Raw genomic sequence first — 57,671 nt, forward strand, 5'->3', positions numbered from 1 at the left:
CTGAAATCATAGCGGACGGTCCCAAGGCGCAGGCAGAGCTTGCGGCAAAGACCGGACGGACAGTATCCAAAGAAGAAGCAAAGAAACAGACCATTGCGTACGGAATTTTAGAGAATCACAATACTTCCGGCAACATGGAAAAGCTGAAAATTAAATTTGATAAGCTGACAAGCCATGATATTACCTTTGTCGGAATTATTCAGACCGCGCGCGCATCGGGGTTGACGAAGTTCCCGATTCCTTATGTTCTGACCAACTGCCACAACTCCCTGTGTGCGGTCGGCGGAACGATCAATGAGGACGATCATTTATTCGGACTGACTTGTGCAAAGAAATACGGCGGCGTTTATGTACCTCCTCATCAGGCGGTTATCCACCAGTTTGCAAGAGAAATGCTCGCAGGCGGCGGCAAGATGATCCTCGGCTCTGATTCCCACACCCGCTATGGTGCGCTGGGAACGATGGCGATGGGCGAGGGCGGTCCGGAGCTGGTAAAGCAGCTGTTGAACCAGACCTATGATATCCGCATGCCGGAGGTTGTCGGCGTTTATCTGACCGGCAAGCCGGAAAAAGGCGTTGGTCCGCAGGACGTTGCTCTGGCGATTATCGGCGCTGTTTTTGCAAACGGTTATGTAAAAAATAAAGTGATGGAGTTCGTTGGCCCCGGCGTTGCAAATTTAAGTGCGGATTTCAGAATCGGCATCGACGTTATGACGACAGAGACAACATGTCTTTCTTCCATCTGGCAGACAGATGACCAGATCCGCGAATTTTATGAGATTCACGGAAGAGAGGCAGAATATAAAGAGCTGGCACCCGGACAGACGGTATACTATGACGGTCTGATTGAGGTTGATTTATCAAAGGTAAAGCCGATGATCGCAATGCCGTTCCATCCGAGCAATACCTATACGATTGAAGAGCTGAATGCGAACCTGACGGATATCCTTGCAGATGTAGAGAAAAAGGCTGCAGTCAGTCTGGATAATGCGGTACCCTACAGCTTGAAGGATAAAGTGCGTGACGGCAGATTTTATGTGGATCAGGGAATCATTGCAGGCTGCGCAGGCGGCGGCTTTGAAAATATCTGTGCGGCCGCGGACATTTTAAAGGGCAGCTATATCGGAAATCAGGAGTTTACATTGAGTGTGTATCCGGCTTCCATGCCGATTTATATGGAACTGATTAAAAATGGCTGTGCGGCGACGATTCTGGAAACAGGAGCTGTTATGAAGACTGCGTTCTGCGGTCCTTGCTTCGGTGCTGGCGATACGCCTGCAAACAATGCGTTCTCGATCCGTCATTCTACAAGAAACTTCCCGAACCGTGAAGGCTCCAAGCTGCAGAACGGCCAGATCGCTTCGGTAGCTCTGATGGATGCCCGTTCAATTGCGGCGACTGCGGCAAATCAGGGACGCCTGACAGCGGCGACTGAATTCGACGGACCCATCGGCAAATATCAGTATCATTTTGATTCGAAGATTTATCAGAATCGCGTATTTGATTCCCATGGTGTGGCAGATCCCTCTGTGGAAATCCATTTCGGTCCTAATATCAAGGACTGGCCGACGATGTGCGCGCTTCCGGAAAATCTGGTGCTGCAGGTCGTTTCCGAGATTCACGATCCGGTTACGACGACAGATGAGCTGATTCCGTCCGGAGAGACAAGCTCTTACCGCTCCAATCCTCTTGGACTGGCAGAGTTTACCCTGTCCCGCAAGGATCCTGCCTATGTCGGACTGGCAAAGGAAATCCACAAGGCGCAGGAAGCTTTGATGGATGGCAAGGATCCAGTGACTGTAAAACCGGAGCTGGCAGAAATTATGGATGAAATCCATGTGCAGTTCCCGCAGGCTGCAAACGACAACATCGGGTTCGGTTCCACGATTTTCGCAGTAAAGCCCGGAGACGGTTCTGCGAGAGAGCAGGCTGCAAGCTGCCAGAAGGTGCTGGGCGGTTGGGCAAATATTGCAAACGAATATGCGACCAAACGTTATCGTTCCAATCTGATCAACTGGGGCATGCTTCCGTTCGTCATTCCGGACGGAGATCTTCCGTTTACCAACCATGATTACCTCTTCTTCCCCGGCATCCGCAAGGCGGTAGAGGAAAAGGCTGCAGAAATTACAGGATATGTGGTAAATGCAAACGGCTTGAAGCCGTTTACCGTAACCCTCGGTGAGCTGACCGATGAAGAGCGCCAGATCATCCTGAAAGGATGTCTGATTAACTATAACCGCGTGGAAAAATAATACGCGGGAAGCTTTCTGCATAGAAGCGTGCGTCTCTGCATAGACTGCCGTATAGGAAAATACCGGCAGCAGCGGAGGGTTCATGATGCAGGAAACAATGGAAAAAAGAGTAAACAGAACCGTAGGAAAGAGCCGTCAAAAGGACTTTTTTGCGGTTCTTCTTTTTTTCTTTCTGCTGCCGTATACCTGCAGCAGTGTAGTGCGGGCAGGGCAGGAAAAAACGGTGGAAACCATTGTGCCCGTATCCGGCAGGACAGTCCGGATGCAAAGTGGAAGCGACGTCCGAACGATGACGGAGGAAGCGTTTCTGATCGGCGCGCTGGCGGCGGTGATTCCTGCAGAATATGAACCGGAAGCGCTCAAAGCCCAGGCGGTGATTCTGCGCAGCAGCTGTGTCGCGGGAGGGCATCTGGAGGAGACCGTGTTGGAGAATGGCACGACCGGAGCAGCGCAGGAGAGCATCTCTCAAAGTAGTGTGAGCGCCGTTGAGCCGCGGATTATCGACAGTAATAGCGGTTTTTCGTACCTGGACAAGGCGCAGCGCAAGCGTCTGTGGGGCGAGCAGGCAGACGTGTTGGAGGAGCGCTGCAGGGAGGCGGTGCGCGCTTCTTCGGGCTATGTTCTCGAATGGCAGGGAGCAGCTGTCAGCGCGCCTTTTTTTCGCCTGAGCGCAGGGCGGACAAGGAGCGGGACAGAGCTTTTCGGACAGGAGTCGGACTGGTGCAAAAGCATCGCCTGTCCGGTAGATGAGGCTGCAGAAGATTTTTTGCAGGAAAAGAGCATGAAAACAGAGCGGTTTTTCGGGATGCTGGAGGCAGAAGGCGTATCAGTGGAAAAGGATGCCCCAAAGCTTGTACTGACGCGGGACAGCGCCGGATACGTATTAAATGTCCGCGCGGGACGGTCATCCATAGAGGGAGAACGGTTTCGGCAGCTGTTTGAGCTTCCGTCGTCGTGTTTTTTCCTGGAAGAGCAGGGCGGGAAAATGGTGATTACGACAAAGGGAATCGGGCACGGGATCGGATTTGATCAATATTATGCCAATGAGCTTGCGAAGCAGGGAGCTTCTGCGGAAGAAATTTTAGAGCTGTTTTTCCCGGGACTTTTGAAAAAATCGGAATAAAACGGTTGAATTGCGCTCAAACTAAGCCTGAACACAGGAAACAGGAAAGGATGAGCGTGATGAGAAGAAAAAGAACAGGCGGAAAAAGCAGCGCATACCGCAGAGAAAAAGCGATCATGACAGCTTCGGTCGTTCTGGTGCTGGCGGCGATGACAGTGACGGGCATTTCTGTGTACCGCAATCATCAGAAAAGCCAGGAAGAAGAACAGCATATTGTAGATTTCTCCAAATTGGAGAAGGAGACGCAAAGTCCGGTGTCACAGGCACAGAATCCGTCTGCGCAGAATGTGACCGGCAGCGATAAAGACAGTGGGGAGCTGGATTATGACCCCTATTATGCGCAGAAGGATAAAGATCTGAGTGCGCCTGCAAAAACAGGCGGGGAATCGGACGCAGGAGCAGCCGGAGAACAGGAAACGGGAAGTCAGCCGACGGAGGAGCCTAAAGATCGCAACATTGGCTATACAGAGTACCGAAACGAAGCAAGTAATAACGACGTAGGTTGGAGCGAACCGGCATCCGACGGCGATCAGGCGAATGGGACAGACGCTGACGGAAAAGAGAACGGAATAACAGCGAGCCAGGATGCAGCCGGTAATCAGGACGAGGCGCTTGCAGCGTCTGCGAATATCGCAGTGCAGGAGAGCCAGCTGTCCTTTGGCGAAACCAGTAAGCTGGCATGGCCGATTGCAGGCAACGTTCTGTTAAATTACAGCATGGACAAGACGATTTATTTTCCGACATTGCAGCAGTACAAATATAATCCGTCGATTGTAATCGGCGCAGCAGAAGGAACAGGCGTGGCATGCGCAGCAGATGGGATTGTGGAATCTGTGTATGAGGATGCGCAGACCGGACAGACTGTTGTGATGCGTCTTGGAGGTGGATACGAGCTGACCTATGGACAGCTGCAGGAAGTGACTGTGGAAGAGGGAGACTATGTGGAAACCGGCGCGGTGATCGGACATGTGGCGGAGCCGACAAAATATTACTCGGTAGAGGGCTCCAATGTTTATTTTAAACTGACAAAGGACGGGGAAGCGGTCAATCCGCTGGATTATCTGGGATAAAAATTCCCGGTAGCCCGGTTCCAAAAAGGAGCCTGACTGCCGGGAATTGTATTACATAGTTTTGTCGAACTTTTTACGTACTTCAATATAGGAAAGTATCGCCTCTACTGTGCCATCAAAGCCGAGACGGGAGCTGTCCAGAGACAGGTCGTAATTCTGGGCGTTTTTCCATTCCTGGCCGGTGTAATACTTGTAGTAGTGGGCACGGTATTCGTCGGTCTGAGCGATGAGCTTCTGAACCTCAGAAACAGAAAGACTGTTGACCTTCATTGCTTCCTGCAGACAAAAATCTTCGGGTGCGTGGACAAAGACACGGACAACACCGGGAACATCTGCAAGGATATGGTCGGCGCAGCGTCCGATGATAACGCAGGAGCTTTCTTCTGCGAGCTGGCGGATGATTTTTGCCTGATAGCGAAAAAGGTTGTCATCCTTTGTAAAACCTGCGCTTTCCGGGGAAAGCGGGGAGGCATTTTTGAAGCCGCCGGTAAGGAAAGCACGTAGAGAGCCGTGTCTTTTTTTCTCATCCTGAAACAGAGTGGGATGAATGCCGCTTTCTTCGGAAGCGAGCGAAATAATCTCCCTGTCGTAGCAGGGAATATCCAGACGCTTTGCCAGCATTTTGCCGACGGTACGTCCGCCGCTGCCGTACTGACGGGCGATGGTAATTACTGTGTTTGACATAATTGTTTCCCCCTTATTCGCCGAGATAAGCTTTCTTGATCGCTTCATCATGTAAAAGAGCCTGTGCATCATCTTCCTTTACGATGCGTCCTGTTTCGAGGACATAGGCGCGGTTTGCGATGGAAAGCGCTTTTTTTGCGTTCTGTTCTACCAAAAGGATGGTAACGCCCTGTTTGTTGATCTCCTGAATGATATCAAAAATTTCAGAAACCAGAAGCGGGGACAGACCCATGGAGGGCTCGTCCAACAGCAGGATGCGGGGATTTGCCATCAGCGCGCGTCCCATTGCAAGCATCTGTTGTTCACCGCCGGAAAGAGTTCCTGCCAGCTGGCGGGTACGTTCCTTTAAGCGGGGAAACCGCTCATAAACCATTTCCAGGGAATTATTGATTTCCTGCTTGTCTTTTCTGGTGTAAGCGCCCATTTTCAGGTTTTCCAAAACCGTCAGATTGGAGAACATCCGGCGTCCTTCGGGGACGTGGGAAATTCCCTGCTTCACGATTTTGTGCTCCGGCATTCTGGAAATCTCCTGATCCTGAAATCGGATCGAACCGGACTTTGCGCTCAGCATGCCGCTGACAGTCTGCAGGGTGGTGGTTTTGCCGGCACCGTTTGCGCCGATCAGTGCGACGATCTCGCCTTCGTTTACCTGAAAGGAGATGTCTTTAAGGGCGTGGATCACGCCGTAATATACATTGATATTTTCTACAGTGAGCATTGCCATAAAAGAAGCCTCCTTTAATCGCCCAGATATGCCTTGACAACGGCAGGATCGTTTAAAACCTTATCAGGAGTGCCTTCTGCCAGCAGACGACCGAAATTCAGGACATAGAGGTATTCACAGATACCCTGTACCAGCTTCATGTCATGCTCGATCAAAAGGATGGTGACCTGATACTCCTTGCGCACCAGACGGATCGTATCCATCAGCTCTCCGGTTTCGTTGGGGTTCATGCCGGCGGCAGGCTCATCCAGAAGCAGAAGCTCCGGTTTGGTTGCAAGCGCACGGGCAATTTCCAGTTTACGCTGTTTGCCATAGGGCAGGTTGGATGCCAGCGTCTGGGCAGAACCTTCCAGCCCGAAGACTCGCAGGATCTCCATGGAACGCTCGGTCATTTCTTTTTCCTTTTTGTGGTAGCTTCCCACATGCAAAAGACTTTCTGCAAGGGAATACTGCACCTGATTGTTTAAGCCGGTCATAACATTGTCCAGAACACTCTGCTGCGGGAACAGTCGGATGTTCTGGAAGGTGCGGGCAACGCCCATACGGTTGATCTCGTAAGGCTTTTTGCCGATCAGATTCTCACCGTTTAAGCGAATGCCGCCGTCTGTGGGGCGGTAAACGCCGGTCAGCATGTTGAATACGGTGGTTTTGCCGGCACCGTTGGGTCCGATCAGGCCCACCAGGCCGCCTTTTTCGATGGACATGGTAAGATCATCAACGGCCCGCAGACCGCCGAAGGAAATACCGAGTCCGGTTACTTCGAGAGTTGCCATATCAGTTTACCCCCTTTCCGGCTGCCTTTTTCGCAGTCCGTTTTTCCTTCTGTGCGCTGAAATATTCTGTCAGACGCTTCTTTGCACCGGAATTGTTGAAGATCATCATAACGATCAGCAGGATCGCATAGATGAGCATCCGGTAGTCGTTCATGGAACGTAGAAGTTCCGGAAGCACGGTTAAAAGTGTAGCGGCGATGATGGAGCCCCAGATATTTCCAAGACCGCCCAGAACGACGAATACCAGAACAAGGATCGAGGTATTAAAGTCGAATTTGGATGCGGTGACGGTGGAAAAATTCATGGCGTAAAGGGTGCCTGCCATACCTGCAAAAACGGCGGAGATCACAAATGCCAGCAACTTATAGCGGGTTACGGAAAGTCCGATGCTCTCTGCGGCGATCTTATTGTCGCGGACAGCCATGATGGCACGGCCGGTGCGGCTGTGAATCAGGTTCAGGACTAAAAACAGCGTGATCAGGATCAGGACAACGCCGGAAGAAAAGGTGGAAAGCTTCTGGACACCTCCGACACCCATGGGGCCGTTGATGATCATGGAACCGCCCTCTGCAAGGGTAAAATGCTGTTCCAGAAGGCTGAAGTGCAGTCCTTTTTCATCCAGACCGATATAGAGCACGTTGATAATATTCTTGATAATTTCACCGAATGCAAGGGTAACGATGGCAAGATAGTCACCCTTTAAACGAAGTACGGGGATGCCGACGATGAGTCCTGCAATTCCGGCAAAAAGGCCGCCGACGATCATGGAAATGGCAAGGCGCAGAGGGCCGTTCGGAATCGCAGCGGCAAGGGAGGTGGAAACCACGATGCCGGTAAAAGCGCCGACCGACATAAAGCCGGCATGCCCTAAAGAAAGCTCGCCTAAAATGCCGACGGTAAGATTTAAGGAGATCGCCATGACGATGTAGGCACAGATCGGAACCAGCTGTCCCTTTAAGGAAGAGGTGATGTTTCCGGTTGCGATCATGGTCTGGATCAGGATAAAGGCGAGAATGACGATCGTATAGGAAATTGTGCAGTCTTTTCTGGCTGACAGAATAGGTTTGAGTTTGTTCATGCTGCTACCTCATACTTTCTCGCTGACGTGTTTGCCCAGCAGACCATCCGGCTTTACGATCAGGACCACGATCAGAACCGCAAATACGATCGCATCGGACAGCTGTGTGGAAATGTACGCTTTGGAAAAGATCTCGATAATGCCGAGCAGGATACCGCCGATCATTGCGCCTGGAATGGAGCCGATGCCGCCAAATACAGCTGCAGTAAATGCCTTGATGCCGGGCATGGAGCCTGTGGTGGGCATCAGGGTCGGATAGGCGGAGCAGAGCAATACACCTGCGATGGCCGCCAGACCGGAGCCGATGGCAAAGGTCAGGGAAATGGTTGTATTGACATTGATACCCATCAGACCTGCAGCGGCCTTATCTTCAGAAACTGCCCGCATCGCCGTTCCCGTTTTTGTCTTGTTGGTGAAAAGAGTCAGACAGATCATGATCAGGATGCAGGCAAGGATCGTAACGATCGTGACGCCGGAAACGATCAGCTGTCCGTCAAAAAGCTTTAAGGTCCAGCTTCCGGTTACGGAAGAAAAGGTTTTCGGGCTGGAGCTCCAGATCAGCAGGGCGGCATTCTGCAGAAAATAGGAAACGCCGATGGCAGTGATCAAAACTGCGAGGGAAGGAGCCTGACGCAGGGGCTTGTATGCCAGACGTTCTACAACGATGCCGAGAACCGTGCAGACGATGATGGAAAAAAGGACAGATACCAGCGGAGAAAGTCCGAGATAACTGGTGGTACAGAAGGAAATATATGCGCCCACCATGATGACGTCGCCGTGGGCAAAGTTCAGCATCTTGGCGATACCGTATACCATTGTGTATCCCAGTGCGATGATCGCGTATACGCTTCCAAGACTGATGCCGTTGATCAGGTGTGATAAAAAGGTCATAAGCTACCTCATTTCTCTGTATGACGCAAAGGAGCGCCGTATCAAAAACGATAACGGTGCTCCCTGCGCATTGATAAAATCAAAATTAAAGGGTAAGTATTACTCCATGCCGACGTAAGCGCCGTTTTTGATCACCATACCCTTAGGAGTCTTGGATACGGCACCGGTGGAATCCCAGGTGATGCCTGTACCGGTCAGACCGTCATAGGTCAGAGTCGGGAAGGCTTCGATCATCTTGTCGCAAAGCTCCTCTGCAGACATATCTGCGGTAGCGCCGGATGCCTCCAGAGCTGCTTTATAAGCATAGACACAGTCATAAGCATCTGCTGCGAACTGGTTCGGAACATCGCCGTAGAGTTCTTTGTATTTGGTTACAAAGCTCTGGGTCTTTTCGTCTGTCGCATCAGCGTTGAAGGGAGTCAGCAGCATAACGCCTTCTGCCAGAGAGGTGTCAAAACCTTCCAGGGTCAGGATACCATCCATACCGTCTACGCCAAAGAAGGTGGGTTCATAGCCCATATCCTTTGCCTGCTTTAAGATCAGGGAAGCGGGCTGATAATAGATAGGAAGGAAGAGCAGGTCAGCACCTGCGTTCTTTGCTTCGGTCAGCTGTACGGAGAAGTCATTGGAGCTTGCATCGGTAAAGGTGGTTGCGGAAACGATTTCCAGACCCTTTACATCTGCTTCTGTTTTGAATTTCTCGTAGACGCCGCTGGAGTATACATCGTCATTTCTGTAGATGACAGCGACTTTTGTGCCGAGCTTCTGATCTGCAATATAATCAGCGGATGCAAGACCCTGGTTGGGGTCAGCAAAACACATCTGGAATACATTGTCTTTGCCCTCTGTGATGGCGGTAGAGGAAGCGGAAGGAGTCAGACCAAAGATACGGTCAGCAAAGTGCTCTGTACTGGTTGCTTCACAGGGCTTTGTGGTAACGGAAGCCAGGGAAATCTGCATGCCCCAGTCCTTTAATGCGTTGTAAGCGGAAACTGCTTTTTCCGGGTCGTTCTCGTCGTCCTCATATTTGAGTTCGAATTGTACGGAACCGCCTGCTTCGTTGATCTCGTCAACGGCGATCTGTGCGCCGTTCTTTACAGCGTTGCCGTAGATTGCTGCCGCGCCGGTCAGGGGAGCGGTACCGCCGATTTTAAATACATTTACGCCTTCTGCAGAAGCAGAAGAATCTGCTGCTTCGGTAGCAGCGGCAGCAGTGGTTTCAGCGGAAGCGTCTGCTGCAGTGTCAGCTGCTGTAGAGCCACAGCCTGCAAGCATAGCGCTGCACATGGCGGCTGCCAGTAAAACACTCATGGATCTTTTCATAATAGTTCCTCCTTTTCAAAAGAAAAATGCCCTTCCTGGAAAAAATGTCTTTTGTGGAAAGACATCTGTCTTTGTAACGTGCTTGTATTATACACCTATTTGCAGGAAGGTGTGTAAAAATTTTACAAAAAATTAATATTTCAGCGCTTTAACTGGATAACACGGTAAATTGTATCGGTATTTTAGGCAAACTGACTGCGGATTTTCCTTTACGGGGCAGTGGATTGAGCGTATACTATGGCATGAAGTAATTTTGGAAAACAGTAGAAGAGGAGAAAGACATGAAGGTTGTAGTATTAGCAGGCGGAATCAGCACGGAACGTGACGTATCCCTGATTTCCGGCAAGATGATTTATCAGGCGATGAAGAGACTGGGACATCAGGCTGTCCTGCTGGACGTTTTTCTTGGAATGGAACGGGACGACATTGATCATATTTTTGAAAGTGATGAGGATTTTTCTGCAGGAATCGAAGCGATTCATGAGATCAATCCCGATATCAGTGCGGTAAAGGCACTGCGCAAGGACGGCGGCAAATGTTACTTTGGCCCCAACGTGATCAAGATCTGTCAGATGGCGGACGTTGTCTTTTTAGGACTGCACGGTGCAGACGGAGAAGGGGGCAAGGTGCAGGCGGCATTTGATCTGCTGGGAATCCGCTACACCGGCACAGACTTTGTCAGCGGCGCGCTGGCGATGGATAAGTGCCTTGCAAAAGAACTGTTTATGCAAAACGGGATTCCGACCCCAGCAGGCTTCCGCCTGAAAAAAGGTCAGGAGCCGGGAGAAGGCCGGCAGCCGAAGTTCCCCTGCGTGGTAAAGGTAAGCTCCGGTGGTTCGAGCATCGGCGTTTCCATCGTGCAGAAAGAAGAGGACTATCAGGCAGCACTCGATGATGCATTTTTATATGGAGACGAGGTCGTTGTAGAAGAATATATCAAGGGCAGGGAGTTAACCTGCTGCGTGCTGGACGGCAAAGCACTTCCGATCGTGGAAATCGCGCCGAAGGAAGGCTTTTACGATTACAAAAACAAATATCAGGCGGGCAGCACCATTGAGATTTGCCCTGCGCCGATCGGCGAAGAGAGCACCAGAAAGATCCAGAAGATTTCAGAGCGTGTATTCGATGCCCTGCGCCTGCATAAATATGCCCGGATGGATTTTATGATGGATGAGGCCGGAAACGCCTACTGTCTGGAAGCGAATACGCTCCCCGGCATGACGCCTACCTCCCTGATTCCTCAGGAAGCAGCAGCGGTCGGCATCAGCTATGACGAGCTTTGTCAGAAGATTCTGGATATGGCGTTTGAGGATTGAAAAGGATGCAGCTTTTCAACTGCAAAATGGAGACCAAAAGTGATATGAAAAACATGACGATATGGAATATTGCAAGAGCCTGTAAGGGGCATCTGGCTGTGCCGGCGGGAAAGCATACCGGAACCTGTCCGGCGGCGGGAATGGCTGTAATCCGCGGCTATTCCGGCAAAGAAGCGGCAGGAATTGTAATCGATTCCCGCAAAGTGGAACCGGGCGATATTTTTGTGGCAATCCGCGGAGAACGGGTGGATGGGCATCAGTTTATCCGGGAAGTTTTTGACAAGGGCGCGATTGCGGTTGTGTGTGAAGAAGAACCGGAAGAACTGCCGGGTCCCTGCATTCGTGTGGAGGACAGTCTGGCTGCGCTTCGGCAGATCGCTGCGTTTTACAGAGAGCAGATGCCAATTCCGATCGTTGGGATCACCGGAAGCGTCGGCAAGACCAGTACGAAAGAATTTGTTGCGTCAGTGCTTGCACAGAAATACAAGACACACAAGACGCAGGGCAATTTCAACAACGAAATCGGCGTGCCGTTGACGCTGCTTGCCATGCCGGAGGATGCAGAGGCTGCCGTTGTGGAGATGGGTATCAATCATTTCGGAGAGATGCACCGCTTAAGCGAGATGGTAAAGCCGGATATCTGCGTGATGACCAATATCGGTCAGTGCCATCTGGAATTTCTCGGAAGCCGGGACGGTATTTTGAAGGCAAAATCCGAGATCTTTGACTTTATGAATCCGGAAGGAACGGTCTGTGTCAACGGAGACGATGACAAGCTCGTGACGATTGAGGAAGTACACGGCAAAAGGCCGGTTCACTTTGGACTTTCTCCCGAAAACGATATTTACGCAGACACCATCGTAAGCCGTGGACTGCTGGGCAGTACAGCGACAATCCACACGCCGGATGCTGCGTTTGATGTACAGATTCCGCTGCCGGGCGCGCATATGGTGTTAAATGCGCTGGCGGCGACTGCAGTTGGTTTACAGCTCGGACTGACGACAGAGCAGATCGCAGCCGGAATCGCTGCTGTGCAGGCAGTAAGCGGCAGAAGCCGTGTTGTGCAGGCGGGGGATCTGGTGCTGATCGACGACTGCTACAATGCAAACCCGGTTTCGACCAAGGCTGCGCTGGATCTGTTAAGTCTGGCAGACGGACGCAAAGTTGCGGTGCTCGGTGATATGTTTGAGCTTGGAGAGAAGGAAAGGGAGATGCACGGGCAGGTTGGCGCATATGCCGCAGAACAAGGCATAGACTGTCTGTATTGTGCAGGAAGCCTTTCGGAAGAGATGTACCGGGCGGCAAAGGAAGCAGGAATTTCCTGCGCAGAGCATTTTTCGGATACCGACGCGCTTCTTGCAGCACTGCCCGGACTTCTGCAGCCGGGGGATTCCGTGCTGATCAAGGCTTCCCACGGCATGGGGTATACAAAGATCGTAGAAGCATTAGAAAAATAGGAGGTCAGATATGGGGTGTACAACAATACTGGTCGGGAAAAAAGCGACCTATGACGGTTCAACGATGATCGCGAGAAACGATGATTCCGGCGCCGGACATTTTACAGCGAAGAAGTTTACTGTGGTTTCTCCAAAGCAGCAGCCGAAAACCTATCATTCCGTACTCTCTCATGTGACCATCGAACTGCCGGAGAATCCGATGCGCTATACAGCGATGCCGAATGCGGTGGAAGGAAAAGGTATCTGGGCTGCCAGCGGCGTCAATGAGGCACATGTTGCGATGACTGCTACTGAGACGATCACCTCGAATCCGCGCGTGCTGGGAGCGGATCCGTTGGTCGTTTATCAGCCTGCAGCGGATGGAAAGGAAGAGATTGCCGGAGGAATCGGGGAAGAGGATCTGGTTTGTCTGGTGCTTCCTTATATCAGAAGCGCCAGAGAGGGCGTTTTACGTCTTGGCAGCCTGTTGGAGCAATACGGGACATATGAGATGAACGGAATTGCTTTTCAGGATAAAGACGAGATCTGGTGGCTGGAAACCATCGGAGGACATCACTGGATGGCAAGAAGAGTGCCGGATGAGGTTTATGTCGTGATGCCAAACCAGCTCGGAATCGACAGCTTTGATCTGGAAGATGCTTACGGAGAACAGAAAAATTTCCTCTGCTCCGCAGATTTGAAAGAATTTATCGAAACCTACCATCTGAACCTTTCTATGGACGGTTCGCTGAATCCGCGGGATGTCTTCGGCAGTCATGACGATGCAGATCATGTATACAACACACCCCGGGCATGGTTTATGGAGCGGTATCTGAATCCGAACACCTATCGCTGGGACGGTGCGCTTGCTGATTTTACACCGGTTTCCGATGATCTGCCGTGGTGCATGGTTCCCGAAAAAAAGATCACAGTCGAGGATGTGAAATATGTCCTGTCCGGTCACTATCAGGGGACGCCGTATGATCCCTATGGATCCTATGGCGATAAATCCATGCGTGGTGCATACCGTTCCATCGGCATCAACCGAAATGATTTCATGGCGTTGATCCAGATCAGACCGGATATGGAAGCGGACTGCAGTCCGGTGGAATGGATTGCCTACGGGTCCAATGCATTTAACGCCCTTGTTCCATTTTATGCAGATGTGGAGGAAACACCGGAGTATTTAAACAACACGACCGGGCGGGTTTCGACAGAGAACTTTTACTGGTCGAGCCGTCTGATCGCAGCGATGGCGGACGCTTCCTATAATAAATCTCTGTTCCATGTGGAGCGTTATCAGGAAAGAGTTGCAGCAAAGGGACACGAGCTGATCAACCGCTATGATGCACGTTTGGCAGCAGAACAGGATCCGGCGGTAAGAAAAGCGCTGCGGCAGCAGGCAAATGCGGAGATTGCTGCGATGCTGCAGAAGGAAACAGACGATACGCTTGATAAGGTGTTGTTTGAGCTGAGCAGCCAGATGAAAAACGCATATTCCAGATCGGATGCATAAAAAAACGCGCCGTCAGGCGCGTTTTTCTTTCTTGTTCAGGTAGAGATAAAATCCAACGTTCAACAGGATGCCGACAGTTGTGGAAACCGGTGCGGCAAGTCCGATCCTTGTCAGGCTGGCGTTTGGCTGGATACTCATGAAGTAAGCGAAGGGGAGACGGACGCAGAGGGTCTGGATCAGACCCTGGAGCATAACCCAGAGCGTTTTGTTGTTACCGTTGAAGTAGCCGATCATGCTGAACAAAACAGCGGTGACGATGGTTTCAGGCGCAAAGCCCTTTAAGTACGCAAAGCCGTTTTGGATAACGGCAGCGTCTGTGGAAAAGAAAGCTGCGAGCAGGTCACCCTGGAACCAGATGAGAGTAAAAACGAGGCAGCCAAAGACCAGACCAATGCCGATTCCGGTGAACATGGACTTTTTTGCCCGTTTCAGATTGCCTGCACCGACATTCTGGGAAACGAAGGACGCCATGGATTGCATCAGGGAGCTGGGAATCAGCATTGCAAAGTTGACGATTTTGCAGGCGACACCATAGCCGGAGGAGGCTTCCAGGCCGAGGCGGTTGACAAAGGCGCAGAGGGCGAGGAACGAAACCTGGGTCAGAAATTCCTGCAGGGCGAGAGGAAGACCGATGCTTAAAAATTTGCTGCACTGGGAATTGAAGCCAAGATCGCTTTTGCCAATGTGGAAGGGCAGCTGCTTTTTGAAAAGAATAACCACCGCAAAGACAACGCTGACCGCCTGTGCAAATACGGTTGCAAATGCTGCGCCCGCTGCGTCCATGTGCAGACCGGCAACCAAAACGAGGTCGCCGACGATGTTGACGATACATGCGACGAGGACGAACAGGAGCGGAGATTTGCTGTCGCCAAGTCCGCGGAAAATCGCCGACAGCAGGTTGTAGGCGACGATGAAGAAAATACCGCTGCCGCAGATACGAACATAACTTGCCGTCAGAGTGACTGCTTCAGCAGGAGCCTGCATGAGTACAGAGATGGGGCGGGCAAAGAAAACCATCGCTGCGAACAGGCAGACAGAAAGCAGTGTGAATACAACCGCCGCGCCGCCGATGACGGAGCTGATCTGTTCCGGGTTCTTTTCCCCGAGATAACGGGCGATCAGGACGGTGACGCCCATTGCGAGCTGTGTCACAACAAAGGTGACGAGGTTTAACACCTGGCTGCCGGTGGAAACCGCAGACAGTCCGGAGGTGGAGCCGAATCTGCCGACGACGAGCAGATCGACGGCGCCGTAGGCAGCCTGGAGTACCAGCGCGCCCAGAATCGGAATCATAAAAGGTACCAGTTTCTTTAAAATATTTCCCTGTGTAAAATCTGTCTTATCACTTGTCAAGGTCGTTTCTCCTTTCACACATTACTTGATAAAATATTTCAATGGTACGGATGGTACATTCCGCATCTTCGCCGGAGATGGCCTCCAGATCGGGCAGCAGGGCGCTAAAAACCTGTTCGTTGTACTTGGCAGAGAGCTTTTTGCCTTCGTCTGTAATGGAAAGGTACATGATGCGTGCATCCTCTTCGGACGGCTTTTTGGTCAGATAGCCTTTTTGCTCCATCTCCTTTACCGTTCTCGTCACGCCGGGACGCGGAAGGTTCAGCGCATCGCTGATGTCGGATACTTTTACGGAAGTTCCGTTTATTTCCATCTGTTCGATGACATCCAGAAAATGGATATAGGATGGTGTCACGCCGTCCGGCAGCGGCGGGAGCATATCGCGGATGCGCTTTGCCTCATAGCAGGCGTCCAGCAGCCGTTTGATGAGTTCGATTGTCATAAAATCCTCCATTCCGCAGGCGCTTTGCGCCGAAGGAATCGCGAGGCGAACGTCCAGTTCGGCTCTGCGATCATAGCTACTTTGTGACGCTTGCGGCACAAACAATAGAATGCACGCTCTGCGAGCATTCTATTGTCATGAATAGCTGTGTGAAAAATAAGCGATCACGCTTATTTGTCACACTAAATCCCTCCATATGATTATCTTTGATAATTACCATCGATAATAATATAGAGGGATTTGAAATTTGTCAAGAAAAAATTTTGCGAGAAAATCCAGTGCAGTGCGTTAGGAGCGGCGACCGACAGTGGTTTTACGCTGTGTTGCCGTTGTGCTTTCGCATACCATTGGGGCGCACGGACTGCGATTGGTGCATAGCGGATTGTTTTTTTAACGAGGTCTGCTAAGATGAAAAGGTAGCAGCAGAACATCTGTGGGATGGAGGATAAAATGCCGCTTGTTGGATTGTGCGGAGAGCCGAAGGAAGCCCTGGAAAAAATTGAATACATGATGCAGGCGCTTTCCCTGCAGGGGCAGTTTTCGAAAGAAGATCCAGTCCAGGCGGAAAAAAACAGACAGACAGAGTTTGTGCGGATCACGGAAAAATCTGCGGAAGCGTTGGAAGCTCTGGATTGTCTGATCTGGTGGGGCAGCTGTGAAAATGTCCTGTCGGAGGAAGTAGACAGCCTGTTGGAAGAATATCCCCGCCTTGCGGTGATTTTTGTGGCGGACAGCCCGGAAGCGGTGTTTGATGCACTGACAAAGCCTTTTTTTCATGTGGTGCGGGGATATGCGCTGGAACAGGATTTGAAGGCGGCGCTTGCGAAATTGAAAAAACAGAGGCGCACGGGCAGCGGTTACCGGAGCTTTCCGTATCGGGAAAGCCCTTCGTCCGACGGCAGAATCCGGGTGCGGGAAAAGGAAATCCTGTATCTGGAAAGTATGCGGCACGAGATCTGGGTGCACTGCGAAAAGAAGGTGTTCCTGACGTCGGAAACGCTCGGATACTGGGAGGAAAAGCTGCGCGTCAGGTCGTTTTTACGCGTCCACAAAAGTTTTCTGGTCAATCCCGGGCAGATCAGCCGGATTGGAAGGGAAATGATAGAGCTGGAGGATGGCAGCCAGCTTCCGGTTAGCCGCTACCGCTATCCGGAAGTCATGGCGCGCTACGAGGCGTGGATCCGGCATGCGGAATTTCTGGAGTGAGACAGCGAGTGAACCAAAATAGAGAAGAGAGGGAAAACAATGGAAGAGATGATTTCGGTCAATAATCTGCGGAAGGAATTTTCCTATTATAAAAAGGGCGTAGGGCTGCAGGGATCGTTAAATAACCTGTTCCACCGGCAGATGCTGACAAAGGAAGCGGTAAAGGACGTTTCTTTTTCCGTGGAAAAAGGGGAAATGATGGCGCTGCTGGGACCAAACGGCGCAGGAAAGACGACGACATTAAAGCTTCTGTCCGGTATTTTGTATCCGACATCCGGGGAGGTTCTGGTGAATGGCTTTTTGCCCTGGGAACGGAAAAATGAGTTCAAGCGAAGCTTTGCCATCGTCATGGGTCAGAAAAATCAGCTGTGGTGGGATCTGCCTGCCAGCGACAGCCTGTATCTGAATAAATGCATTTACGATGTGGATGACAGGGAATACAAAAAGACCGTGGACGAGCTGTCGGAGCTTCTTGGCGTGCGGGAGCTGATGAATATTCAGGTGCGCAGACTTTCTCTCGGAGAACGGATGAAGATGGAAATCCTGGCGGCGCTGATTCACCGCCCCGGTATTCTGTTTTTAGATGAGCCGACGATCGGTCTGGATATTGTGTCCCAGCAAAAAATCTGTGACTTTTTACACTATTACAACGAACAGACGAGAACAACGATCATTTTAACGAGCCATTATATGCGGGATATCGAAGCACTTTGCAGCCGGGCAGTCATTATTAACAGCGGCACGCTGGTCTACGACGGCGCGCTTTCTGATATCAACCACAGAATGGGGGATAAACGCCTGCTGACCCTTTCTTTTTCCAGCCCGGTAGAAACCGGGAAGCTGTCCATATTCGGGCGGGTGCGGGAAAATAAAGATCTGACGGCAGTTCTGGAAATCCCGAAGGAGCGGATCAAGGAAACGGCGTCGCAGATGCTTTCCCTGTTTCCGGTGGATGATTTTACTGTGACGGAGGTTCCGCTGGAAGAGAGCATTGCCAGAATTTTCACCGGGGAGGTGACAGGATGAAGCTGTATCGATGCGTTTATCAGATGGGAGTGGAAACCGCTCTGGAATACCGGGCAAATATGGTGCTGACATTGTTGAGTACGATTTTTCCAATCATCATTCAGACCTTTTTGTGGAATTATCTGTACGGCAACGGGGATGCGGGAGCGATGACGGGCTATAGCTATACGGAAATTATCGTGTATACGCTGCTTGCCGGGCTGGTGTCGAAGCTGGTTATTACCGGGTTCGAATATCAGATCAACGAGGACATCAAGGACGGCGGGCTGAATAAATATCTGATCCGCCCGGTCAACTACTGCGGCTACCGGTTCTGCAGCTATCTCGGGGAAAAGATGCCGCAGCTGATTTTACTGCTGATCTGTACGTCTGTACTGGTTGCATTTTCAAGCATATTTCTCGGACTGGAGCTGTCTTTGGTTCGAATCGTGCTGTTTTTGGTGGGGCTGGTTCTGGCAGTGATCCTGAATTTCTTTATCTTTTACTGCGTGGCGTTGCTGAGCTTCTGGCTGACGGACGTGCATCTGCTGTTCGGAACGGTCAGCGTGGTGCTGGTGGTTGTCAGCGGCGGCGTGTTCCCCATGGATATTTTCGGAAAAACGGCGGCGCTTCTGATCTCCTTGCTTCCGTTCGGGTATACGACGCAGTTTCCGGTCAACATTATCAATGGAAAGCTTTCGATGGGAGCAATTGGCACCGGAATTCTGTGCCAGCTTGCATGGATCGCATTTTTCTGGGGACTGGGGCAGATGATGTGGAAAAAAGGACTGCAGCGCTTTGCTGCGGTAGGAGGCTGACGGATGGAAAAGAAAACTGGTATTTTGAATACATTTATAAGGTATGGAAAACTGCTGTTCGTATTTCTGAAAATGTCCCTGATGGCGCAGCTGGAATACCGGATCAACTTTGCAGCGGGCGTTTTGGTGGAAACCGGTTGGTTGTTGATCAAGCTTTTGTATGTGGCGGTGGTTTACCGGGCAGGCATCAAAATCGGAGTCCTGACGCCGGATCATATTTTATTGTTCATTGGGGTGTACATTCTGCTGACCGGCGTTTACATGCTATATTACCCGAACTTTACGTCATTGACGACGATGATTCGGGATGGAAAACTCGACATGTATCTGGTAAAACCGGTTGCGGCGCAGTTTCTGGTGACAATGCAGCGACTGGATCTGTCGCTGCTTGTGCCGGATGCGGCTGCGGGAATCGTCATGATCGGGATCGGCTGGCATCGGGCAGGACTTCCCGTGACGGTCGGCTCGATCGCAGGCTTTCTCTTTTTCCTGATCTGCGGCGCGCTCCTGACCTACAGCCTGTTTTTGCTGCCGCATCTTTTGGTGTTCTGGACGACGGCAACGAACGGCATCGCGGATCTGACGGCGGCAGTTTGGGACTTCAACAACATGCCGCAGCTCATTTACGGCAAGTGGATGCAGCGTATCGGAACGTTTCTGTTGCCGGTGTTTGTCATCACGAACTTCCCGGGGCTGTTTTTGATGGGCGAGTTGTCTGCTCCGATGGCAGTCTGGGGCGTCGCTGCACCGATCGTATTCTTTTTGATCGCACGGGCGGTGTGGAATCAGGCAGTGAAGAATTATACGTCGGCGAGCACGTAAGAAGCTTCTAATCCTTCGACTATTCCAGCAGATCTTCCACGCGGCAGCCCAGCGCATTGGCAAGACTGATTACAACATTCACCTGCGCTTTGCTGATATCGTTCTGCCGTTGCTCATAGAGCTGAATCATGCGAAGTGTGACGCCGGATGCGTCGCTTAACTGCTGTTGGGTAAAGCCGCGTGCTTTTCGGATTTCATACAGTCTGGTTTTTCTGCGGGCTTTGTTTCTGGAGAGAATTTCGTTTGCTGTCTCGACGAATTTGTTTTCATCGGCTTCATGGAGGATATACATGGACATTACAGTGGAAAGTGTAAGCCCGTCTTTTACGATATCTTCAAAGCGTCTGCCAGTGTGCCACTGATAGTAGGCAAGAACCATGATAGATTGTGAGCTTATCTGACATGGAAGTACCTCCTTAAAAAAATATCGCCAGAACGATAGTTTTACCACGATATTCATATTATATCGCCAGAACGATAGTTTTGTTGTTTGCCTATATTATATCGTTCCAACGATAGTGTGTCGATGAGGCGTAAAAAAACAGGCGTTGTAATTACGCCTGTTTTTGATACGACATTATTTCTTTTCAAACCCATGAATCCAGTCCGCCTTGCGGTAATAAAGGAAAAACAGAATCGAGCTTAGGGTCCATGTCAGGGGATAAGCCCAGAAGATTGTATTGATGACAGGGAAAATGCGGACAGCGATCGTGATGTAGGTCACACGGATAATGCACCAGCAGCAGAGCATGACGAACATCGGTACAGTTGCCTTGCCTGCGCCTCGCATGATGCCTGCGATGCAGTGGGAAAATGCCAGCAGGAAATAAAACAGTGTAATCGTATGCGCCTGCAGCGTTCCGTAAGCGACGACCTCAGGGTCGCTGTTGAATGCGGCAATCAGGTAGGGGGACAGGAAATAGACACAGATACCGACGATTTCCGCAAGGGTGATGGAGCAGAGGATGCCGAAGCGTGCGCCTCTTTTGGCACGGTCATACTGCTTTGCGCCGAGGTTCTGGCTGATAAAAGTGGTCAGTGCCAGAGAAAAACAGGTGATCGGTAAAAAGCCGAAGCCCTCGACCTTGGAATAGGCACCGCAGCCAGCCACTGCCATTTTTCCAAAGCTGTTGATGTTAGACTGAACAACAACATTTGCCAGGGCGATAATGGAGTTTTGCAGACCTGCGGGCAGACCGTTTGAAATGATTTGCTTTAACATGATCGGGTCGAAGCGGATGCGGGACGGAACCAGACGATATTCCTCCGGACTTCTCAGCAGGCGGAGCAGGCACAGCAGGGCACTGATAAACTGGGAAATGATCGTGGCGAGTGCAGCACTTCCAACGCCGAGCTTGAGTACGCCGACAAACAAAAGATCGAGCACGATATTGACGATAGATGAAAGGATCAGGTAGTTGAGGGGATGTCTGCTGTCCCCGATGGACTGCAGGATACCGACAAAAACGTTATAGAGGACGAACGCCAGCGAGCCCATAAAATAAATCCGGAAATATAACAGGGAATTGGGCAGGACGTCTGCCGGTGTGCCCATCCAGACCAGCATCTGCGGCGCGAGGATCAGACCGATGATCGTCAGCAAAATACCGGCGACAATCCCGAAGGCAACATCCGTATGGATTGCACGCTGCAGACGGTCGATCTGTCGTGCTCCATAATAGCGGGCGACTACAACACCTGCGCCCATTGCGATACCGTTGAAAAATCCGACCATCAAAAAAATCAGACTTCCGGACGAACTGACGGCAGCGAGTGCGTCGCTGCCGAGAAAGTTGCCGACGATCAGGGAGTCGGCGGTATTATAAAGCTGCTGGAACAGATTCCCGAGAAAAAGCGGAAATGCGAAGGTGACGATCTTTTTCCAGATCGATCCTTCTGTCATCAAGGTAGAAGATGCAGTACGGTTCATTTATTTTCTCCAGAAAGTAATTTCATGTTCTTTTCATAGGTTTCAGAAATACGTGCAACAACCTGGGAGGTCAGAGCCTTCTGCTGTGTGCGGTCGAGATTCTTTGTTTCGATGGGTTCTCCATATTCGATGATAACCTTTGTCTTGCGGATGCAGGGAGAATGGGCTTCGAAGATCTGTTCTGCGTTGGCGATCGTCATCGGAACGATCGGGCATTGAGCCTTTTCTGCGATTTTTAAGCTGCCGGCATGGAACTCAAGCAGAGGAGCATCGGTGCGGTTGCGGGTTCCTTCCGGAAAAATGCAGATGGACACGCCGTTTTTTATCTCCTCGATTGCTGCAAGAATCGTCTTCATACCAGCCTTGAGATCGCTGCGGTCAAGGAACAGGCAGTGCAGGTTTTTCATCCAATTGGAAAGCAGAGGAATCTTCAAAAATTCGACCTTGGAAATATAACCGGTGGTGCGGGGCACACGGACATAGGTCATAACGATATCGAAATAGCTGCGGTGATTACCGACATAGAGAACCGGGGTATCCTTCGGAATGCGATCCTCTCCGATGTAGGTGACGGAAACGCCGGACAGGCGCAGCACCATGCGGAACGCCCAGTTGACAATCGCAAGGCTGGAACGATCCTTTAACGGCGGATTGAATTTGCCGATGATCCATTCTGCGATCAGGAGCGGGATGCTGAGGATCAGAAACAGAATGACAAATAACGCGGTAATAATAAAGCGAATCATAAAACTCTCCATTCTGCAGGCGCAGATGCGCCGGCTACCTTCTTTATTTTCAGTATACCTGTGCCGCTGCAAAAAAGCAAGACGCGCGTACAGGTGTTCTGCGAGGGAGCCACAGTTCACCCGCGCCATTCGCAAAACGCATCTTCGATGCTTCCCGCTGCTTCGCAGCTCATTTTTGCTCATGAAATGGCGCTCCCTTCGTGCCTTCCTGGCAGCAGATTTTCCTGCAAGCACGAAATCTGCTGCCAGGAAGGCACGAGTGAACTGTGGCGACATACTCCTGACGTCGTATTCATATATATGAAATAAACAGGATATCGATCGAAAGGACGGTCTTATTATGAAAAAAATAGTTCGGACGCTGTGCCTGATCTGGTGGGGAATATTCGGATGCGCTGGAATACTGCTTTTTACAGGATGCAGCTGGAAACAGGAAAAGCCGGAGAAAATAAACCTCGCATTCACAGTTGTGGACGAGGCGCGGCTGCCGGAGGAGCTGTTAAAGCTTGTGGCGGAAAAGAAAGAAGCATCGTTTAAAATGACGTATGCGGACAGTGGTTATCTGTACCTGTGCGTGGGCTACGGAAAGCAGGACAGCGGCGGCTACAGTATTACAGTGGACGATTTGTATGCAAGCGGAGAGATGATTTATCTGGATACGAGCCTGATCGGTCCGAAGCAGGCAAAGGAGCTGAGCAAAACGCCATCCTATCCATATATTGTAATAAAAACGCCGTTTGAGGACAAAACAGTGGTGTTTGACTGAAGAACATGGTAAAATGCAGAGGATACAACAGACATTTGGCAGCTGTCGGACGCGGCTGCTTTGCAACAGCGGAGGCTGACATGATTTTAGTTCAAAATTGCCGCATGATCGATCCGGCTTCGCAGACGGATAGCTTGCGGGATATCCTGATCGGTGAGGACAGGATTACAAAAATCGCAGAGGCAGGAACGATCGACCCTGCACAGATTACAAAAGAAAAAGAGGACGAGCTTCGCATCCTGAATGCGGATGGCCTGATTGCAGCGCCGGGGCTGGTGGATACCCATGTGCATTTCCGTGATCCGGGTGCAGAATATAAGGAAGATATCCTGACCGGCGCGGTGTCGGCGGCGGCTGGCGGTGTGACGAGCGTTGTGTTGATGGCGAATACGAATCCCCATGTCGATCAGGAGGAAACGCTTTCCTATGTTCTGGAAAAAGGCGCAAAGACCGGCATCCATGTCTATACCTGCGCGAACGTGACGATGAACATGGAGGGGGACGAGCTGACGGATATGGAAACGCTGGCAAAGGCTGGCGCGGTCGGCTTTACGGATGACGGCAAGCCCCTGTTGGATGCCAAAATTGCGAGAAAAGCGATGCAGGAAGCGGCAAGGGTGCACAAACCCATCAGCTTCCATGAGGAAAACCCGGCATATATTCAAAATAATGGGGTCAATGCCGGAAAGGCGAGCGAATATTTCGGCATCGGCGGTTCGGACAGGCAGGCGGAGATCGATATGGTGCGCCGCGATCTGTCGATTGCGCTGGAAACGGGTGCGGAGATCGTGATTCAGCACATCAGCGCGGCGGAGGCGGTCGAACTTGTCCGCCAGGCGAAGAAAAAGAGCACGAAAATCCACGCAGAGGCGACACCCCATCATTTCACGCTGACGGAGGACGCCGTGATGGAACACGGTACGATGGCGAAGATGAACCCGCCGCTTCGCACGGAAGCTGACAGGCAGGCGATTATCCGCGGTTTACAGGACGGAACGATCGACCTGATTGCGACAGACCATGCGCCGCATGCGGATTATGAAAAAGCGAAGCCCCTGACGGAAGCGCCCAGCGGAATCATCGGATTGGAAACGTCCCTGGCGCTCGGCAACGAGGCGCTCGTCGATACAGGGGAACTTACGATGATGCAGCTGCTGACCTGTATGACCATTAACCCCGCAAAGCTTTACCGCCTGGACGCTGGCTATCTGGCAGAGAACGGACCGGCAGATCTGGTTTTGTTCGATCCTGCAAAAGAGTGGGTTCCGGAACGTTTTTATTCGAAATCCCAGAACTCGCCGTTTTTGGGACAGAAGCTCAAAGGAAAAGTGGAATACACGATCTGTAAGGGCAAAGTGATTTTTGAGGCGTAAAAACTGGTTGCGCCGGCACGTAAAAGCACTATGGGCATAAAAGCTGGCAGCTTTTGTGCAGCAAGCGCCCGTAAACCGAGTGAAAATGGAGAAAATTATGGCACAGAAGAAAAAGACAAAGGCAATGGTAGTCAGTCAGGAAAAGCTGGCGGACGGAATTTATGATCTGAGACTGGAAACAGAGCTGGCGCAGGACGCTGCGTGCGGACAGTTCGTAGGCGTTTATCCCAAGGATAAAAGCACGCTCCTGCCCAGACCGATCAGCATCTGCGAAATCGATAAAGAAAAAAATCAGCTTCGTCTGGTTTATCGCGTGGCAGGCAAGGGAACGGCAGAATTTTCGAATCTGAAGACAGGCGACAGTGTGTATCTGCTTGGCGTTTTGGGAAATGGTTTCCCGGTGGACAAGGCAAAGCCGGGCACGAAGGCGATGCTGTTTGGCGGCGGAATCGGCGTTCCTCCGATTTTACAGCTGTCTAAAGAGCTTTCCTGTGAAAAACAGATCGTTGTGGGTTATCGCAACGCACAATGCTTTTTGAAAGAAGATTTTGAACAAAACGGCGCTGTCTATGTGGCAACCGAGGACGGAAGCGTTGGCACAAAGGGAAATGTCATGGATGCGGTAGCTGCAAATGGACTGGAAGCGGATATTATTTATGCCTGCGGACCGATGCCGATGCTGCGCGCGATTCGGCAGTATGCGATCGAACATGATATTCCGGCATATATTTCCCTGGAAGAACGGATGGCATGCGGTGTGGGCGCCTGTCTTGGCTGCGTTTGTAAAACGACCCACAAGGACGCGCATTCCCATGTAAATAACGCGAGAATCTGTACCGACGGACCGGTATTTGAAGCACGGGAGGTGGAAATCTGATGAATACAGCGGTAACAATTGCAGGAGTAACCTTTCAGAACCCGGTCATGACCGGCTCGGGGACCTTTGGCTCCGGAATGGAATACAGTGAATTTGTAGATTTGAACCGTCTGGGTGCGGTGGTGACAAAGGGCGTTGCAAACGTGCCGTGGCCGGGCAACCCGACACCGCGTGTCGCAGAGGTTTACGGAGGCATGTTGAATGCAATCGGTCTGCAGAATCCCGGCATCGACGTGTTTATCGAGCGCGATCTCGCGTTTTTAAAGCAGTTTGATACAAAGGTCATCGTCAATGTCTGCGGCAAATCTGTCGAGGATTATCTGGAAGTCGTAGAGCGCTTGGCGGACACGGACATAGCGATGATGGAAATCAACGTTTCCTGCCCGAATGTCAAGGAAGGAGCCATCGCGTTCGGACAGAAAGCGGATGCATTATTCGACATCACGTCCAGGATTAAAAAGGCTGCAAAGCAGCCCGTTATGATGAAGTTGAGCCCGAACGTAACAGACATCACGGAAATGGCAAAAGCCGCAGAGGCAGGCGGCGCGGACGCGATTTCCCTGATTAACACGCTGACCGGTATGAAAATCGACATCCGGCGCAGAAGCTTTGCCCTTGCCAATAAGACCGGCGGCATGTCCGGCCCTGCAATCAAGCCGGTTGCGGTGCGGATGGTATGGCAGTGTGCAAACGCGGTCAAAATCCCCATTGTCGGCATGGGCGGCATCCTAACCGCAGAGGACGCGATTGAATTTCTGATGGCAGGCGCAACGGCAGTTTCCGTCGGCGCGGCAAACTTTATCAATCCTTATGCGACGGCAGAAATCGCAGACGGAATTGAAGCATTCATGAAAGAGCAGGGCATCGAGGATATCAACGAAATAATCGGCTGCGTGCGGTAAGACAGATTGCGGGAGTGCGAAGCACGGAGCAATCCACGGATATCATTTGAAAAAAGAAATCTCCCTCCCGGGTGCATATCGTCTTTGACGGCAACATACTGTTAGATAGAACAGCATGTTGTCTGGAAAAGGCGAAGGTGCCCGGGAGGTATTTTTATGGAATTTCTCAAAAAAAGCATACATATGGATCAGATCGAATGTGAGGAACAGACGCAGATTACGCTCGAGGACGACGTCAATATCGCGGACGCAAAGCCGGATGTTTATCAGGTTGTGACGCAGCAGGGGCACATCGAGCTGGAAGAGGTGCGCGCCTCGGATGGGCATGTGCATGTAAAGGGCGTGCTGCATTTCAAGGTGCTTTATCTCGCAGATGAGGAAACACACCATCCGGCATGCATGGAGGGGGAGCTTGCGTTTGAGGAACAGATTCTGATGGGCAGCGTGTCGGGGACGGATCAGGTACAGGCGCAGGCGATTTTGGAGGATTTAAGTGTCGGAATGATCAATTCCCGGAAGCTTTCGGTGCAGGCACTTTTGCAGATTCGCCTGTTCACGGAGCGGATGAAGCAGCTGGATGTAGCGGTGGGTCTGGACGGCACAGAGCAGATCGAAGTAAAGAAAAAAGACCTGCAGGCGCTGGATCTGATCGTTGCCCAAAAAGATATCCTGAGGGTAAAAAAAGACCTCCTGTTGCCGGGTGGCATGCCGAACATTTTTGCGCTGCTGTGGAAATCCTGCCAGATTCGGGAAATGGCGTTCCGGGTGCTGGACGGAAAGCTGCAGGCGACAGGCGAGCTTTCGCTGTTTTTCTTTTATGAAGAGGAAAGCGAGACTAAAAAGGCGGTATGGTATGAAACCACTGTGCCGGTGAGCGTTGCCATTGAGTGTCAGGGCGTCCGCGAGGGGATGCTGGAGCAGATCGGCTGCAGCATCGGGCATCTGGAAATTGAAGCGAAGGCGGACGAGGACGGGGAAGAACGCGTGATTTTGCTCGACCTGGTACTGGATCTGGATATTCGGATTTACGAGGAAACGAATCTTTCGATGATTGAGGATCTCTACGGCGTTGCGAAGCAGGCGGACGTCGTGAGAGGAAAAGGGCAGTACCGGAGGCTTCTGGTCAAAAATACCGCAAAAACGAGAGTGAGCGACCAGTTTTCGATTTCGCCGGGCATGCCGCAGATTCAGCAGATCTGCGGAAGCTTTGGAGAAGTGCTCGTGCAGGAGATAAAAAAGCAGTCCGACGGCGTGCTTGTAAAAGGGACGGTAAACGTGCAGATTCTGTATGAGTCTGCGGAGGAAGAGGTCCCGTGCGGCTGTCTAAAGGGCGAGCTTGTGTTTGAAGAGCTTCTGGAAACCGCAGAGCCGGTAAAAAATACATGCAGCTGCAGGATCGAAGCGTCGCTGGAACAGCTTTCCGTGCAGGCGCAAAACGAGCAGGAAGCAGAAGTTCGCGCAGTTGTGTGCGTCAAAGGGCTGATCTGCGCCGACTGCGAGGAAGAAATCGTGACGGATGCCCTGCTGCGTGCTCTCGACCCGGAAAAGCAGGCGAACCAGCCGGGTATCGTAGTGTATCTGGCGGGCGAGGGCGAGACGCTTTGGGATATCTGTAAAAAGTACGACGTCCCGATGGATGGAATGCGCGAAATGAACAATCTGACGCAGGATGAAATCCATCCTGGCGATCAGCTCCTGATTGTGAAGGGATATGCAGTTGACAAAGAGATGCAGATTGTATAAAATTAAATACAATCAGTGTATACAAAATGCAGAGGCAGACGGCTTTTCGGATCGCCTGCCTTTTCAACGGAAATGAGGATTGAATTGAAAATGAATACCTTTCGGATAAAGGCATATGCCAAAATCAATCTCGGGCTGGATGTGCTGCGGCGCAGACCGGACGGATACCATGAAGTCAAGATGATCATGCAGACCGTCGATTTATATGACGATTTGGAATTTACAAAGTTGGCAGAGGATGAGATTCGGATTTTTACCGATAAAGAAGAGCTTCCGGCGGATCAGGGCAATCTGATCTGGCGGGCGGCAGCGCGGATGAAGGAGCTGTATCAGATCTCAGAGGGCGTGAGCGTGAAGCTGACGAAGCGGATTCCGATTGCGGCTGGCATGGCAGGCGGCAGCGCAGATGCAGCGGCGACCATTCATGCGATGGATGCGTTGTTTTGTCTCGGACTTTCCCTGGAAGAAAAACAGAAAATCGGCGTAAAGCTCGGCGCGGATATCCCGTATTGCCTGATGGGCGGCACGGCGCTTTCGGAGGGCATCGGAGAAATCCTGACAAAGCTGCCGGACGTCCCGAAGGCGAAGCTTGTGATCGCAAAGCCCGATCTGGATGTTTCGACGAAATTTGTCTATGAAAATCTGCACGCAGACAGCCTGCAATATCATCCCGACATCGACGGAATGGTTGCGAGCATCGAAAAAGGCGACCTTTGCGGCATCACAGACCGGATGGGAAATGTGCTTGAGACGGTTACCTGCAAGCACTATCCGGTGATCGAGCAGATGAAAGGAATTTTAAAGGAGCACGGTGCGGTCAATGCGCTGATGAGCGGCAGCGGCCCTACCGTATTTGGTATTTTTACAGACGATCAGAACGCAAAAGAGGCGTATGAGGCGATGCAGGAGGCAGGTCTTGCCAGACAGCTGTTCCTGACAGGATTTGCCGACGGCAGAGGGAGAGAAGAATGAAAGAATTTGAAGCAAATAACGAAAATGACTACCTGCCCCTGCGGGACGTGGTGTTCAATACGCTTCGGACGAGTATTCTGACCGGTGAGTTAAAGCCGGGGGAGCGCCTGATGGAAATTCATCTGGCGGATAAGCTCGGAGTGTCCCGGACACCGATCCGCGAGGCGATCCGCAAGCTGGAGCTGGAGGGGCTCGTTACGATGATTCCAAGACGCGGCGCAGAGGTGGCGCAGATCACGGAAAAGAACCTGCGGGACGTTTTGGAGGTGCGCCGGGCGCTGGACGCGCTGGCGGTAGAGCTGGCATGCGAGCGCATCACGGAAGATGAGCTTGCAGAACTGAAAAAAGCGTGCGAGAACTTCGAACTGGAAACAAAGCGCGGCAACGCCAACCAGGTTGCACAGGCGGACGTGGAGCTGCACGATATTATTTTAAAGGCGAGCGGAAACGAGCGGCTGATGCAGATGATCAGCAAGCTTTCTCAGCAGATGTACCGCTACCGCCTGGAATATGTCAAGGACGAGGCAAACTACAAACGCCTGATCGCAGAGCACCGCGTGATCTACGAGGCGATCCGCGACCGCGACAGACAAACTGGAGCAGAGGCGATCAAAAACCATATTGACAATCAGGAAAAGGCTGTGATCCGGATGATTACATCGGCGTCCGGGAAGACAAAACGCTGACCGGATGTATAACCGGCGCGCGGATGGGTATGCTCTTTCGAAACAGAGAAGGGAGAAAGAGTATGCAGAAGAAACCGCGCGCCGGTATTTTATTTTTGACAATTATGATGTTATGGGGGATAATATACCCACAGTATGCACTTACGGAAGAAATGTATGAGACAGTGCAAAGCGCTGACGCGGTGGATGACAGCCACCGAACTGCTGTAGCTGCGGGCGGGAACTGTCTGCGGGATTACCGCCGGATTCTGACTGCGGCGCCTGGGGAGGTGTCGGTGCGCTTTGCAATCGTCGATCAGATAGAAGAGTGGTTTGGAGAAAAAGATGAAAACAGTACAGGATAAAAATCTGCTGGAAATGCCCATCGGCGTATTTGATTCCGGCATGGGCGGTCTGACTGTGATGCGTGAGATCATGCGTCAGATCCCCAATGAAAAGGTGATTTATTTTGGAGATACGGCGAGAGTTCCCTATGGAAGCAAGTCAAAGGAGACAGTGACACGCTTTTCCAGGCAGATTGTCCGTTTTTTGCAAAGCAAACAGGTCAAGGCAATTGTTGTCGCCTGCAATACGGCGAGCGCCTATGCGCTGAATGATCTGGAAAGGGAAATCGATATTCCAATCATCGGCGTGGTAAAGCCGGGCGCAAAGGTTGCAGCGGAGGTGACCCGCAACGGACAGGTCGGCGTCATTGCGACGGAAGGGACCATCAGCAGTAATATTTATACGACTTACATCCGCCAGCTTCGGCCGGAGGTACAGGTAACCGGCAAGGCGTGCCCACTGTTTGTGCCGCTGGTAGAAGAAGGGCTCTGGCAGGATCCGGTGACGGACGAGATTGCAAAACGTTACTTAAGCAGCTTAATCGATACCGGAATCGACACTCTGATTCTTGGCTGCACCCATTATCCGCTGATCCGTTCAACGGTCGCAAAGGTGATGGGCGACCATGTGACACTGGTAAACCCGGCGTATGAGACGGCTCGGGAATTAAAAGAGCTTTTGATGGAAAAAGGGTTATTCAATCCGGTTCCGCCGCAGCTTGGGACAAATAAATACGAGTTTTTTGTCAGCGACGGCGCGGAGAAATTTGTCCATTTTGCCAATTCGATTATCAAATACGGCATTTTGGGCGCGAAAGTAATACAGATAGAGGATTATTGAGCATGACAAAGGATGTAGTGATATCCGTCCGCGGTCTGCAGGTGATGGACAACGAATCTTCAGAGGACATCGAGACGGTACAGCAGGGCGAATATTTTGAACGAAACGGCAGCATTTTTTTATTGTATGACGAATATTATGAGGGCTTTGACGAGCCGGTCAAAAATGTCATGAAAATCAGGGGAAACGAAATGACTCTGACCAAACGCGGCATCATCAACGTCCAGATGAACTTTGAGGCGGGCAAAAAGAACCTGACCCGTTACCAGACGCCCTACGGTGTGATGATGATCGGGCTGGACACCAGCCGCGTCGTCTGTCTGCAGGAAGAAAAAAGCCTTGCGATAGAAATTGATTATACGCTGGAAGCAAACTACCAGTACGTTTCGGATTCTAAAATCCGGATCATGGTACGGGAGAGAAAACAGCAGGCATAAAATGAGCCCCTGCGTCGGTACGCATTCAACAGCGTGCTGTGCAGGGGCTTTTATTCATGACAATAGAATGCTGGCAGAGCGTGCATTCTATTGTTGAAAGAAAACCAATTGACAATCTGAAAAGATGCGCCTACAATATTTGCATATGCAAATATTGTAGGCGCATCTTTTGCACACGCAAAAATTCGTCTGACCACGGAGGAAAGCAATCATGCTGAAGGAACTGTTTTCTTATATGAAGCAATATAAAAAATATGCCTGGATCAGTCTGGTCTGCATTGCGGTGGAATGTATCTTCGAGCTGGTTATTCCGCTGATTATGGCGGACATGGTGGATGTCGGAATCGCAAACGGGGATCAGGATTATATTCTGCATAAGGGACTGGTGATGATAGGCTGTGCAGGGCTGGCACTGGTGCTGGGGATCTGCAGCGCACGGTTCTGCGCACTGTGCGGTCAGGGCTTTGGGGCGAATCTGCGGGAAGCAGAGTACCGCAAGCTGCAGAGCTATTCCTTTTCCAATATCGATCATTTTCAGGTGTCATCGCTGGTAACCCGCCTGACCAGTGATGTGACGGTGATCCAGAATTCGGTTTCAACGGGCATCCGTCCGCTGTGTCGTGCGCCGGTTATGCTGTTTATGGCTACAGGCTCGGCGTTTGTGATCAACGCGCGTCTGGCACTTGTTTTTTTGGTGGCACTGCCGGTGTTAGGATTTTTGCTGTTTGAGATCGTCAGCCACGTCGGACCTTTGTATACAAAGATGCAGACCGGAATTGACAGGGTCAACCGTATTGTGCAGGAAAATCTGACGGCGGTGCGTGTCGTCCGTTCCTATGTCAGAGAGAATTACGAGCAGGCGAAGTTCGATGACGCAAATCTTGCCCTTCGTACAGAATCCGAAAAAGCCTTCGGTTTATCTTCTATGAATATGGCAGCAATGCAGTTTGTCATGTATGGGACGATCCTGGCGATCCTGTGGTTTGGCGGCAGCTCTATCCGTACCGGAACTATGCAGGTTGGTGAGCTGACCGGATTTTTGAGCTATGTGCTGCAGATCCTAAACTCCCTGATGATGCTGTCGAACGTTTTTATGATGCTGACCCGTTCGATGGCGAGCGGAACCCGAATTCTCGAGGTTTTGAACGAAAAGGTGGAGATCACGGAGGAAAAGGCACGTCCGGTTAGCGTGAAAAAGGGCGCGATCCGTTTCGACCATGTATTTTTTCAGTACAGCAAAAACGCGGAGGAATATGTGCTTTCGGACATTTGTCTGAATCTGGAAGCCGGACAGACGATCGGAATTATCGGTCAGACTGGTGCAGCAAAATCGACCCTCGTGCAGCTGATTCCGCGCCTGTACGAGGCGACAAAGGGCTGTGTGTATGTAGACGACGTGCCGGTGCAGGAATATCCGCTGGAGCATCTGCGGGATGCGATCGCCATGGTGCTGCAGAAAAATACGCTGTTTTCCGGGACGGTACGGGATAATCTTCGCTGGGGCAAAGAGGACGCGACGCAGGAGGAAATCGACGAGGCGTGCCGGATCGCCTGTGTGGATGAATTTATCGACCGGCTGGATAACGGCTATGATACAGAGCTTGGACAGGGCGGCGTGAACGTGTCCGGAGGACAGAAGCAGCGGCTCTGCATTGCGCGCGCGATCTTAAAGCAACCGAAGGTACTGATTTTGGACGATTCGACGAGCGCAGTGGACACGGCAACGGAAGCAAAGATCCGGGAAGGTCTAAAAGCAAAGCTCCCGGAGATGACGAAAATTATTATCGCACAAAGAATTTCTTCTGTATGCTGCGCCGATCAGATTGTCATTTTGGACGATGGAAAAATAAACGCGGTCGGTACGCATGAGCAGTTGCTTGCAGAGAACCGGATTTATCAGGAAATTTATCATTCCCAACAGGAAGGAGGTGCTCTGTAATGGCAAAATATGTCGGCTATAAGCGCCCGAAAAATACGAAAAAGGCCATGAAAAATCTGCTGAGATATCTTGGATATCACAAGTGGCTGCTGCTTTTAGTTGCAGTTTTGGTAGCGATCAGCAGTGGGGTGAGCATTGCAGGCACTTATCTTATCCGCCCGGTCATCAATGATTACGCGATCCCGGGGGATATTCCGGGGCTGATCCGGATGATGATTGCGATGGGGATCCTGTATCTGTGCGGTGTGTGCGCGACCTTTGCCTATAACCGGCTGATGGTGCATACATCCCAGCAGGTAGTGACGGAAATCCGGAGAGATCTGTTTGCCCATATTCAGAAGCTGCCGCTGGCCTATTTTGATGCGCACACTCACGGGGAGCTGATGAGCCGTTTTACAAACGATGTCGATACAGTACAGGAAGCATTAAACGGCACGTTTTCCATGCTGATCCAGAGCTTTTTGATATTGACAGGAACCCTCAGCATGCTGTTTGTTTTGAGTGCGCGTCTGACACTGATCGTATTACTGTTTTTAGCAGCGAGCGGATTTTTTATCTGGTACAATGGAAAACGCAGTAAAAAATATTTCAACGCACAGCAGGAGGCACTGGCTGCAGTCAACGGCTTCGTGGAGGAAATGACTGCGGGGCAGAAGGTGGAGAAGGTATTCAATCATGAAAAGCAGGATCTTGAAGAATTTTTAGTGCGAAACGAAAAGCTGCGCAAAGCCTCTACCAACGCCCTGACCTGGTCCGGTATGCTGGTTCCGGTCAATGTCAGCATGTCCTACTTCAACTATGGAGTTTCTGCGGCAGCAGGCGGTATATTTGCACTGACCGGACACATGGATCTTGGAACCCTTGCCTCTTATCTGGTTTATGTGCGTCAGAGCGCGATGCCCTTAAACCAGTTTACGAACCAGTTCAACTTTCTTCTGGCAGCCCTCTCCGGTGCAGAGCGGATTTTTGACCTGATGGAGCAGGAGCCGGAAATCGACGAGGGAACGGTAACCCTTTGCCCGGTTGAGGTCAGGATGGATGGTTCCCTGAAGGAGGCAGAAGGCTATACCGGAAGCTTTGCCTGGAAGGATGCAGACAGCCTGACCTTATTGCAGGGCGATGTGCGTTTCGACCAGGTTGTATTCGGATATACGGAAGAACATAAAATATTAGATGGCATCAGTCTGTTTGCAAAGCCGGGACAGAAGATCGCCTTTGTCGGTTCGACAGGCGCAGGAAAGACAACGATTATTAACCTGATCAACCGATTTTACGAAATCCAGAGCGGGACGATCACCTACGACGGCATCGATATTCGCAGGATCAAAAAGGATGACTTGAGAAAATCGCTGTCGATGGTAATTCAGGATACTCATTTGTTTACCGGAACGATCGCGGAGAATATCCGTTACGGACGGCTCAATGCAACAGAGGACGAGGTCAGGGCGGCTGCGAAAATCGCGAATGCTGACTCCTTTATCCGTCGTCTGCCCAAGGGGTATGACACGATACTGCACAGCGACGGCAGCAATCTATCCCAGGGACAGAGACAGCTGCTTGCGATTGCCCGGGCAGCAATTTCCCGACCGCCGGTGCTGATCCTGGATGAAGCCACCAGCTCCATCGACACGAGAACGGAGCGGCTGATCGAAAAAGGCATGGATCGCCTGATGGAAAACCGTACCGTTTTTGTCATCGCACATCGGCTTTCAACGGTGCGAAACTCAAAGGCAATTCTTGTGCTGGAAAAGGGCACGATCATCGAGCGCGGAGACCATGAGGAGCTGCTGGGGCAAAAGGGCCGCTACTATCAGCTGTATACCGGACAGTTTGAACTGGAGTAATGCTTACGGAGCTGGCTGCGCGTGCTGCAGTTTCTCTGCGCGCACTTGACACAAACTCGACATGCGCAAAAAACGTGCGCAGAAATGAGGGAATATATGGAAAAAGATATCAGACAGAGTCTGCAGGAGCACATTTTCAGACTGGAAAACCGGCGCAGGGAACTGATGCGTCCGGAATATTTACGGCTGGGGCTGACGATCGGGCAGGGACAGCCGCGGATTTTGATGTACCTTTTGACAGAAGACGGCTGCAGTCAGCGGGAAATTGCAGAGAACTGTCACCTTGATGTGACGACGCTCTCGCGCACGCTGGACCGGCTGGCGGAAAAAGGGCTTTTGGAGCGGCGTATCAATCCACAGTCGCGTCGGGAGTGCCAGATCTTTCTGACAGAGGAGGGAAGGGAGACGGCAGCAGAGGTCTGCAGCTGCTTTCGCGAAACGGAAAAAAAGATGTGCAGCGGGCTGACTGAAAAAGAACTGGAAGCGCTGGATGCCGGAATCTGCCGGATGCTGGAAAATTTGACCGAAGCCTGAAGAAAACTGGAATCTTAATAAAAAGTTTATACACATATCCGCCGCCAATGTTTTACAAGGCGGCGGATTTATGATATCCTGAGAGCAGATGCGAATTTAGGGCAATCGGAATGGATTGGAGCAGGATATGAGCGACAAACAGGATTTTTCGGAAATTGGAGACAGAATCAAGGATGCAGTACAGGATGCGGTAAATTCAGGTGACTTCGGACAACTAAACCATGTCATCAATGATTCCGTAAACGGAGCGCTGGATGAGGTGCGCTGGCAGGTCAATCAGGCGCACGAACGGGTTTATAAGCGAACGGACAAAACCGTGGAATACAAATCCGCCAAGCGCAGTATTGCTTCTTCCTACAGCACATCGCAGTCGCCCTACAGACGACAGATGGAGCAGAAGCAGCGTTATACGACGGCAAAGCAGTATCAGCGCCCGGACGGCACGATCGTTTATAAGAACACGATCAACGTGCCGCAGATTTTTGTAAAAAAGGGTAAAGTCAGTGGTGTTTTACTGAGCGTATTTGGAGGGATCGGGCTTGGAACTTTCGGACTGACCGCACTGATCATGGCGATCATTTGGGCAGCAACCTCCAGCGCGTCTCTGGGTGGGATGACCATATTGTTCGGTCTTATGGCAGCAGCCTGCGGAGGTGTATTAAAACGCGGCGGAGGACTCTGCAAACGGCTTGGAAGAGCAGAACGATATCTGAAGCTTGCAGGGGAGGAAATGTATATCCGAATTTCTGAGCTTTCTGAAAAAACCGGATGGACTCCAAAGAAGCTGGGACGGGATATTCGGACGATGATCGAGAGTGGCATGTTCCCGGAAGGACACATGGATGAGAAAAACGATATTTTTGTCATCGATGACGAGACATGGGAGCAGTATCTCGAGGAAAAAGAAGAATATGAACAGCAACTTGCGGAGAAAAAACGCAAAGAGCTGACAGCGGACGTCGGGCAAAGTGCTGGCGGAGCAAACCGTGCAGATGGCAAGGCTGCCGGACAGAACCAGACAGCTGATGGTGTAGCGACGCACAGCGAGGAAGCGCTGACAAAAGAGGCGCAGATCGAAAAAGACGGTCAGGCCTACATGGAGCGGCTTCGGGAGTTAAACATCCAGATCCCGGGAGAGGTGATTTCCAACAAGCTTTACAAGCTGGATTACCTGCTGAAGCGGATTTTTCAGACGCTTCGGGAGCATCCGGAGAAGAGCGACCAGATGCGGCGATTTATGGAGTATTATCTTCCTACGACGGTCAAGCTTGTGGAATCCTATGCAGAATTTGACAGCGCCGGGGTAGAGGGCGAGAACATCCGTACCGCTAAGGAAGAGATCGAAAAGACGATGGATACGATTAACGATGCCTTTGAAAAGCTTTTGGATGATCTGTACCAGGACGCGGCGTTTGAAGCATCGGCAGATGCAAGGGTGCTGAAAACCGTGCTGGCGCAGGACGGGTATATGAAGAGTGATTTTGAAAAACAGGAGGAGTAACCGATGAACGAAGATATGGAGAAGATGCTGCAGGAAGCACCTGCACCGACACTGACGCTGGAGCCTTTTGCAGCGGAAAAGGAAGAACCGGCAGTTGTGGAAAAAGAAGAAGCAGTGCAGCCGGTCGATGAAAAAGAAAAAATAAAGGCGATTTTAACTCCCCAGGAACAGAAGCAGGTTGATGCGTTTGTCAAGCAGATCGACATCACGAATTCCCAAATGGTGCTGCAGTATGGCGCAAGCTCCCAGAAGAAGATCGCAGATTTTTCAGAATCAGCTCTGGGCAACGTCCGGACAAAGGATCTTGGCGAGATCGGCAACGAGCTGACCGCCGTTGTGAACGAATTAAAGAGCATCGAGGACGGTGACGAGGAAAAGGGCTTCCTCGGACTGTTCAAAAAAGGCGGCAATAAGATCGCAAATATGAAAGCAAAATATGCCAAAGCAGAAGTTAATGTGGATAAAATTTGTAAGGTGCTGGAAGGACACCAGATTCAGCTGCTGAAGGATGCGGCAATGCTGGATCAGATGTATCAGCTGAATCTCACCTATTATAAAGAGCTTTCCATGTACATCCTTGCCGGAAAAGAAAAGATCCAGCAGGTAAAGGAGCAGGAGCTTCCGGAGCTGATCAAACGCGCAGAAGAAAGCGGACTGCCGGAGGACACGCAGAAGGCGAAGGATTTGGCAGAGCTGTGCAATCGTTTTGAGAAAAAGATTTACGACCTGGAGCTGACGCGGACGATTTCCATGCAGATGGCGCCCCAGATCAGACTGATCCAGAGCAACGATACTGCAATGTCTGAAAAGATCCAGTCCACGCTGGTCAACACGATTCCGCTCTGGAAGAGCCAGATGGTGCTGGCGATTGGCGTCGAGCACTCCGCGCAGGCAGCCAAGGCACAGCGTGAAGTGACGGATATGACCAATACCCTGCTGAAAAAGAATGCGGAAACCTTAAAGCTTGCAACCGTTGAGACGGCAAAAGAGTCTGAACGCGGTATCGTAGATATTGAAACGTTAAAGCAAACGAACGAAACCCTGATCTCCACGCTGGATGAAGTGCTGCAGATTCAGGAAGATGGCAGAAACAAACGCCGCGAAGCGGAAGCAGAGCTGACACAGATCGAAACAACCATGCGCAACAAACTGATGGAGATGAGCAGAACGAAACAATAGAATGCACGCTCTAGGAGCATTCCATTGTCATGAATAAAATAGAATGCGCGCTCTGTGAGCATTCCATTGCCGAAAATAAAGGAAAGGTCAGGTGGCTGTTTGGGAATCCGAAAAAAACTGAAAGAAAAGCTGAAGGAGGCGCTGCAGGCAGTGCTGCCCATCATCGGGCTGGTGCTGCTGCTATCCTTTACGATTGCGCCGATTTCTCCGAGTATTTTGCTGTGTTTTCTGATCGGGGGGATATTGCTGATCGCCGGAATCGTGTTTTTCACGCTTGGCGCGGAGCTTGCAATGTCCCCGATGGGAGAACGGGTCGGCACGGCGATGACACAGTCCAAAAAGCTGTGGGTCGTTGTGGCGCTGTCTTTTTTGCTGGGCTTTATTATTACAATATCTGAACCGGATCTGCAGGTGCTTGCACAGCAGGTTCCGGCTGTTCCGAATCTGACATTGATTCTCGCAGTTGCCTGCGGAGTCGGTGTGTTTCTTGTGGTGGCGCTTCTCCGTATGCTGTTCAGCATCGCGCTGCCCCCTTTGCTTGTCTGCTTCTATGCGGTGATTTTTATTCTCGCGTTTTTTGTTCCCAAAGAATTTTTGAGCGTAGCGTTCGATTCCGGCGGTGTGACCACGGGACCGATGACGGTGCCGTTTATTATGGCGCTGGGCGTTGGTATTTCTGCAACGCGAAGCGACCGCCATGCAGCGGATGACAGCTTCGGTCTGGTTGCGCTGTGTTCGATCGGTCCGATCCTGGCAGTCATGATGTTGGGGTTGATTTACAATCCGGACAGCGCGGCGTATACGCCTCCTGTAATCCCGGAAATCGCAGATTCAAAGCAGTTGTGGAACCTGTTTGCGGTAGAGCTTCCCACATATATGAAAGAAATCGCACTGTCCCTGCTTCCGATCGTGCTGTTTTTTGCAGTGTTCCAGGCATTGATCCTGAAGCTTTCGGGCAGAAACCTGACGAGAATCCTGATCGGTCTGGTTTATACCTATATCGGTCTGGTGCTGTTTTTGACCGGCGTAAACGTCGGCTTTATGCCGGCGGGCAACTATCTGGGACAGGTGTTGGCGGGGCTTTCCCATCCGTGGGTAATTGTGCCGATTGCGATGGTGATGGGTTACTTCATCGTAAAAGCGGAGCCTGCCGTTTATGTTCTGAACAAACAGGTTGAAGAAATCACGGACGGCGCGATCTCGGCGCGTGCAATGGGTACGGCGCTTTCCGCAGGTGTGGCGATCTCCCTCGGAATTGCGATGATCCGCGTGCTGACCGGCATTTCAATTCTCTGGATTCTAATTCCGGGCTATACGATCGCCCTTGTGATCTCGTTTTTTGTACCGAAAATCTATACGGCGATCGCATTTGACTCCGGCGGTGTTGCTTCCGGACCCATGACGGCGGCATTTCTGTTACCACTGGCGCAGGGGGCGTGCGTGGCGCTCGGCGGTAACATCGTAACGGATGCGTTTGGCGTAGTAGCGATGGTTGCGATGACGCCGCTTATCACGATTCAGGTGATGGGGCTGTATTCCAAACTGGCAGAAAAGAAAAAGACAGCAGCGGTTCCTGCGCCTGCCTATGCCTTCGACCTGCTGGATGACGATGCAATCATCGAACTGTAATGCACGCGGGGAGCGCGTATTACAGCGATGGCAGCACGGAGAGGCAGGAAGGAAGCAGAGGATATAGGAGCGCCGTGTTGCAGAGAATATACGCAGCGCAACGCTGCGGAATGTGAGGATAAATGAGCGAATTATATTTAATGGTTACGATCAGTGACCGGAATTTTCACCGCCGGCTTCTGGCGTTTTATAAAGAATACGGCGTGACTGTGACGATGGTGACGTTGGGAAGGGGAACGGCGACGAGCGAGGTGCTGGATTCCTTCGGTCTGGAAGCGGCGGAAAAAGCAATCCAGTTTGCGTTCGTGACAGGCAGGGAATGGAAGGAAATCCGCAGCGGGCTGGAAAAGCGGCTGAAAATTGATATCCCCGGAACCGGAATCGCCTTTGTGATTCCCGTCAGCAGCATCGGCGGAAAGAAGCAGCTGCAGTTTCTGACGGAAGGGCGTGGATTTGAAAAAGGAGAGGAAAGCACATTGAAGGACACAAAGTATGAACTTCTGGTAGTGGTGGCGAATCAGGGCTACACGGAATATATCATGGAAGCGGCGCGCAGCGCGAACGCGGCGGGCGGAACGGTCATTCATGCAAAGGGAACCGGCATGCAGAAAGCGGAGCAGTTCCTCGGCTTTTCCCTTGCAACCGAAAAAGAGATGATCCTGATTGTCGTCAAGAACTGTGACAAAAATGCAATTATGAAAGCGATCATGGAAAAGGCGGGGCTGGAAAGCAAGGCAAAGTCGATCGTCTTTTCGCTTCCAGTGACGGAAACCGCCGGAATGCGGCTGGTGGAAGACGAATAAAAGAAACTTTAAACCTGCCCTGGATAGTAAGTATGCACAGAAAAATGGTCTGGGTTTTGTATGATATATTTACAAAAGAAAATTGACAAAGCGAAGAAATTACAGTAAAATATCGATTAGTTGTAGGGAAGAATAAGAGAAGGGGGCTCTCTTTCTCTAAGAATGAATTTACAATTTTGAGAAGAGAGTGTTGCAACACGCGATGCCGTTGTGTACAATAGAACGGTGAGCCCATAAGTCAATTCATGACAAGACGATTTACGAAACAACAATGGAGGGAAAGAAATGACGAAGGCACAAATTCTGAAAAAGGAAATTTTAAGTCAGTACAGAAGTGTAAGACAGTTTGCGATGGATATGCAGATTCCTTACAGCACATTGGTAACGGCGCTGGAGAGAGGTATCGATGGCATGGCATATGGTACCGTAATCAAAATGTGCAATAAGCTGAACTTAAATCCAGTGGACTTCAGCTCTTTGGAAAGAGACACCACCATCAGCGAGCAGCTGCTGGAGAACCGTGTCATGCAGGCATATGTAAAGCTGAACCAGGAAGGACGTGACAAGGTCATGGATCTGATGGAAGACTTTGGGCAGATTAAAAAATACAAAGCGAAATAATCGCTGACAAAGCAGGAGACAAAGTATGCACTATGATTATCTGATTGCAGGAGCTGGGCTCTTCGGCGCTGTATTTGCACATGAGATGCACAAACAGGGACGTAAGGTTCTGGTAGTGGAGAAGAGAGATCATATTGCCGGGAATATTTATACGGAAAAGGTTATGGGCATCAACGTACATCGGTATGGTGCCCATATTTTTCATACTTCTGATGAAGAAGTTTGGAATTATGTAAACCAGTATGCCCGGTTCAACCACTATGTCAATTCTCCGGTTGCAGTTTATCGGGATGAACTCTATAACCTTCCTTTTAATATGAACACATTCAGCCGGATGTGGAATATTAAGACGCCGAAAGAGGCGAAGGAAATCATCGCAAAGCAGACCGGAGAGTTTGCCGGGATTACGCCGCAGAACCTGGAAGAGCAGGCGCTGCAGCTTGCGGGACGCGACGTTTATGAAAAGCTCATCAAGGGCTATACGGAGAAGCAGTGGGGACGTGACTGCAAAGACCTTCCGGCGTTTATTATCCGCCGCCTGCCACTTCGGTTTACCTATGATAACAACTATTTTAATGACCGTTTTCAGGGAATCCCTGAGGGTGGTTATACGCAGATTGTTGAGAAACTGTTGGAAGACATTCCGGTTCTGACCGGTGTTTCCCTTCAGGAATACCAGACAGCCAATGCGGCCAGGACTGCAGACGAACAGGACAGCTGGGACAGACTGCTCTATACCGGTATGATCGACGAGTATTATCATTATCGCCTCGGGACGCTCGAATACCGTTCCCTGCGGTTTGAAACCGAAGAGCTTCCGGAAGAGGATAACTATCAGGGCAACGCAGTTGTCAACTACACGGAACGCGAGGTTCCTTACACCCGCATCATCGAGCACAAGCATTTCGAGTTCCAGACCGGAGAAGGAACCGTCATCACGAGAGAGTATCCCGCGACCTGGAGAAAGGGTGACGAACCGTACTATCCGATCAATGATGAGAAAAACGGCGCACTCTATGCACAGTATGCAGAGCTTGCGAAAAAGGAAGCAAATGTCCTGTTCGGCGGACGCCTGGGACAGTATAAATATTATGATATGGATAAAGTTATCCGGAGTGCACTGGACATGGTAAAAGAGGAGCTGGCGCGATAAGTCCTTCCTGTGTTTACCGCGCCATTCGCAAAACGCATCTTCGATGCTTGCCGCGCTGGCTGCGCCATCGCTTCTTTTGCTCATAGAGAGGCGCTTCCTTCGTGTCCTGCGTCAGACGAATTTTCATGCAAGCATGAAATTCGCTTGCAGGCGCGTTCCGGGAGGTTACGAAACAGTTTACCGCGCCATTCGCAAAATCGCATCTTCGATGCTCGCCGCGCTGGCTGCGCCACCGCTTCTTTTGCTCATAGAGAGGCGCTTCCTTCGTGTCCTGCGATGGGTGAATTTTCATGCAAGCATGAAATTCGCTTGCAGGCGCGTTCCGGGAGGTTACGAAACAGTTTACCGCGCCATTCGCAAAACGCATCTTCGATGCTCGCCGCGCTGGCTGCGCCATCGCTTCTTTTGCTCATAGAGAGGCGCTTCCTTCGTGTCCTGCGTCAGACGAATTTTCATGCAAGCATGAAATTCGCCCGTCGCAGGACACGAGTAAACTGTGTAAAAATGTATTGACGAAAGGCCTCAGCTTATGGTATAGTCGAAAGGCAAGATAGATCTGAGGTCTTTTTTTTGTGCGCAAATTTTGAAAGTTTTCAGAAGGCGCGGCAAGAAGGAGTGACCCAGGCAGACGACCTCATACCGCCGTTTGACGGGATTTTGAGGGAGTGCACGAGAGACGCGCAGAGCGACGGACGGATGTAAAAAGTCGCTGACAGAGCGATCTGGCGGAAGTTTTTTACAGCAGGACGTAAGAAGGCGCGCGAAGAATAAGAGCACGCACGGAGGTGGAAAAATGCGTACAAGAATCACACTGGCATGTACAGAATGCAAACAGCGCAACTATAACACAACCAAGGATAAGAAGGCGCATCCTGACAGAATGGAAACCAAGAAATACTGCAGATTCTGCAAGAAGCACACAACGCACAAAGAGACAAAATAATTGCCGTGATGTGTCCTGAGGGACCGCTGTCGGCGGCGCGTTGCTTTTGAAAGGAGTTTGCAGAGTATGTCAAACGAACAAAAAGTGTCCAAGACGCCTAAGGCACCCAAAGTAAAATTCTTTGACGGTGTCAAAGCCGAGTTCAAGAAGATCATCTGGCCGGATAAGGATACCCTGTTAAAACAGTCCGTTGCTGTCGTATTTGTTTCTATTGTTATGGGCATTATTATTTCGCTCATCGATGTAGCAGCGCAGTACGGTGTCAATTTCTTGACAATGTAAGTGAGGAGATTCTTATGGCAGAAGCAAAATGGTATGTAGCTCATACCTATTCCGGATATGAGAACAAGGTCAAAGCTGACCTGGAAAAAACCATCGAGAACCGGCATTTAGAAGATGAGATCCTGGAAGTTCGCGTCCCCATGCAGGAAGTTGTGGAGATGAAAAACGGTGCGAAAAAGACCGTTCAAAAGAAGCTGTTTCCGGGATACGTTCTTGTAAATATGATTATGAATGATGACACATGGTATGTTGTCCGCAACACCAGAGGTGTGACCGGATTCGTTGGACCGGGGAGCAAGCCTGTTCCGCTGTCTGAAGCCGAGATGAAGCCGCTGGGCATCAAATCGGATAATGTCTCCATCGATTTTACAGAAGGAGATACCATCGTAGTCGTTGCCGGCGCATGGAAAGATACTGTCGGCGCTGTTTACAAGATCGACTATAACAAGCAGACCGTAACCATTAACGTAGAACTGTTCGGCAGGGATACCCCTGTAGAGATCAGCTTCTCGGAGGTTCGGAAATTAGATTAAGCGTTTTAGGACGCGGTCACAGAGACGTTCAGTGGAGCGATCCGTTGAGCAGTGGAAGCAGTGTCCTGCCGCTGGAGCAGGAGAAAACGCTGCGCCATACCACAATATATTTAGGAGGTGCCTGACATGGCAAAGAAAGTTACCGGTTACATTAAGTTACAGATCCCTGCTGGCAAGGCAACACCGGCTCCCCCGGTAGGTCCTGCACTGGGTCAGCATGGTGTAAACATTGTAGAGTTTACAAAGCAGTTCAATGCAAGAACAGCTGACAAGGGCGATGTTATCATCCCTGTTGTAATTACCGTTTATGCGGACAGAAGCTTCAGCTTCATTACCAAGACTCCGCCCGCTGCTGTATTGCTGAAGAAGGCATGCAATCTGAAGTCTGCTTCTGCAGTTCCGAACAAGACAAAGGTTGCTACGATTTCCAAGGACAAGGTTCGTGAAATCGCAGAGCTGAAGATGCCTGATCTGAATGCTGCAAGCATCGAATCTGCTATGAGCATGATCGCCGGCACAGCAAGAAGCATGGGTATTGTTGTAGAGGACTGAGTAAATAGAACTGGGAGTAATGCAGAGTAGAAAGCATTACGTTAACAACCAATGGAGGTAATGAACATGAAACATGGAAAGAAATACGGCGAAGCCGCTAAACTGGTGGATCGCGCAACACAGTACGATCCTGCAGAAGCGATTGGCCTTGTAAAGAAAACCGCAACAGCTAAATTCGATGAGACTGTAGAAGTGCATATCAGAACAGGCTGCGACGGCCGTCACGCTGAGCAGCAGATCCGTGGTGCAGTTGTACTGCCCAACGGAACTGGTAAAACCGTTAAGGTTCTGGTATTCGCTAAGGGCGCTAAGCTCGATGAGGCTCAGGCAGCAGGCGCTGACTTTGTTGGCGGCGATGAGCTGATCCCCAAGATCCAGAACGAAGGCTGGCTGGATTTCGATGTTGTAGTTGCAACTCCTGACATGATGGGCGTTGTAGGTCGTCTGGGTAAAGTCCTTGGACCGAAAGGTCTGATGCCTAACCCGAAGGCTGGCACAGTTACCATGGATGTAACCAAAGCGATCAACGATATCAAAGCAGGTAAGATCGAATACAGACTGGACAAGTCCAACATCATCCACGTTCCGGTTGGTAAGGCTTCCTTCTCTGAAGAAGCTCTGGCTGAGAACTACAAAGCGCTGATGGATGCTATCATGAAAGCAAAACCGAGCGCACTGAAGGGTCAGTATTTAAAGAGCATCACCCTGGCTACCACCATGGGCCCTGGCGTGAAGGTTTCTACCGCTAAATACTGCTAATTCAAAGGGAATAAATGTGAGTATTGCGTGTGACGTGAGCTTACGTATAAAAGACAGGTTCTGCAGAGCTTCGGCTCGCAGACCTGTCTTTTTTTACTTTATAGGAAAGACCGCCTACGGCGCTCTCTTGAATTGAAAAAGGCCCGCACGGAGGCGGGCACAACAAGCAGACGATAGATGGCTTAGAAGATATAAAAACCTTCTTCACCAAAACCGTCATCAAGTTCATCATCATTTAAGAAATAGTCCATATCCAGAAGTGCATCCTCGCTCATAATGCGAATGTCCTGGGATGTCATACCTTCCGGCGGATTATCCATGTATTTTTTACGCAGTGCCTCGATATCTGGTTTCATGGTGTTCATCCTCCTTTTAGAGGATTATAACATAAGAATCGAGAAAATCATGCAGAAGAACGCTTTCCACGAGATTTGGACATTACTTTCTCGTACATTTCTTCGAGGGAAACGCGCTGGTGGTTGAAGTATAGTTCTAAGAATTCCATCCTATGCTGGCAGTCAGGGCATACCAAGGGATCATACCCAAAAGAAGACAAAATAGCAGTTCGCCACTGATTAAAGCTGTGGTAGATATGATGTTTGCTTTTGGAAATGGCACGATAGAGTTTGGAATCAATTTCTCGGTGACGTGCATAAATCCCACCATACCGAATCATTTTAAAATGTTTTTCAGGAATGTGGCGAATGAGACGCTGGATGAATTCCATAGCAGGAATCGTTTCTTCTATGTATTGTTCATCCTCATGCCGGTTGTAATGGAAAGTGACCATTTCACCATCGTATTTATCAATTCGGGATGTGGCAATGACAGGGCGACCAAGATAACGCCCAATGTATTTTACAACAATTCTGGGATCGCAGAGGTTGGGTTTGGCATAAACATAAAAACCTTGTTGGTGTTCACGATAACATTTCGCCTTCACTTTTTTGAAAGAAGAACCGATTTTGGATTCCATTTCATTGAGCAGAGCCGTGCGAAAAGCATTGCGTAAAAAAGTGTAATCAAAGTGTTTGACATTACGCCAAACACCATCATCGCTGTAACCACCTTCAGATATGAGGCAGTGGATATGTGGATTCCATTTCAGATCTCTGCCAAAAGTATGTAAAACCATAATAAAACCGGGTGTGAAGTTTTTGGATTTATTCATTTTGTAAAACATACGGGTGATAACGCTGTTTGCAGAGTGAAACAGACAATCGAGTAGAGAACGATCCTTGAGAAAGAATTCACGAAGACTTTTATCGATTGTGAAAACACAATGGCGATGTGTGACATTAACCAGTTTAAAGGACATACTGGTAGTGCGTTCCATGGCATATTTGTTGCCGCAGGTAGGGCAGAAACGGCTATGACAGCGGAAAGGAACAAATTTAAGATTTCCGCAGTGAGGACAGCCGTACATGGCACCACCGAAAGATGGATCACCGCAATGAATCATCTTATCGATATTTTCCATCTCAGTTTTTCTGGGATGAAGAGTATATTCAATTTCTTCATAATAGTCAGTAAAAATCTGTTGTAAAACATTCATAAGACTATTATGCATGAAATAGTAACAAAAAGAAATCCCACCCCTCAAGATTGAGGGGCAGGGGAGTTGAATAGGCGAAGCCTATTTTTTATGAAAGGAGACTCTGTGATATGACAGATCTGGACTGCAAACAGACCGAAAAGCTGATTCCTCAGTTTTTGAAGGACGAACTGGATAACCGCACGGAAAAGAAATTTTTAAATCATGTGGATGGATGCAGTTCCTGCCTTGAGGAGCTGAGCATACAGTTTCTGGTGACAACCGGGATGCAGCGCCTGGAAAACGGCGATACGTTCGATTTAAACAGAGAGCTGCGCATGCGGATTGACACCGAGAAGCGACATCTGCATATCCTGAGTTCCTTACAGCATGGGCTGTATGCGACAGAAGCGATGGCGATTCTGGCGGCGACTATGATTTTGACGATGGTGGTATTATAAATGAGTGAAAAACTGGTTTTAATTGACGGACACAGCATTTTGAACCGCGCCTTCTATGGCGTGCCGGATTTATCCAATTCCGAGGGGCTTCACACGAATGCGATCTATGGCTTTTTAAATATTTTATTCAAGCTTCTGGAGGAAGAAAAGCCGGAATATCTGACGGTCGCGTTCGACGTGAAAGCGCCGACATTCCGGCACGAGATGTACCCGGAATATAAAGGGACGAGAAAGCCGATGCCGCAGGAGCTGCACGAGCAGGTTCCTGTGATGAAGCAGGTGCTGCATGCCATGGGAATCCGGACGATGGAGCAGCCAGGACTGGAAGCGGACGACATTTTGGGGACGCTTGCAAAGCGCGCGGAAAAAGAGGGGATGGATGTATCCCTGGTTTCCGGGGACAGGGATCTTTTACAGATCGCGAGTGACAAAATTAAAATCAGAATTCCGAAGACCAAGGGCGCGCGGACAGAGGTCGAGGATTATTATGCAGCAGACGTCGAAGCAAAGTACGGCGTGACGCCTGCTGGCTTTATCGAATTAAAGGCGCTGATGGGCGATACGGCGGACAATATCCCCGGCGTGCCCAAGGTCGGTGAAAAGACGGCTTCCGAGCTGTTAAAGCAGTTTCAAACGCTGGACAATTTGTATGCGCATGTCGAAGAGGTGACGAAAAAAGCGGTGCGAGAATCGCTGATCGCCAATAAAGATCTGGCATATCTGAGTCTCGATCTTGCGACGATCCGCATCGACAGTCCTGTGGTGCTTGACTGGAATGAAGCGCGGCTGGGAGAGCTGTATACAGAGGATGCGTATCAGCTGTTCCGGAAGTTGGAATTTAAAAATCTGCTTGGACGATTCGAGCAGAAAGAGACGAAGCAGGATAGCTTGACGGCAAAAATTCATGTGACGAGCGATTTGGCAGAGGCACAGGAGATTTTCGAGGCGGTCAAAAAAGCGGGACACTGTGGCTTTGCAGTGTTATCCGATCAGAAAAAGTGCAGAAAAATAGAAGAAACCGAGTTTTGCGGACTGGCGCTGTGCTGGGGCGAAGAAAAGATCGCAGTGCTTCCGGCGGAGGGCTTTTTGACCGCGCAATGGCTTTGCAGTCAGCTTTCCGATCTGTATCTGGCGGGCATAGACCTTTCTACGTTTGAAATCAAAAAAGCGTATCCGGCGCTTTTGTCCAATGGAGAAAAAGACCAGGACAGCTGCGGTACAAAGACGCTGTTCGATGTTTTGATTGCCGCGTATCTGTTAAATCCGCTCAAAAACGATTATGAGCCGGAGGACATTGCAAAGGAGCAGCTCGATCGCATGATCCGCACGAGAAAGCAGCTGTTTGAAAAGCTTTCTTTAAAGGAAGCATATGCGCAGAGACCGGAAGAATTTTATGAATATGCCGGAACACTGGCGTATGTATGCTATGCGGCTGTGCCGGTGCTTTCCCAAAAACTGGAAGAAGCCGGGATGCAGAAGCTGTTTGACGAAATTGAGATGCCGGTATCCCGTGTGCTTTATGAGATGGAAAAAGAGGGCGTGCTGGTACGCAGACAGGAGCTGCAGGCATACGGTGATGCGCTGGTGGACCGGATTAACGAGCTGGAAACAAAAATCCACGAAGCGGCAGGATGTGAATTTAATATCAATTCGCCGAAGCAGCTGGGAGAGATTTTGTTTGAAAAGATGGGCTTAAAGGGCGGAAAGAAAACCAAAACCGGATATTCGACCGCTGCAGACATTTTGGAAAAGCTCGCAGCAGACAATCCGATTGTTGCGGATATCCTGGAATATCGGGGGCTGACGAAATTAAAATCGACCTATGCGGACGGTCTGGCGGATTATATCGAGGAGGACGGCAGAATCCATACGTCCTTCAATCAGACGATCACGGCGACCGGACGGATTTCTTCAACGGAACCGAATCTGCAGAACATTCCGATGCGTACAGAGCTGGGACGGCTGATCCGCAAGGTATTTGTGCCAAAGGACAACTACTTGTTTACGGACGCGGACTATTCCCAGATCGAGCTTCGTGTGCTCGCGCATATTTCCGGGGACGAGCAGCTGATCGAGGCGTACAAAAGTGACGCGGATATCCATCGGATTACGGCATCCAAGGTGTTCCATACGCCGTTTGAGGAAGTCACGGACTTACAGCGGCGCAATGCAAAGGCGGTCAATTTCGGTATCGTTTACGGCATCAGCTCCTTTGGTTTGAGTCAGGATCTGAGCATCACGCGGAAAGAGGCAGCAACCTATATCGAGCAGTATTTTGCAACCTATCCGCAGGTCAAGACATTTCTGGACAAACAGGTGGAGGATGCGAAGCAAAACGGTTATGTGACGACGCTCTACGGGCGCAGACGTCCGATTCCGGAGCTGAAATCCAGCAATTTTATGCAGCGTTCCTTTGGCGAGCGCGTGGCGATGAATTCTCCGATTCAGGGTACGGCGGCAGATATCATGAAGCTTGCGATGATCCATGTCTGGGAAGAGCTGCATCGCAGGAAATTGAATTCCAGGCTCAGTCTGCAGATTCACGACGAGCTGCTGATCGAGACCGATCGTGCGGAAGCTACAGAGGTGGCAGAGCTTTTAAAGGATAAGATGAAGCATGCGGCAGAGCTTTCCGTTTCGCTGGAGGTGGATCTGCATACCGGCGAAAACTGGTATGACGCGAAATAGTAGAATGCACGCTCTGCGAGCATTCTATTGTCATGAATAAAAGGAACGAAATGATGAAAACAATAGGAATTACCGGCGGGGTTGGTGCCGGAAAATCGAAGATTTTAGCATATATTCAGACACACTGCAACTGCCGGATTTTGCTGGCGGATGAAGCAGCGCATAAGGTTCGTGAGCCGGGAAATCCCTGCTACAACGCCCTCGTCCGGCTTCTGGGAACAGACACGTTGGAAGAGGACGGTCAGATCAACCGGCAGAAAATGGCGGCGAAAATTTTTGCAGACCATAAGTTGCTGGAAGCGATCAATGCGGTCATCCATCCGGCGGTTAAAGCCTATATTTTGCAGGAGATCGAAGCCGAACGCGAAGCTGGAAAAATCGACGCCTTTTTTGTGGAAGCGGCGCTCCTGATTGAGGAAGGCTATGGCGAGCTGCTGGATGAGCTATGGTACATTTTTGCACAAAAAGAAGTACGCAGGAAGCGGCTGATACAGGATCGTGGATATTCCGAAGAAAAGGTAGAACAGATTTTTGCGAGTCAGCTTTCGGAAGAAGAATTTCGATGTCACTGTAAAGTGGTGATTGACAATAGTGCCGACCTGGGGGATACTTACAGACAGATAGACGAAAGATTAAAGGAAGCAGGGCTGAGCAGATGAGATTATGCAGTATTGCCAGCGGAAGCAGCGGAAACTGTATTTATGCGGGAACGGATACGACCCATGTGCTGGTGGATGCAGGCATCAGCGGCAAGCGCGTGGAAAACGGCTTGAACGATATTGGTTTGACAGGACGGGATATTGATGCGATTTTGATCACTCATGAACATATTGACCATATCGCCGGACTTGGTGTTTTAAGCAGACGGTATGGAATTCCGATTTATACGACGGAAAAGACTGCGGACGCGATTCAGGAAACGAAGAGTGTGGGAAAGATCCCGGAAGAGCTTTTTCATCCCGTCTGTGCAGAGGAAGCGTTTACAATTAAGGATCTGACGGTAAATCCGATGCGTATTTCTCACGATGCCGCAGATCCGGTGGGCTATCGTTTTTCTTATGGCAGCAGCCATGCTGCTGTGTGTACAGACCTTGGTACTTATAATGACTACACCGTGGAATGCTTAAAGGGGATGGATGTCCTTTTACTGGAGGCAAATCACGATGTAAATATGCTGCAGGTGGGGAGCTATCCCTATTATCTCAAGCAGCGGATACTCGGAAACCGCGGGCATCTTTCGAATGAAAATTCGGGCAGACTGTTAAGCAGGGTGCTGCATGATAACCTGAAAAAAGTGATCCTGGGACATCTGAGTCAGGAAAACAACCTGCCGGAGCTTGCATATGAGACCGTGCGGATGGAAATTGACCTGGCGGATAATCCGTATCATGGGGGTGATTTCCCGATTCAGGTGGCGAAGCGCAATGAGGTTTCGGAGATGATCTGTTTTTAAAAAAATGAGGAACTGTGAGAGGAGAAAGATTGAAAAATAAAATTTTTCAATCGCGGGATTTGTGTCTGCGCGCACTTGACACAAACTTGACATGCGCAAAAAGCGTGCGCGGAAAAGAGGAGAAAAGCATGAAGAAAAGCATTATCACTGTAGTAGGGAAGGACACTGTCGGAATTATTGCAAGAGTATGTGCATATCTGGCAGATAACAACATCAACATTCTGGATATTTCCCAGACAATTGTGCAGGGATATTTTAATATGATGATGATCGTGGATATGAATAATGTATCCAAGGAGTTCGGAACCATTGCGCAGGAGCTGGATGCGCTCGGAGAGAATATTGGCGTTATTATCAAATGCCAGCGGGAAGAAATTTTTGACCAGATGCACAGAATCTGAGACACCAGTTTACTCGTGGCTTCCTGTGAGCTGATTTCATACTTGCATGAAAATCTGCTTGCAGGAAGGTACGAAGGAAGCGCCAATCCATGAGCAAAAGTAGCGGTGGCGTAGCCAGCGCGGAGAGCATCGAAGATGCGAGTTTGCGAATGGCGCGGTAAACGGCTCAATCACGACAAATACATCTGCGAAATGGAGAAAATAGCATGATCAATATCTATGAAGTAACCGAAACCAATAACATGGTGGAGAAAGAAAATCTGGACGTACGCACCATTACGATGGGAATCAGCCTTTTGGACTGCATCGATTCGGATTTAAACGCATGTCTGGATAAAATTTATAAAAAGATTACCGAATCCGCAAAGGATCTGGTAAAGACCGGCGAAGAGATTGCACAGGAATTCGGCGTGCCGATTGTAAACAAGCGTATTTCCGTGACTCCAATTGCGCTGGTCGGCGGTGCCGCATGTAAGACGCCGGAGGATTTTGCAAAGATCGCAGAAGTGATGGATAAAGCTGCCCACGAGGTAGGCGTAAACTTTATCGGCGGTTATTCTGCGTTGGTGAATAAAGGCATGACCCATGCGGATGAGCTTTTAATCCGTTCGATTCCGATGGCACTGTCCAGAACTGAAAATGTCTGCAGCTCTGTCAACGTCGGTTCCACCCGCTGCGGTATCAACATGGATGCTGTCCGACTGCTGGGCGAAATCATCAAAGAGACGGCGGAGTACACAAAGGAGCAGGATTCCTTAGGCTGTGCAAAGCTGGTGGTATTCTGCAATGCGCCGGACGATAACCCGTTCATGGCGGGCGCGTTCCACGGCGTGACAGAGGCTGACCGTATCATCAATGTCGGCGTCAGCGGTCCCGGTGTTGTAAAGACTGCACTGGAATCCGTGCGCGGCGAGAGCTTTGAGGTGCTCTGCGAGACGATCAAAAAGACCGCATTCAAGGTTACGAGAGTCGGTCAGCTGGTGGCAAAAGAGGCTTCGAAGCGGTTAAAGGTTCCCTTCGGTATTGTCGATCTTTCGCTGGCTCCGACGCCTGCAATCGGCGACTCTGTTGCAGATATTTTATGTGAAATCGGTCTGGAGCATGCCGGCGCACCTGGAACGACGGCAGCCCTTGCCCTGTTAAATGATCAGGTGAAAAAAGGCGGCGTTATGGCATCTTCCTATGTTGGCGGCTTGAGCGGGGCATTCATTCCGGTCAGTGAAGACCAGGGTATGATCGATGCGGTGACAGCAGGTGCGCTGACACTGGAAAAGCTCGAGGCGATGACCTGTGTCTGCTCTGTAGGCCTTGACATGATCGCGATTCCCGGAGACACAAAGGCAACTACGATTTCCGGCATCATTGCGGATGAAATGGCGATCGGTATGATCAATAACAAGACAACCGCTGTTCGCCTGATCCCCGTTATCGGTAAGGGTGTTGGCGAAACCGTTGAGTTTGGCGGACTGCTGGGCTATGCGCCGATTATGCCGGTCAACCAGTTCAGCTGTGACGCATTTGTAAACCGCGGCGGACGGATTCCTGCGCCGATCCATAGCTTCAAGAACTAAGCGGTATCGTAGCAGGAGCAGGACGAATTCTGAAAAAATATAAACAATAGAATGCACGCTCTGCGAGCATTCTATTGTCATGAATGAAAAAGACCGTCGGTTTTGCAGAGCCTTGGGAAGGCGCGAACCGACGGTCTTTTGGATTTTTTGGAAAGAATTTTGTTTCACAGTTTTTCGCCTGTGGCAGGGAGGGAAAGCAATAGCTTTATGCAGCGTGCCGCTTTTCCAGTTCGACACAGATGCGGTCGTATTCTGTTTCGTCCAGAATATATTTTTTCTTATAAAGGAAGTAGGACAGAAGCATCATCGCGCAGGGCAGCAGGGACATGCACAGCAAAAGTCCGGTGCTCTGCAGCGAGGTCGTGCTGGAGAGCACGCCGGAAATTAAGTCGAGCTTTTCACTTTCGGTAATCAACCCCTGGGTGCACTGCTGTTCCAGCGAAGAAATCTGGTTGGTATAGCTGGTAACGTCGAACAGCAGATAGGTTGCAGATGTCAGGACAGCGGTCAGTGCGGAGGCAAGCTTTGTGATGAATGGGCGAAGGGAAGCGATGACGGCTTCATCCCTCGTTTCGAATTTGTACTCATTATATTCCACCGTATTGAGGATGGAGATCATCATAATCAGGTAATAGCAATACTGACCGAAATTGGAGAGCATGTAGCCTAACACGAGCAGGGCAAAGCCGAGGGTGCCGGTCTTTGCCAGGAAGCCGGAGATCAGGAGGAACGCGTAGCCGATCACCGCGATGATTGCCATGATGGACATCAGCTGTTTGCGCGGGCATTTGCGGGAAATGGCAGGGTAGAAGACCATCAGAAATGCGGTTGCGGACATGCCGACCATTGTGAACAGGGAATATAGACCGCCTTCATAGCCGAACGTCAGATAAATATAGGTAGATCCCAGTCCGCCGACGATCAGTCCATTACCGATCTGCTGCAGCAAAAAGATGACTGCGATCCAGACTAACTGATCGTTGCGCAGGATAGTCTGGATGATTTCGCGGAAGCGGAAGCGTTCCTGCTTCGCTGCGGGAGGGTCACGGCGTTCGCGTACACCGAAGATTGTGATGCTCAAAAACAGAGGCGCTAAAATCGCAATGATCAGGGCGATGCGTCCATAGGCGGTAAAGGAACTTCCGCCGATGGCATTTTTGCCGGTAGAAAAGACTGGAATCAGGATAGAAGCCAGCGTAGAACCGATTCCTGCAAACAGCGTAGCACGGGAGGTAAACTGATTGCGTGCGTTGGCATCGGAGCCGAGCGCCGGAATCATACCCCAGTAGGAAATATCGTTCATGGTATAGGTGATGCTGAACAAAAAATAAAGGATACCGAACAGGCAGACGAAGCTCCAACCGTGCAGGTCTGTATTGAAAAACAGATAAATGACGACGGAGGTGGATAAAACGCCGATTGTCAGCCAGGGTTTAAATTTGCCGAAACGGGAATGGGTGTGTTCGATGATGCTTCCCATGATCGGGTCGTTTAGTGCGTCAAAAATCCGGGCAGCGACCATAATTGCGGTGATCGCGGTCAGCTGTGCGGCGTTTAACGAGCGGGTAAATAAAACGAAAGTCAGAAGAAAGCTGTTGATCAGGGCGTAGACAGCATCTCTTCCGACCGTCCCGAGGGGGAACAGAAGTAGGTTTCGTTTTTGGTACTTTTGCTGTTCGTTCATGGATTTTTCCTCCGTTTTTTATTCTGTTTTCATTATATTGCGATTTAAAACAGGATGCAACAGAGAAAAATGGCGAATTCCGGAGAGTGGGAAATGAGATTGTCGGAGGATGCGGCAGGGTGGTACAGCGTGCTGTAAAACGCGGGCACTGCAGCGGCAGCGCAGTCTTGTTGTCTGACTACAGCAGAATCAGTTGGCGTGTATACTCGTGAACCGGCAGCTGCCCGGTTTTTGCGCAGCGTGCAGTTTGCGTCAGATGTGCAGCGAGCACATCCTTTTCATAGAGGGCGAGTGCTTCCGGAGAAAGGCTGCGGGCTGCAGCAGCGGGGCGGGAGATGAGCGGAATGTTGCTGTTTTTCTTGAGCACGGACAGCAGGGGAGACGCACTCTTACGAAAACCAAGAATCCGGGCGTAAGGTGTATAGTCGTTATCGCGGGCAGCAAGGAGCATTTCCTGCGAAACAGAGAGCAGAATCCGACACAGACAGCGGCTGATTTTGCTGTAGGTGATTTCGCGGGTCTTGAGTCTTGTGCAGAGATCGTCCCAGTCGGTAAAGGAAAGGCGGTTCGCCTCGAGCTTGTCGGCAAGCTCTTTTCCGACCTCAGCATACGTCCCAAAGGAACCCGGAGCGGCAGTGAGCAGTCGATAGTGCAATGGACTGGATAAGTCATTGGAGAATAAAAACGTGTTCTGCGATAAAACTTCCTCCCAGAGCGGCAGCAGGGGCTGCAGTTCGGGATAGCACTGCAGCTGCGACAAAAGAGCCTGCTTCCCTTGTTTGGCGAGCAGACTGCGCAGCGCGGATGCAGAGGGAAAGTCTGCTGCACCGCCGAGCGGATCGTGATAGCCGCTGCCAACGCGCGAGATCGTGAACGGGCGGATGGAGCTGTTTCGCCGCAGCAGCGCCAAGGTGTATTCCAATCCCAGAAGGTTGTTGGGGGAAGAAAGCAGGGCAACAATCTGTTCTGCTGTGGAATTGTTGTCGGGGCAGGCTGTTGATGGCATATCTTTTGCCATATCGAGGCATAAAAGCAGCGCCTGCTGGCGTGCGGCAGGGAAAGATAGCCCGGATTTTAATGCTTTTTTCAAAGCATTGGAAAAAGCAGCAGATTCGCACTGCAGCAGAGTTGCCGTTTTTTTAAATAAGGAAATGTCGCCGGATTCGCTGCCAAAGCAAAGAACGTCCACGCAGCCGAGCTTGTCCAGCAGGGAAACTGCCCCGGCGGCAAAATCCCCGGCGCTTCCGGTGGCGAAGCAGACGGGCAGCTCAATCACAACGTCTGCTCCGGCAAGCAGCGCCATCCGGGTACGGGTATACTTGTCCAGAAGCGCCGGAGCGCCCCGCTGGACAAAGCTGCCGCTCATGACTGCGATCAGATAGTCCGCGCCGGTTTGCTTCCGCGTCTGTTCCATATGGTAAATATGTCCCGGGTGAAGCGGGTTGTATTCTACGATGATGCCTGTTGTTTTCAAAGTGATAAATACCTCCATGTGCACGGGTTCTTAACGTTCTGAGAACTTTTTTCTTTTTTTACTTCCACAGGTTCAAGTTTATTTTTCTGTTTTTAATATCCGATTTCCGAATTATAGCTGTATCTCTAACTCCAAGCAATCCCATTCTTCGCCTAATACCTGATACTTTTCCATTTCATCTAATGCTACATCCTGAAATCCTGTGGTCTTGTAACAATAATATGCAGGATCATTATTACGGAAAACACCTAATGTAACCTTCTTTGCGCCAAAGATTTCTTTTGCATAGAGTAATCCTAACTGAAGCATTTGTTTTCCATAGCCTTTCCCCCTTTTGTTTGCATCAACGATAACAAAGCCAAATCTTAATTCATCAAATGACGCTGTTGGTCTTCTCATTGTAAAAAATCCAACCACATCGTTATCATCTATCGCTGTAAAAGCCATCAAATCACTTACGGAATGAAATTGCTCAAGCGATAACGGGTATGTTCCCAGTACGCCTGCTGTCCATTTATAAAATGCCTTTTCATCTTTTGCCCAGGAAAGTATTGTTTCAGCATCTTTTATATGATAAGGTCTTAGTCTTAACATCATTTTCCCCTTTCTGCAAAACTGGAAGTTGTCTAATTCTTTTTTAAGGGATTATCTAATACATAATACAAAGAAATATACTCATGTCCATCTCTTGCAATTTGGGTATTT

The 57,671-nt window shown here is 50.4% G+C and carries 58 protein-coding genes (1 of these 58 only partly in view); 40 read left to right on the top strand and 18 right to left on the bottom strand.

The features are described from left to right. Positions 1–5 precede the first annotated feature (5 nt). The 3 genes from OCV62_RS11655 to OCV62_RS11665 all read left to right on the top strand — a co-directional run bounded on the left by OCV62_RS11655 (position 6) and on the right by OCV62_RS11665 (position 4,445). Positions 6–2,252, top strand: coding sequence for a hydratase (locus OCV62_RS11655; protein WP_262586945.1), 2,247 nt, complete (start codon positions 6–8; stop codon positions 2,250–2,252). Positions 2,253–2,334: 82 nt separating this feature from the next. Beyond that, positions 2,335–3,375, top strand: a complete 1,041-nt coding sequence (locus OCV62_RS11660; protein ID WP_262586854.1) for a SpoIID/LytB domain-containing protein — start codon at positions 2,335–2,337, stop codon at positions 3,373–3,375. A gap of 59 nt (positions 3,376–3,434) precedes the next feature. Then, on the top strand, positions 3,435–4,445 hold the full coding sequence (locus OCV62_RS11665) for a M23 family metallopeptidase (RefSeq protein WP_262586856.1): 1,011 nt from the start codon (positions 3,435–3,437) through the stop codon (positions 4,443–4,445). Positions 4,446–4,496: 51 nt separating this feature from the next. On the opposite strand, the gene OCV62_RS11670 is transcribed toward OCV62_RS11665, so the two are convergent. The 6 genes from OCV62_RS11670 to OCV62_RS11695 all read right to left on the bottom strand — a co-directional run bounded on the left by OCV62_RS11670 (position 4,497) and on the right by OCV62_RS11695 (position 9,918). After that, a complete protein-coding gene (locus OCV62_RS11670) occupies positions 4,497–5,129 on the bottom strand; it encodes a cytidylate kinase-like family protein (RefSeq protein WP_117960532.1) in 633 nt (210 codons plus the stop codon). 13 nt (positions 5,130–5,142) lie between these two features. After that, positions 5,143–5,853: an ABC transporter ATP-binding protein gene (locus OCV62_RS11675; RefSeq protein WP_117960530.1), complete on the bottom strand. Its 711-nt coding sequence runs from the start codon at positions 5,851–5,853 to the stop codon at positions 5,143–5,145. 14 nt (positions 5,854–5,867) lie between these two features. After that, a complete protein-coding gene (locus tag OCV62_RS11680) occupies positions 5,868–6,626 on the bottom strand; it encodes an ABC transporter ATP-binding protein (RefSeq protein ID WP_117960528.1) in 759 nt (252 codons plus the stop codon). Between the two features lies 1 nt (position 6,627). After that, positions 6,628–7,704: a branched-chain amino acid ABC transporter permease gene (locus OCV62_RS11685; protein ID WP_262586860.1), complete on the bottom strand. Its 1,077-nt coding sequence runs from the start codon at positions 7,702–7,704 to the stop codon at positions 6,628–6,630. A gap of 9 nt (positions 7,705–7,713) precedes the next feature. Then, complete coding sequence (locus OCV62_RS11690) at positions 7,714–8,595, bottom strand: branched-chain amino acid ABC transporter permease (protein ID WP_262586862.1); 882 nt, start codon at positions 8,593–8,595, stop codon at positions 7,714–7,716. 99 nt (positions 8,596–8,694) lie between these two features. Further along, on the bottom strand, positions 8,695–9,918 hold the full coding sequence (locus OCV62_RS11695) for an ABC transporter substrate-binding protein (RefSeq protein WP_262586864.1): 1,224 nt from the start codon (positions 9,916–9,918) through the stop codon (positions 8,695–8,697). A 281-nt stretch (positions 9,919–10,199) separates the two neighbouring features. On the opposite strand from OCV62_RS11695, the gene OCV62_RS11700 reads away from it, so the two are divergent. The 3 genes from OCV62_RS11700 to OCV62_RS11710 are packed head-to-tail and all read left to right on the top strand — an operon-like array spanning position 10,200 to position 14,186. Next, the gene (locus OCV62_RS11700; RefSeq protein WP_262586867.1) at positions 10,200–11,234 is read left to right on the top strand and encodes a D-alanine--D-alanine ligase family protein; all 1,035 of its coding nucleotides are present in this window, start codon (positions 10,200–10,202) and stop codon (positions 11,232–11,234) included. Positions 11,235–11,260: 26 nt separating this feature from the next. After that, positions 11,261–12,691, top strand: a complete 1,431-nt coding sequence (locus OCV62_RS11705; protein ID WP_262586870.1) for a UDP-N-acetylmuramoyl-tripeptide--D-alanyl-D-alanine ligase — start codon at positions 11,261–11,263, stop codon at positions 12,689–12,691. Positions 12,692–12,701: 10 nt separating this feature from the next. Then, a complete protein-coding gene (locus tag OCV62_RS11710) occupies positions 12,702–14,186 on the top strand; it encodes a C69 family dipeptidase (RefSeq protein WP_262586873.1) in 1,485 nt (494 codons plus the stop codon). A 12-nt stretch (positions 14,187–14,198) separates the two neighbouring features. Here the strand turns inward: OCV62_RS11710 and OCV62_RS11715 are convergent, their stop codons facing one another. Together OCV62_RS11715 and OCV62_RS11720 are read right to left on the bottom strand one after the other, a co-directional pair. Continuing rightward, positions 14,199–15,539 carry an MATE family efflux transporter gene (locus OCV62_RS11715; RefSeq protein ID WP_262586875.1) on the bottom strand — a complete coding sequence of 447 codons (1,341 nt, stop codon included), beginning with the start codon at positions 15,537–15,539 and terminating at the stop codon, positions 14,199–14,201. After that, positions 15,529–15,981: a MarR family winged helix-turn-helix transcriptional regulator gene (locus OCV62_RS11720; protein ID WP_262586947.1), complete on the bottom strand. Its 453-nt coding sequence runs from the start codon at positions 15,979–15,981 to the stop codon at positions 15,529–15,531. The genes OCV62_RS11715 and OCV62_RS11720 overlap by 11 nt, the downstream gene beginning before the upstream one ends. A gap of 438 nt (positions 15,982–16,419) precedes the next feature. Here OCV62_RS11720 and OCV62_RS11725 point away from each other — a divergent pair, with 438 nt between their 5' ends. The 4 genes from OCV62_RS11725 to OCV62_RS11740 are packed head-to-tail and all read left to right on the top strand — an operon-like array spanning position 16,420 to position 19,832. Next, on the top strand, positions 16,420–17,187 hold the full coding sequence (locus OCV62_RS11725) for a LytR/AlgR family response regulator transcription factor (protein WP_262586877.1): 768 nt from the start codon (positions 16,420–16,422) through the stop codon (positions 17,185–17,187). 39 nt (positions 17,188–17,226) lie between these two features. Beyond that, positions 17,227–18,213 (top strand): ABC transporter ATP-binding protein, encoded by a 987-nt coding sequence (locus OCV62_RS11730; protein WP_262586879.1) that lies wholly within the window; start codon positions 17,227–17,229, stop codon positions 18,211–18,213. Beyond that, entirely contained in the window at positions 18,210–19,010 is an 801-nt protein-coding gene (locus tag OCV62_RS11735; RefSeq protein ID WP_262586881.1) for an ABC transporter permease, read from the top strand. The genes OCV62_RS11730 and OCV62_RS11735 overlap by 4 nt, the downstream gene beginning before the upstream one ends. Before the next feature lie 3 nt (positions 19,011–19,013). Beyond that, positions 19,014–19,832 (top strand): ABC transporter permease, encoded by an 819-nt coding sequence (locus OCV62_RS11740; protein WP_262586883.1) that lies wholly within the window; start codon positions 19,014–19,016, stop codon positions 19,830–19,832. Between the two features lie 19 nt (positions 19,833–19,851). On the opposite strand, the gene OCV62_RS11745 is transcribed toward OCV62_RS11740, so the two are convergent. From OCV62_RS11745 to OCV62_RS11755, 3 genes are all read right to left on the bottom strand, one after another. Further along, positions 19,852–20,292 carry a helix-turn-helix domain-containing protein gene (locus OCV62_RS11745; RefSeq protein WP_262586885.1) on the bottom strand — a complete coding sequence of 147 codons (441 nt, stop codon included), beginning with the start codon at positions 20,290–20,292 and terminating at the stop codon, positions 19,852–19,854. A gap of 117 nt (positions 20,293–20,409) precedes the next feature. Beyond that, a complete protein-coding gene (locus OCV62_RS11750) occupies positions 20,410–21,762 on the bottom strand; it encodes an MATE family efflux transporter (RefSeq protein WP_262586886.1) in 1,353 nt (450 codons plus the stop codon). After that, positions 21,759–22,508, bottom strand: coding sequence for a lysophospholipid acyltransferase family protein (locus OCV62_RS11755; RefSeq protein WP_117960556.1), 750 nt, complete (start codon positions 22,506–22,508; stop codon positions 21,759–21,761). The genes OCV62_RS11750 and OCV62_RS11755 overlap by 4 nt, the downstream gene beginning before the upstream one ends. A 340-nt stretch (positions 22,509–22,848) precedes the next feature. Between OCV62_RS11755 and OCV62_RS11760 the strand changes: the two genes are divergently transcribed. The 19 genes from OCV62_RS11760 to glf all read left to right on the top strand — a co-directional run bounded on the left by OCV62_RS11760 (position 22,849) and on the right by glf (position 42,631). Further along, positions 22,849–23,274, top strand: a complete 426-nt coding sequence (locus tag OCV62_RS11760; RefSeq protein WP_262586888.1) for a protease complex subunit PrcB family protein — start codon at positions 22,849–22,851, stop codon at positions 23,272–23,274. Between the two features lie 80 nt (positions 23,275–23,354). Continuing rightward, positions 23,355–24,647: a dihydroorotase gene (locus tag OCV62_RS11765; protein ID WP_262586890.1), complete on the top strand. Its 1,293-nt coding sequence runs from the start codon at positions 23,355–23,357 to the stop codon at positions 24,645–24,647. A 97-nt stretch (positions 24,648–24,744) separates the two neighbouring features. Next, on the top strand, positions 24,745–25,524 hold the full coding sequence (locus OCV62_RS11770; protein ID WP_117960484.1) for a dihydroorotate dehydrogenase electron transfer subunit: 780 nt from the start codon (positions 24,745–24,747) through the stop codon (positions 25,522–25,524). Next, positions 25,524–26,426, top strand: a complete 903-nt coding sequence (locus tag OCV62_RS11775) for a dihydroorotate dehydrogenase (protein ID WP_262586893.1) — start codon at positions 25,524–25,526, stop codon at positions 26,424–26,426. Before OCV62_RS11770 ends, OCV62_RS11775 begins: the two co-directional genes overlap by 1 nt. A 156-nt stretch (positions 26,427–26,582) precedes the next feature. Then, a complete protein-coding gene (locus tag OCV62_RS11780; protein WP_262586895.1) occupies positions 26,583–28,169 on the top strand; it encodes a DUF3794 and LysM peptidoglycan-binding domain-containing protein in 1,587 nt (528 codons plus the stop codon). A 72-nt stretch (positions 28,170–28,241) separates the two neighbouring features. Beyond that, positions 28,242–29,141 carry a 4-(cytidine 5'-diphospho)-2-C-methyl-D-erythritol kinase gene (gene ispE / locus OCV62_RS11785; RefSeq protein ID WP_262586897.1) on the top strand — a complete coding sequence of 300 codons (900 nt, stop codon included), beginning with the start codon at positions 28,242–28,244 and terminating at the stop codon, positions 29,139–29,141. Next, a complete protein-coding gene (locus OCV62_RS11790; RefSeq protein ID WP_021914181.1) occupies positions 29,138–29,827 on the top strand; it encodes a GntR family transcriptional regulator in 690 nt (229 codons plus the stop codon). Before ispE ends, OCV62_RS11790 begins: the two co-directional genes overlap by 4 nt. 62 nt (positions 29,828–29,889) lie before the next feature. After that, a complete protein-coding gene (locus OCV62_RS11795) occupies positions 29,890–30,171 on the top strand; it encodes a hypothetical protein (RefSeq protein WP_262586899.1) in 282 nt (93 codons plus the stop codon). Continuing rightward, positions 30,152–30,991 (top strand): glutamate racemase, encoded by an 840-nt coding sequence (murI, locus tag OCV62_RS11800; protein ID WP_262586901.1) that lies wholly within the window; start codon positions 30,152–30,154, stop codon positions 30,989–30,991. Before OCV62_RS11795 ends, murI begins: the two co-directional genes overlap by 20 nt. A gap of 2 nt (positions 30,992–30,993) precedes the next feature. Then, entirely contained in the window at positions 30,994–31,428 is a 435-nt protein-coding gene (locus tag OCV62_RS11805; RefSeq protein ID WP_262586902.1) for a YwiB family protein, read from the top strand. 214 nt (positions 31,429–31,642) lie between these two features. Further along, positions 31,643–33,367 carry an ABC transporter ATP-binding protein gene (locus tag OCV62_RS11810; RefSeq protein WP_334308297.1) on the top strand — a complete coding sequence of 575 codons (1,725 nt, stop codon included), beginning with the start codon at positions 31,643–31,645 and terminating at the stop codon, positions 33,365–33,367. Then, entirely contained in the window at positions 33,367–35,211 is a 1,845-nt protein-coding gene (locus OCV62_RS11815; protein WP_262586905.1) for an ABC transporter ATP-binding protein, read from the top strand. Before OCV62_RS11810 ends, OCV62_RS11815 begins: the two co-directional genes overlap by 1 nt. An 84-nt stretch (positions 35,212–35,295) precedes the next feature. Continuing rightward, a complete protein-coding gene (locus tag OCV62_RS11820; RefSeq protein WP_262586907.1) occupies positions 35,296–35,745 on the top strand; it encodes a MarR family winged helix-turn-helix transcriptional regulator in 450 nt (149 codons plus the stop codon). Positions 35,746–35,872: 127 nt separating this feature from the next. Further along, complete coding sequence (locus tag OCV62_RS11825; protein WP_262586909.1) at positions 35,873–37,246, top strand: 5-bromo-4-chloroindolyl phosphate hydrolysis family protein; 1,374 nt, start codon at positions 35,873–35,875, stop codon at positions 37,244–37,246. A gap of 3 nt (positions 37,247–37,249) precedes the next feature. After that, complete coding sequence (locus tag OCV62_RS11830) at positions 37,250–38,425, top strand: toxic anion resistance protein (protein ID WP_262586911.1); 1,176 nt, start codon at positions 37,250–37,252, stop codon at positions 38,423–38,425. Positions 38,426–38,530: 105 nt separating this feature from the next. After that, a complete protein-coding gene (locus tag OCV62_RS11835) occupies positions 38,531–40,054 on the top strand; it encodes a DUF1538 domain-containing protein (RefSeq protein ID WP_465245357.1) in 1,524 nt (507 codons plus the stop codon). A 122-nt stretch (positions 40,055–40,176) separates the two neighbouring features. After that, entirely contained in the window at positions 40,177–40,857 is a 681-nt protein-coding gene (locus OCV62_RS11840; protein WP_262586914.1) for a P-II family nitrogen regulator, read from the top strand. A gap of 285 nt (positions 40,858–41,142) precedes the next feature. Beyond that, positions 41,143–41,478: a hypothetical protein gene (locus OCV62_RS11845; RefSeq protein ID WP_021914170.1), complete on the top strand. Its 336-nt coding sequence runs from the start codon at positions 41,143–41,145 to the stop codon at positions 41,476–41,478. A gap of 25 nt (positions 41,479–41,503) precedes the next feature. Next, positions 41,504–42,631, top strand: a complete 1,128-nt coding sequence (gene glf, locus OCV62_RS11850) for a UDP-galactopyranose mutase (RefSeq protein WP_262586916.1) — start codon at positions 41,504–41,506, stop codon at positions 42,629–42,631. Between the two features lie 13 nt (positions 42,632–42,644). On the opposite strand, the gene OCV62_RS11855 is transcribed toward glf, so the two are convergent. Continuing rightward, positions 42,645–42,923 (bottom strand): hypothetical protein, encoded by a 279-nt coding sequence (locus OCV62_RS11855; protein ID WP_262586917.1) that lies wholly within the window; start codon positions 42,921–42,923, stop codon positions 42,645–42,647. Between the two features lie 501 nt (positions 42,924–43,424). Between OCV62_RS11855 and rpmG the strand changes: the two genes are divergently transcribed. The 5 genes from rpmG (at position 43,425) to rplA (ending at position 45,700) form a co-directional block, all read left to right on the top strand. After that, entirely contained in the window at positions 43,425–43,574 is a 150-nt protein-coding gene (gene rpmG / locus OCV62_RS11860; protein WP_021914166.1) for a 50S ribosomal protein L33, read from the top strand. Between the two features lie 66 nt (positions 43,575–43,640). Then, positions 43,641–43,856, top strand: a complete 216-nt coding sequence (gene secE / locus OCV62_RS11865; protein ID WP_021914165.1) for a preprotein translocase subunit SecE — start codon at positions 43,641–43,643, stop codon at positions 43,854–43,856. 14 nt (positions 43,857–43,870) lie between these two features. Next, complete coding sequence (gene nusG / locus OCV62_RS11870; RefSeq protein WP_021914164.1) at positions 43,871–44,389, top strand: transcription termination/antitermination protein NusG; 519 nt, start codon at positions 43,871–43,873, stop codon at positions 44,387–44,389. A gap of 126 nt (positions 44,390–44,515) precedes the next feature. Then, complete coding sequence (gene rplK, locus OCV62_RS11875; protein WP_021914163.1) at positions 44,516–44,941, top strand: 50S ribosomal protein L11; 426 nt, start codon at positions 44,516–44,518, stop codon at positions 44,939–44,941. Between the two features lie 66 nt (positions 44,942–45,007). Further along, positions 45,008–45,700 carry a 50S ribosomal protein L1 gene (gene rplA, locus OCV62_RS11880; protein ID WP_021914162.1) on the top strand — a complete coding sequence of 231 codons (693 nt, stop codon included), beginning with the start codon at positions 45,008–45,010 and terminating at the stop codon, positions 45,698–45,700. Positions 45,701–45,882: 182 nt separating this feature from the next. Here rplA and OCV62_RS11885 read toward each other — a convergent pair whose 3' ends face one another. Both OCV62_RS11885 and OCV62_RS11890 read right to left on the bottom strand, forming a co-directional pair. After that, positions 45,883–46,056 (bottom strand): hypothetical protein, encoded by a 174-nt coding sequence (locus OCV62_RS11885; RefSeq protein WP_262586920.1) that lies wholly within the window; start codon positions 46,054–46,056, stop codon positions 45,883–45,885. Positions 46,057–46,103: 47 nt separating this feature from the next. Then, positions 46,104–47,255 (bottom strand): IS91 family transposase, encoded by a 1,152-nt coding sequence (locus OCV62_RS11890; RefSeq protein WP_412318676.1) that lies wholly within the window; start codon positions 47,253–47,255, stop codon positions 46,104–46,106. A gap of 110 nt (positions 47,256–47,365) precedes the next feature. On the opposite strand from OCV62_RS11890, the gene OCV62_RS11895 reads away from it, so the two are divergent. From OCV62_RS11895 to OCV62_RS11920, 6 genes are all read left to right on the top strand, one after another. Next, complete coding sequence (locus OCV62_RS11895) at positions 47,366–47,695, top strand: zf-HC2 domain-containing protein (RefSeq protein WP_021915613.1); 330 nt, start codon at positions 47,366–47,368, stop codon at positions 47,693–47,695. Next, positions 47,696–50,383, top strand: a complete 2,688-nt coding sequence (gene polA / locus OCV62_RS11900) for a DNA polymerase I (RefSeq protein WP_118763165.1) — start codon at positions 47,696–47,698, stop codon at positions 50,381–50,383. A gap of 50 nt (positions 50,384–50,433) precedes the next feature. Then, on the top strand, positions 50,434–51,042 hold the full coding sequence (coaE, locus tag OCV62_RS11905) for a dephospho-CoA kinase (protein WP_262586924.1): 609 nt from the start codon (positions 50,434–50,436) through the stop codon (positions 51,040–51,042). Beyond that, the gene (locus OCV62_RS11910; protein ID WP_262586926.1) at positions 51,039–51,836 is read left to right on the top strand and encodes an MBL fold metallo-hydrolase; all 798 of its coding nucleotides are present in this window, start codon (positions 51,039–51,041) and stop codon (positions 51,834–51,836) included. The genes coaE and OCV62_RS11910 overlap by 4 nt, the downstream gene beginning before the upstream one ends. A gap of 128 nt (positions 51,837–51,964) precedes the next feature. Next, complete coding sequence (locus tag OCV62_RS11915; protein ID WP_021915617.1) at positions 51,965–52,237, top strand: ACT domain-containing protein; 273 nt, start codon at positions 51,965–51,967, stop codon at positions 52,235–52,237. A 206-nt stretch (positions 52,238–52,443) separates the two neighbouring features. Continuing rightward, positions 52,444–53,808 (top strand): PFL family protein, encoded by a 1,365-nt coding sequence (locus tag OCV62_RS11920; protein WP_021915618.1) that lies wholly within the window; start codon positions 52,444–52,446, stop codon positions 53,806–53,808. 205 nt (positions 53,809–54,013) lie between these two features. Here OCV62_RS11920 and OCV62_RS11925 read toward each other — a convergent pair whose 3' ends face one another. From OCV62_RS11925 to OCV62_RS11940, 4 genes are all read right to left on the bottom strand, one after another. Beyond that, the gene (locus tag OCV62_RS11925) at positions 54,014–55,492 is read right to left on the bottom strand and encodes an MFS transporter (protein ID WP_262586928.1); all 1,479 of its coding nucleotides are present in this window, start codon (positions 55,490–55,492) and stop codon (positions 54,014–54,016) included. Positions 55,493–55,670: 178 nt separating this feature from the next. After that, on the bottom strand, positions 55,671–56,984 hold the full coding sequence (locus OCV62_RS11930) for a tRNA(Met) cytidine acetate ligase (protein ID WP_262586929.1): 1,314 nt from the start codon (positions 56,982–56,984) through the stop codon (positions 55,671–55,673). Positions 56,985–57,077: 93 nt separating this feature from the next. After that, positions 57,078–57,560, bottom strand: a complete 483-nt coding sequence (locus OCV62_RS11935; protein WP_262586949.1) for a GNAT family N-acetyltransferase — start codon at positions 57,558–57,560, stop codon at positions 57,078–57,080. A gap of 32 nt (positions 57,561–57,592) precedes the next feature. Then, positions 57,593–57,671: the 3' portion of a GNAT family N-acetyltransferase gene (locus OCV62_RS11940; RefSeq protein WP_262586931.1), read on the bottom strand. It continues 485 nt past the right edge of the window; only the last 79 of its 564 coding nucleotides appear in the window; its start codon lies off the right edge, out of view; it ends in the stop codon at positions 57,593–57,595.

Origin of the sequence: Gallintestinimicrobium propionicum (assembly GCF_025567525.1) — a bacterium.
Taxonomy (GTDB): domain Bacteria; phylum Bacillota; class Clostridia; order Lachnospirales; family Lachnospiraceae; genus Gallintestinimicrobium; species Gallintestinimicrobium propionicum.

Coding starts and splice junctions, on each gene's coding strand:
- OCV62_RS11820 (WP_262586907.1), top strand. CDS start 35,296: ATGAGGGAATATATGGAAAAAGATATCAGACAGAGTCTGCAGGAGCAC.
- OCV62_RS11670 (WP_117960532.1), bottom strand. CDS start 5,129: ATGTCAAACACAGTAATTACCATCGCCCGTCAGTACGGCAGCGGCGGA.
- OCV62_RS11840 (WP_262586914.1), top strand. CDS start 40,177: ATGAGCGAATTATATTTAATGGTTACGATCAGTGACCGGAATTTTCAC.
- rplA (WP_021914162.1), top strand. CDS start 45,008: ATGAAACATGGAAAGAAATACGGCGAAGCCGCTAAACTGGTGGATCGC.
- rplK (WP_021914163.1), top strand. CDS start 44,516: ATGGCAAAGAAAGTTACCGGTTACATTAAGTTACAGATCCCTGCTGGC.
- OCV62_RS11740 (WP_262586883.1), top strand. CDS start 19,014: ATGGAAAAGAAAACTGGTATTTTGAATACATTTATAAGGTATGGAAAA.
- OCV62_RS11890 (WP_412318676.1), bottom strand. CDS start 47,255: ATGAATGTTTTACAACAGATTTTTACTGACTATTATGAAGAAATTGAA.
- OCV62_RS11755 (WP_117960556.1), bottom strand. CDS start 22,508: ATGATTCGCTTTATTATTACCGCGTTATTTGTCATTCTGTTTCTGATC.
- OCV62_RS11845 (WP_021914170.1), top strand. CDS start 41,143: ATGACGAAGGCACAAATTCTGAAAAAGGAAATTTTAAGTCAGTACAGA.
- OCV62_RS11790 (WP_021914181.1), top strand. CDS start 29,138: ATGAAAGAATTTGAAGCAAATAACGAAAATGACTACCTGCCCCTGCGG.
- OCV62_RS11935 (WP_262586949.1), bottom strand. CDS start 57,560: ATGTTAAGACTAAGACCTTATCATATAAAAGATGCTGAAACAATACTT.
- OCV62_RS11705 (WP_262586870.1), top strand. CDS start 11,261: ATGGAGACCAAAAGTGATATGAAAAACATGACGATATGGAATATTGCA.
- OCV62_RS11720 (WP_262586947.1), bottom strand. CDS start 15,981: ATGACAATCGAACTCATCAAACGGCTGCTGGACGCCTGCTATGAGGCA.
- OCV62_RS11760 (WP_262586888.1), top strand. CDS start 22,849: ATGAAAAAAATAGTTCGGACGCTGTGCCTGATCTGGTGGGGAATATTC.
- OCV62_RS11795 (WP_262586899.1), top strand. CDS start 29,890: ATGCAGAAGAAACCGCGCGCCGGTATTTTATTTTTGACAATTATGATG.
- OCV62_RS11775 (WP_262586893.1), top strand. CDS start 25,524: ATGAATACAGCGGTAACAATTGCAGGAGTAACCTTTCAGAACCCGGTC.
- OCV62_RS11685 (WP_262586860.1), bottom strand. CDS start 7,704: ATGAACAAACTCAAACCTATTCTGTCAGCCAGAAAAGACTGCACAATT.
- OCV62_RS11770 (WP_117960484.1), top strand. CDS start 24,745: ATGGCACAGAAGAAAAAGACAAAGGCAATGGTAGTCAGTCAGGAAAAG.
- OCV62_RS11895 (WP_021915613.1), top strand. CDS start 47,366: ATGACAGATCTGGACTGCAAACAGACCGAAAAGCTGATTCCTCAGTTT.
- OCV62_RS11920 (WP_021915618.1), top strand. CDS start 52,444: ATGATCAATATCTATGAAGTAACCGAAACCAATAACATGGTGGAGAAA.
- OCV62_RS11805 (WP_262586902.1), top strand. CDS start 30,994: ATGACAAAGGATGTAGTGATATCCGTCCGCGGTCTGCAGGTGATGGAC.
- OCV62_RS11725 (WP_262586877.1), top strand. CDS start 16,420: ATGGAGGATAAAATGCCGCTTGTTGGATTGTGCGGAGAGCCGAAGGAA.
- OCV62_RS11780 (WP_262586895.1), top strand. CDS start 26,583: ATGGAATTTCTCAAAAAAAGCATACATATGGATCAGATCGAATGTGAG.
- OCV62_RS11930 (WP_262586929.1), bottom strand. CDS start 56,984: ATGGAGGTATTTATCACTTTGAAAACAACAGGCATCATCGTAGAATAC.
- OCV62_RS11710 (WP_262586873.1), top strand. CDS start 12,702: ATGGGGTGTACAACAATACTGGTCGGGAAAAAAGCGACCTATGACGGT.
- OCV62_RS11915 (WP_021915617.1), top strand. CDS start 51,965: ATGAAGAAAAGCATTATCACTGTAGTAGGGAAGGACACTGTCGGAATT.
- secE (WP_021914165.1), top strand. CDS start 43,641: ATGTCAAACGAACAAAAAGTGTCCAAGACGCCTAAGGCACCCAAAGTA.
- OCV62_RS11665 (WP_262586856.1), top strand. CDS start 3,435: ATGAGAAGAAAAAGAACAGGCGGAAAAAGCAGCGCATACCGCAGAGAA.
- OCV62_RS11825 (WP_262586909.1), top strand. CDS start 35,873: ATGAGCGACAAACAGGATTTTTCGGAAATTGGAGACAGAATCAAGGAT.
- nusG (WP_021914164.1), top strand. CDS start 43,871: ATGGCAGAAGCAAAATGGTATGTAGCTCATACCTATTCCGGATATGAG.
- polA (WP_118763165.1), top strand. CDS start 47,696: ATGAGTGAAAAACTGGTTTTAATTGACGGACACAGCATTTTGAACCGC.
- OCV62_RS11815 (WP_262586905.1), top strand. CDS start 33,367: ATGGCAAAATATGTCGGCTATAAGCGCCCGAAAAATACGAAAAAGGCC.
- OCV62_RS11660 (WP_262586854.1), top strand. CDS start 2,335: ATGATGCAGGAAACAATGGAAAAAAGAGTAAACAGAACCGTAGGAAAG.
- OCV62_RS11695 (WP_262586864.1), bottom strand. CDS start 9,918: ATGAAAAGATCCATGAGTGTTTTACTGGCAGCCGCCATGTGCAGCGCT.
- OCV62_RS11675 (WP_117960530.1), bottom strand. CDS start 5,853: ATGGCAATGCTCACTGTAGAAAATATCAATGTATATTACGGCGTGATC.
- OCV62_RS11830 (WP_262586911.1), top strand. CDS start 37,250: ATGAACGAAGATATGGAGAAGATGCTGCAGGAAGCACCTGCACCGACA.
- glf (WP_262586916.1), top strand. CDS start 41,504: ATGCACTATGATTATCTGATTGCAGGAGCTGGGCTCTTCGGCGCTGTA.
- OCV62_RS11765 (WP_262586890.1), top strand. CDS start 23,355: ATGATTTTAGTTCAAAATTGCCGCATGATCGATCCGGCTTCGCAGACG.
- OCV62_RS11745 (WP_262586885.1), bottom strand. CDS start 20,292: ATGAATATCGTGGTAAAACTATCGTTCTGGCGATATTTTTTTAAGGAG.
- coaE (WP_262586924.1), top strand. CDS start 50,434: ATGATGAAAACAATAGGAATTACCGGCGGGGTTGGTGCCGGAAAATCG.
- OCV62_RS11885 (WP_262586920.1), bottom strand. CDS start 46,056: ATGAAACCAGATATCGAGGCACTGCGTAAAAAATACATGGATAATCCG.
- OCV62_RS11855 (WP_262586917.1), bottom strand. CDS start 42,923: ATGAAAATTCACCCATCGCAGGACACGAAGGAAGCGCCTCTCTATGAG.
- OCV62_RS11680 (WP_117960528.1), bottom strand. CDS start 6,626: ATGGCAACTCTCGAAGTAACCGGACTCGGTATTTCCTTCGGCGGTCTG.
- ispE (WP_262586897.1), top strand. CDS start 28,242: ATGAGGATTGAATTGAAAATGAATACCTTTCGGATAAAGGCATATGCC.
- OCV62_RS11690 (WP_262586862.1), bottom strand. CDS start 8,595: ATGACCTTTTTATCACACCTGATCAACGGCATCAGTCTTGGAAGCGTA.
- OCV62_RS11925 (WP_262586928.1), bottom strand. CDS start 55,492: ATGAACGAACAGCAAAAGTACCAAAAACGAAACCTACTTCTGTTCCCC.
- OCV62_RS11730 (WP_262586879.1), top strand. CDS start 17,227: ATGGAAGAGATGATTTCGGTCAATAATCTGCGGAAGGAATTTTCCTAT.
- OCV62_RS11700 (WP_262586867.1), top strand. CDS start 10,200: ATGAAGGTTGTAGTATTAGCAGGCGGAATCAGCACGGAACGTGACGTA.
- OCV62_RS11750 (WP_262586886.1), bottom strand. CDS start 21,762: ATGAACCGTACTGCATCTTCTACCTTGATGACAGAAGGATCGATCTGG.
- rpmG (WP_021914166.1), top strand. CDS start 43,425: ATGCGTACAAGAATCACACTGGCATGTACAGAATGCAAACAGCGCAAC.
- OCV62_RS11735 (WP_262586881.1), top strand. CDS start 18,210: ATGAAGCTGTATCGATGCGTTTATCAGATGGGAGTGGAAACCGCTCTG.
- OCV62_RS11910 (WP_262586926.1), top strand. CDS start 51,039: ATGAGATTATGCAGTATTGCCAGCGGAAGCAGCGGAAACTGTATTTAT.
- murI (WP_262586901.1), top strand. CDS start 30,152: ATGAAAACAGTACAGGATAAAAATCTGCTGGAAATGCCCATCGGCGTA.